Origin of the sequence: Phycicoccus sonneratiae (genome assembly GCF_016887965.1) — a bacterium.
GTDB classification, from domain to species: domain Bacteria; phylum Actinomycetota; class Actinomycetes; order Actinomycetales; family Dermatophilaceae; genus Phycicoccus; species Phycicoccus sonneratiae.
In genome coordinates, this window is the sequence record NZ_JAFDVD010000017.1 from 113,406 (window position 1) to 170,166 (window position 56,761).

General features: G+C 74.9%; 53 protein-coding genes (2 of these 53 only partly in view). 24 read left to right on the top strand and 29 right to left on the bottom strand.

Going from position 1 to position 56,761, the window contains the following annotated elements; translation table 11 throughout:
* From JQN70_RS15745 to JQN70_RS15765, 5 genes are all read left to right on the top strand, one after another.
* A protein-coding gene (locus tag JQN70_RS15745; protein WP_204132311.1) for a sensor histidine kinase crosses the window boundary here: on the top strand, positions 1 to 937 show its 3' portion. Its footprint begins 785 nt before the window's first position; 937 of the gene's 1,722 nt are visible here — the last part of the coding sequence; its start codon lies beyond the left edge, outside the window; its stop codon occupies positions 935 to 937.
* Positions 934 to 1,605 (top strand): response regulator, encoded by a 672-nt coding sequence (locus tag JQN70_RS15750; protein ID WP_204132312.1) that lies wholly within the window; start codon positions 934 to 936, stop codon positions 1,603 to 1,605. The genes JQN70_RS15745 and JQN70_RS15750 overlap by 4 nt, the downstream gene beginning before the upstream one ends.
* A 3-nt stretch (positions 1,606 to 1,608) precedes the next feature.
* Positions 1,609 to 2,370 (top strand): IclR family transcriptional regulator, encoded by a 762-nt coding sequence (locus tag JQN70_RS15755; protein ID WP_204132313.1) that lies wholly within the window; start codon positions 1,609 to 1,611, stop codon positions 2,368 to 2,370.
* 20 nt (positions 2,371 to 2,390) lie between these two features.
* A complete protein-coding gene (locus tag JQN70_RS15760; RefSeq protein ID WP_204132314.1) occupies positions 2,391 to 3,371 on the top strand; it encodes an NAD(P)H-quinone oxidoreductase in 981 nt (326 codons plus the stop codon).
* Positions 3,372 to 3,469: 98 nt separating this feature from the next.
* Positions 3,470 to 3,832 carry a DUF1304 domain-containing protein gene (locus JQN70_RS15765; protein ID WP_204132315.1) on the top strand — a complete coding sequence of 121 codons (363 nt, stop codon included), beginning with the start codon at positions 3,470 to 3,472 and terminating at the stop codon, positions 3,830 to 3,832.
* Positions 3,833 to 4,222: 390 nt separating this feature from the next.
* Here JQN70_RS15765 and JQN70_RS15770 read toward each other — a convergent pair whose 3' ends face one another.
* Positions 4,223 to 5,746, bottom strand: coding sequence for an AMP-binding protein (locus tag JQN70_RS15770; protein WP_239111692.1), 1,524 nt, complete (start codon positions 5,744 to 5,746; stop codon positions 4,223 to 4,225).
* Positions 5,747 to 5,970: 224 nt separating this feature from the next.
* Here JQN70_RS15770 and JQN70_RS15775 point away from each other — a divergent pair, with 224 nt between their 5' ends.
* The 4 genes from JQN70_RS15775 to JQN70_RS15790 all read left to right on the top strand — a co-directional run bounded on the left by JQN70_RS15775 (position 5,971) and on the right by JQN70_RS15790 (position 11,664).
* Entirely contained in the window at positions 5,971 to 6,636 is a 666-nt protein-coding gene (locus tag JQN70_RS15775) for a PadR family transcriptional regulator (RefSeq protein ID WP_204132317.1), read from the top strand.
* On the top strand, positions 6,633 to 7,361 hold the full coding sequence (locus JQN70_RS15780; RefSeq protein ID WP_204132318.1) for an ABC transporter ATP-binding protein: 729 nt from the start codon (positions 6,633 to 6,635) through the stop codon (positions 7,359 to 7,361). The genes JQN70_RS15775 and JQN70_RS15780 overlap by 4 nt, the downstream gene beginning before the upstream one ends.
* Positions 7,362 to 7,393: 32 nt before the next feature.
* Entirely contained in the window at positions 7,394 to 10,276 is a 2,883-nt protein-coding gene (locus JQN70_RS15785; RefSeq protein ID WP_204132319.1) for an ABC transporter permease, read from the top strand.
* A gap of 140 nt (positions 10,277 to 10,416) precedes the next feature.
* Positions 10,417 to 11,664, top strand: a complete 1,248-nt coding sequence (locus tag JQN70_RS15790; protein WP_204132320.1) for an MFS transporter — start codon at positions 10,417 to 10,419, stop codon at positions 11,662 to 11,664.
* A gap of 47 nt (positions 11,665 to 11,711) precedes the next feature.
* Here the strand turns inward: JQN70_RS15790 and JQN70_RS15795 are convergent, their stop codons facing one another.
* Both JQN70_RS15795 and JQN70_RS15800 read right to left on the bottom strand, forming a co-directional pair.
* The gene (locus tag JQN70_RS15795; protein WP_204132321.1) at positions 11,712 to 11,939 is read right to left on the bottom strand and encodes a helix-turn-helix domain-containing protein; all 228 of its coding nucleotides are present in this window, start codon (positions 11,937 to 11,939) and stop codon (positions 11,712 to 11,714) included.
* A complete protein-coding gene (locus tag JQN70_RS15800) occupies positions 11,939 to 12,556 on the bottom strand; it encodes a DUF2975 domain-containing protein (protein WP_204132322.1) in 618 nt (205 codons plus the stop codon). Before JQN70_RS15800 ends, JQN70_RS15795 begins: the two co-directional genes overlap by 1 nt.
* Positions 12,557 to 12,673: 117 nt before the next feature.
* On the opposite strand from JQN70_RS15800, the gene JQN70_RS15805 reads away from it, so the two are divergent.
* The gene (locus tag JQN70_RS15805) at positions 12,674 to 13,306 is read left to right on the top strand and encodes a proteasome activator (protein ID WP_304622405.1); all 633 of its coding nucleotides are present in this window, start codon (positions 12,674 to 12,676) and stop codon (positions 13,304 to 13,306) included.
* Between the two features lie 7 nt (positions 13,307 to 13,313).
* Here JQN70_RS15805 and JQN70_RS15810 read toward each other — a convergent pair whose 3' ends face one another.
* The 3 genes from JQN70_RS15810 to JQN70_RS21060 are packed head-to-tail and all read right to left on the bottom strand — an operon-like array spanning position 13,314 to position 16,449.
* Positions 13,314 to 14,498, bottom strand: a complete 1,185-nt coding sequence (locus tag JQN70_RS15810; protein WP_204132323.1) for an MFS transporter — start codon at positions 14,496 to 14,498, stop codon at positions 13,314 to 13,316.
* Positions 14,495 to 15,748, bottom strand: a complete 1,254-nt coding sequence (locus JQN70_RS15815) for an MFS transporter (RefSeq protein ID WP_204132324.1) — start codon at positions 15,746 to 15,748, stop codon at positions 14,495 to 14,497. The genes JQN70_RS15810 and JQN70_RS15815 overlap by 4 nt, the downstream gene beginning before the upstream one ends.
* Positions 15,745 to 16,449, bottom strand: a complete 705-nt coding sequence (locus tag JQN70_RS21060) for a DUF6498-containing protein (protein WP_204132325.1) — start codon at positions 16,447 to 16,449, stop codon at positions 15,745 to 15,747. Before JQN70_RS21060 ends, JQN70_RS15815 begins: the two co-directional genes overlap by 4 nt.
* Positions 16,450 to 16,568: 119 nt before the next feature.
* Between JQN70_RS21060 and JQN70_RS15825 the strand changes: the two genes are divergently transcribed.
* Positions 16,569 to 17,639: a zinc-dependent alcohol dehydrogenase family protein gene (locus tag JQN70_RS15825; protein ID WP_204132326.1), complete on the top strand. Its 1,071-nt coding sequence runs from the start codon at positions 16,569 to 16,571 to the stop codon at positions 17,637 to 17,639.
* A 9-nt stretch (positions 17,640 to 17,648) separates the two neighbouring features.
* On the opposite strand, the gene JQN70_RS15830 is transcribed toward JQN70_RS15825, so the two are convergent.
* Positions 17,649 to 19,322, bottom strand: a complete 1,674-nt coding sequence (locus JQN70_RS15830) for an FAD-binding dehydrogenase (RefSeq protein ID WP_204132327.1) — start codon at positions 19,320 to 19,322, stop codon at positions 17,649 to 17,651.
* A gap of 9 nt (positions 19,323 to 19,331) precedes the next feature.
* Positions 19,332 to 20,021, bottom strand: a complete 690-nt coding sequence (locus JQN70_RS15835) for an HAD-IA family hydrolase (RefSeq protein ID WP_204132328.1) — start codon at positions 20,019 to 20,021, stop codon at positions 19,332 to 19,334.
* Between the two features lie 71 nt (positions 20,022 to 20,092).
* On the opposite strand from JQN70_RS15835, the gene JQN70_RS15840 reads away from it, so the two are divergent.
* Both JQN70_RS15840 and JQN70_RS15845 read left to right on the top strand, forming a co-directional pair.
* Positions 20,093 to 22,234: a DUF998 domain-containing protein gene (locus tag JQN70_RS15840; RefSeq protein ID WP_204132329.1), complete on the top strand. Its 2,142-nt coding sequence runs from the start codon at positions 20,093 to 20,095 to the stop codon at positions 22,232 to 22,234.
* Between the two features lie 286 nt (positions 22,235 to 22,520).
* Complete coding sequence (locus JQN70_RS15845; protein WP_204132330.1) at positions 22,521 to 23,687, top strand: S1 family peptidase; 1,167 nt, start codon at positions 22,521 to 22,523, stop codon at positions 23,685 to 23,687.
* Positions 23,688 to 23,839: 152 nt separating this feature from the next.
* Here JQN70_RS15845 and JQN70_RS15850 read toward each other — a convergent pair whose 3' ends face one another.
* From JQN70_RS15850 to JQN70_RS15870, 5 genes are all read right to left on the bottom strand, one after another.
* On the bottom strand, positions 23,840 to 24,739 hold the full coding sequence (locus tag JQN70_RS15850) for a ferredoxin family protein (protein WP_204132331.1): 900 nt from the start codon (positions 24,737 to 24,739) through the stop codon (positions 23,840 to 23,842).
* A gap of 70 nt (positions 24,740 to 24,809) precedes the next feature.
* Positions 24,810 to 26,084, bottom strand: coding sequence for a sugar ABC transporter permease (locus tag JQN70_RS15855; protein WP_307836025.1), 1,275 nt, complete (start codon positions 26,082 to 26,084; stop codon positions 24,810 to 24,812).
* Positions 26,081 to 26,875, bottom strand: coding sequence for an ATP-binding cassette domain-containing protein (locus JQN70_RS15860; protein WP_434063750.1), 795 nt, complete (start codon positions 26,873 to 26,875; stop codon positions 26,081 to 26,083). Before JQN70_RS15860 ends, JQN70_RS15855 begins: the two co-directional genes overlap by 4 nt.
* A 40-nt stretch (positions 26,876 to 26,915) precedes the next feature.
* Positions 26,916 to 28,007, bottom strand: a complete 1,092-nt coding sequence (locus JQN70_RS15865; protein WP_204132332.1) for a sugar ABC transporter substrate-binding protein — start codon at positions 28,005 to 28,007, stop codon at positions 26,916 to 26,918.
* Positions 28,008 to 28,130: 123 nt separating this feature from the next.
* Positions 28,131 to 29,273 carry an ROK family transcriptional regulator gene (locus tag JQN70_RS15870; RefSeq protein WP_204132333.1) on the bottom strand — a complete coding sequence of 381 codons (1,143 nt, stop codon included), beginning with the start codon at positions 29,271 to 29,273 and terminating at the stop codon, positions 28,131 to 28,133.
* 192 nt (positions 29,274 to 29,465) lie between these two features.
* On the opposite strand from JQN70_RS15870, the gene JQN70_RS15875 reads away from it, so the two are divergent.
* On the top strand, positions 29,466 to 30,524 hold the full coding sequence (locus JQN70_RS15875; RefSeq protein ID WP_204132334.1) for an SGNH/GDSL hydrolase family protein: 1,059 nt from the start codon (positions 29,466 to 29,468) through the stop codon (positions 30,522 to 30,524).
* A 108-nt stretch (positions 30,525 to 30,632) separates the two neighbouring features.
* On the opposite strand, the gene JQN70_RS15880 is transcribed toward JQN70_RS15875, so the two are convergent.
* On the bottom strand, positions 30,633 to 31,586 hold the full coding sequence (locus JQN70_RS15880; protein WP_204132335.1) for a sugar-binding transcriptional regulator: 954 nt from the start codon (positions 31,584 to 31,586) through the stop codon (positions 30,633 to 30,635).
* Between the two features lie 84 nt (positions 31,587 to 31,670).
* Between JQN70_RS15880 and xylB the strand changes: the two genes are divergently transcribed.
* On the top strand, positions 31,671 to 33,086 hold the full coding sequence (xylB, locus tag JQN70_RS15885; RefSeq protein ID WP_204132336.1) for a xylulokinase: 1,416 nt from the start codon (positions 31,671 to 31,673) through the stop codon (positions 33,084 to 33,086).
* Positions 33,087 to 33,090: 4 nt separating this feature from the next.
* Here the strand turns inward: xylB and JQN70_RS15890 are convergent, their stop codons facing one another.
* On the bottom strand, positions 33,091 to 34,320 hold the full coding sequence (locus JQN70_RS15890; protein WP_204132337.1) for a glucose-1-phosphate adenylyltransferase family protein: 1,230 nt from the start codon (positions 34,318 to 34,320) through the stop codon (positions 33,091 to 33,093).
* Positions 34,321 to 34,379: 59 nt separating this feature from the next.
* Here JQN70_RS15890 and JQN70_RS15895 point away from each other — a divergent pair, with 59 nt between their 5' ends.
* On the top strand, positions 34,380 to 35,648 hold the full coding sequence (locus JQN70_RS15895) for a saccharopine dehydrogenase family protein (RefSeq protein ID WP_204132338.1): 1,269 nt from the start codon (positions 34,380 to 34,382) through the stop codon (positions 35,646 to 35,648).
* A gap of 24 nt (positions 35,649 to 35,672) precedes the next feature.
* On the opposite strand, the gene JQN70_RS15900 is transcribed toward JQN70_RS15895, so the two are convergent.
* Positions 35,673 to 36,827, bottom strand: a complete 1,155-nt coding sequence (locus JQN70_RS15900; RefSeq protein WP_307836026.1) for a flavin-containing monooxygenase — start codon at positions 36,825 to 36,827, stop codon at positions 35,673 to 35,675.
* A gap of 103 nt (positions 36,828 to 36,930) precedes the next feature.
* Here JQN70_RS15900 and JQN70_RS15905 point away from each other — a divergent pair, with 103 nt between their 5' ends.
* Both JQN70_RS15905 and JQN70_RS15910 read left to right on the top strand, forming a co-directional pair.
* Positions 36,931 to 37,362: a pyridoxamine 5'-phosphate oxidase family protein gene (locus JQN70_RS15905; protein WP_204132339.1), complete on the top strand. Its 432-nt coding sequence runs from the start codon at positions 36,931 to 36,933 to the stop codon at positions 37,360 to 37,362.
* A 38-nt stretch (positions 37,363 to 37,400) separates the two neighbouring features.
* Positions 37,401 to 37,892, top strand: a complete 492-nt coding sequence (locus JQN70_RS15910) for a GNAT family N-acetyltransferase (protein WP_204132340.1) — start codon at positions 37,401 to 37,403, stop codon at positions 37,890 to 37,892.
* 7 nt (positions 37,893 to 37,899) lie between these two features.
* Here JQN70_RS15910 and JQN70_RS15915 read toward each other — a convergent pair whose 3' ends face one another.
* The 9 genes from JQN70_RS15915 to JQN70_RS15955 form a co-directional block, all read right to left on the bottom strand.
* Positions 37,900 to 38,991, bottom strand: a complete 1,092-nt coding sequence (locus JQN70_RS15915; protein ID WP_204132341.1) for an ABC transporter ATP-binding protein — start codon at positions 38,989 to 38,991, stop codon at positions 37,900 to 37,902.
* Positions 38,988 to 39,824: an ABC transporter permease gene (locus JQN70_RS15920; RefSeq protein ID WP_204132342.1), complete on the bottom strand. Its 837-nt coding sequence runs from the start codon at positions 39,822 to 39,824 to the stop codon at positions 38,988 to 38,990. The genes JQN70_RS15915 and JQN70_RS15920 overlap by 4 nt, the downstream gene beginning before the upstream one ends.
* A 44-nt stretch (positions 39,825 to 39,868) precedes the next feature.
* Positions 39,869 to 40,669, bottom strand: a complete 801-nt coding sequence (gene modA / locus JQN70_RS15925; protein WP_204132343.1) for a molybdate ABC transporter substrate-binding protein — start codon at positions 40,667 to 40,669, stop codon at positions 39,869 to 39,871.
* Between the two features lie 24 nt (positions 40,670 to 40,693).
* Entirely contained in the window at positions 40,694 to 41,104 is a 411-nt protein-coding gene (locus tag JQN70_RS15930) for a TOBE domain-containing protein (protein ID WP_204132344.1), read from the bottom strand.
* 95 nt (positions 41,105 to 41,199) lie between these two features.
* Positions 41,200 to 42,159, bottom strand: coding sequence for a 2-hydroxyacid dehydrogenase (locus JQN70_RS15935; RefSeq protein ID WP_204132345.1), 960 nt, complete (start codon positions 42,157 to 42,159; stop codon positions 41,200 to 41,202).
* Positions 42,160 to 42,161: 2 nt separating this feature from the next.
* Entirely contained in the window at positions 42,162 to 42,911 is a 750-nt protein-coding gene (locus tag JQN70_RS15940; RefSeq protein WP_204132346.1) for an SDR family oxidoreductase, read from the bottom strand.
* 14 nt (positions 42,912 to 42,925) lie between these two features.
* Entirely contained in the window at positions 42,926 to 44,011 is a 1,086-nt protein-coding gene (locus JQN70_RS15945; RefSeq protein WP_204132347.1) for a phosphotransferase family protein, read from the bottom strand.
* Positions 44,008 to 44,817: an SDR family NAD(P)-dependent oxidoreductase gene (locus JQN70_RS15950; protein ID WP_204132348.1), complete on the bottom strand. Its 810-nt coding sequence runs from the start codon at positions 44,815 to 44,817 to the stop codon at positions 44,008 to 44,010. The genes JQN70_RS15945 and JQN70_RS15950 overlap by 4 nt, the downstream gene beginning before the upstream one ends.
* Entirely contained in the window at positions 44,814 to 46,088 is a 1,275-nt protein-coding gene (locus JQN70_RS15955) for an acyl-CoA dehydrogenase family protein (protein WP_204132349.1), read from the bottom strand. Before JQN70_RS15955 ends, JQN70_RS15950 begins: the two co-directional genes overlap by 4 nt.
* 40 nt (positions 46,089 to 46,128) lie before the next feature.
* Between JQN70_RS15955 and JQN70_RS15960 the strand changes: the two genes are divergently transcribed.
* Positions 46,129 to 46,716, top strand: coding sequence for a TetR/AcrR family transcriptional regulator (locus tag JQN70_RS15960; RefSeq protein ID WP_204132350.1), 588 nt, complete (start codon positions 46,129 to 46,131; stop codon positions 46,714 to 46,716).
* A gap of 27 nt (positions 46,717 to 46,743) precedes the next feature.
* Here JQN70_RS15960 and JQN70_RS15965 read toward each other — a convergent pair whose 3' ends face one another.
* Positions 46,744 to 48,867: a molybdopterin-dependent oxidoreductase gene (locus JQN70_RS15965; protein ID WP_307836027.1), complete on the bottom strand. Its 2,124-nt coding sequence runs from the start codon at positions 48,865 to 48,867 to the stop codon at positions 46,744 to 46,746.
* A gap of 11 nt (positions 48,868 to 48,878) precedes the next feature.
* Positions 48,879 to 49,676 (bottom strand): crotonase/enoyl-CoA hydratase family protein, encoded by a 798-nt coding sequence (locus JQN70_RS15970; RefSeq protein WP_204132352.1) that lies wholly within the window; start codon positions 49,674 to 49,676, stop codon positions 48,879 to 48,881.
* Positions 49,677 to 50,031: 355 nt separating this feature from the next.
* Between JQN70_RS15970 and JQN70_RS15975 the strand changes: the two genes are divergently transcribed.
* The 3 genes from JQN70_RS15975 (at position 50,032) to JQN70_RS15985 (ending at position 52,088) form a co-directional block, all read left to right on the top strand.
* Entirely contained in the window at positions 50,032 to 51,072 is a 1,041-nt protein-coding gene (locus JQN70_RS15975) for a hypothetical protein (protein WP_204132353.1), read from the top strand.
* Positions 51,073 to 51,141: 69 nt separating this feature from the next.
* Complete coding sequence (locus JQN70_RS15980; protein ID WP_204132354.1) at positions 51,142 to 51,594, top strand: HNH endonuclease signature motif containing protein; 453 nt, start codon at positions 51,142 to 51,144, stop codon at positions 51,592 to 51,594.
* Between the two features lie 38 nt (positions 51,595 to 51,632).
* A complete protein-coding gene (locus tag JQN70_RS15985; RefSeq protein ID WP_204132355.1) occupies positions 51,633 to 52,088 on the top strand; it encodes an NUDIX domain-containing protein in 456 nt (151 codons plus the stop codon).
* A gap of 15 nt (positions 52,089 to 52,103) precedes the next feature.
* On the opposite strand, the gene JQN70_RS15990 is transcribed toward JQN70_RS15985, so the two are convergent.
* Positions 52,104 to 53,312: an MFS transporter gene (locus JQN70_RS15990; RefSeq protein WP_307836028.1), complete on the bottom strand. Its 1,209-nt coding sequence runs from the start codon at positions 53,310 to 53,312 to the stop codon at positions 52,104 to 52,106.
* 106 nt (positions 53,313 to 53,418) lie between these two features.
* Here JQN70_RS15990 and JQN70_RS15995 point away from each other — a divergent pair, with 106 nt between their 5' ends.
* Complete coding sequence (locus tag JQN70_RS15995) at positions 53,419 to 54,405, top strand: NADPH:quinone oxidoreductase family protein (RefSeq protein WP_204132357.1); 987 nt, start codon at positions 53,419 to 53,421, stop codon at positions 54,403 to 54,405.
* A gap of 138 nt (positions 54,406 to 54,543) precedes the next feature.
* The gene (locus JQN70_RS16000; RefSeq protein ID WP_204132358.1) at positions 54,544 to 55,056 is read left to right on the top strand and encodes a DUF2231 domain-containing protein; all 513 of its coding nucleotides are present in this window, start codon (positions 54,544 to 54,546) and stop codon (positions 55,054 to 55,056) included.
* An 18-nt stretch (positions 55,057 to 55,074) separates the two neighbouring features.
* Here JQN70_RS16000 and JQN70_RS16005 read toward each other — a convergent pair whose 3' ends face one another.
* Positions 55,075 to 56,761, bottom strand: the 3' portion of a protein-coding gene (locus JQN70_RS16005) for a YhgE/Pip domain-containing protein (protein ID WP_204132359.1). Its footprint extends 293 nt past the window's final position; only the last 1,687 of its 1,980 coding nucleotides appear in the window; its start codon lies off the right edge, out of view; the stop codon is at positions 55,075 to 55,077.

Here is a 56,761-nt window from a genome sequence, read left to right on the forward strand (position 1 = left end):
GCCCGAGCACGCCATCGGGACGTCGGTCTCCGACCTGCGCATCGAGGGCCGGCTGCGCGAGGTGCTCGTCGGCGAGAACGCCCGCCCGAGAACCGATCTCGACCCGGACGACCACGTGACGGCTGCGCGTGACGAGGTCGTCGTCCGGCGTGGGAGGGTGCTCGTCATGAGCACGATGCGCGTCGTCAGCGGCGACCGCGTCCTCGGCACCGTGACGACGATGCGCGACCGGACGGCGCTGGCCGACCTCGAGCGCGAGATCGGGTCGTTCCGCTCGACCGCGCACGTGCTCCGGGCCCAGGCGCACGAGTTCGCCAACCAGCTGCACACCATCAGCGGGCTCATCGAGATCGGCGAGCTCGACGAGGTCGTCCGCTACGTCGACGCCGTCAGCCAGCGCCGCAACGCGCTCGACATCACCCTCAACTCGCTCCTCGGCGACCCCACCATCGCCGCGCTGCTCATGGCCAAGGTGGCCACCGCGAACGAGCGCAGGGTCGATCTCGAGGTCACCGACGACTCGCGGCTCGAGCGGCTCGAGACCGCCGATGCCGCCGACGTCGCGACGGTGCTCGGCAACCTCGTCGACAACGCCCTCGAGCACGCACCGCGTGGAGCCCAGCGGCCGCCGGAGGTCCGCGTGCGCATCCGGCAGGACGCGAGCACGGTCGAGATCGTCGTCACCGACTCCGGGCCGGGCGTCCCGGACGACCTGCGCGCCTCGCTCTTCGAGCACGGGGTGACCTCGAAGCGCGTCGACCCCACCGCCCACGGGGTCGGCCTGGCGCTGACCCGCCTGGTCTGCCGACGGCGCGGCGGCGAGATCGAGGTCGACCGGGTCGAGGACCGGACCCGGTTCGTCGCCCGGCTCGGGGTGTCGACATTCGTCGAGCCGGACGAGGCGGAGGCCGCGGTCGGCGAGGGGGTGCGCCGGTGATCCGGGTGCTCGTCGTCGACGACGACTTCATGGTCGCCCGCATCCACGTCGGGTTCGTCGAGCGGGTCGACGGTTTCGAGGTCGTCGGCACCGCATCCACCGGGGCCGAGGCGGTGCGTGCCGTCGAGGAGCTGCGCCCCGACCTCCTGCTCCTCGACCTCTACCTGCCCGACCGGTTCGGGCTCGACCTGCTCGCCGAGCTGCGCGCCGGTCCGCACCCGTGTGACGCGATCGTCATCACCGCCGCCAAGGAGAGCGAGTCGGTGCGCTCGGCCGTGCGGCTCGGGGTCGCCGACTACGTCCTCAAGCCCTTCGGGTTCCCCGACCTCGAGGAGCGCCTGCGCCGCTACGCCGCGCAGCGGGCGGTGCTCGAGCGGGCCGAGGTCGTCGGCCAGGACGACGTCGACCGGGTCTTCAGCCGGGTGTCGGCCGGCGGCGCGGTGGTCCTCCCCAAGGGCCTCAGCCCGGAGACCGCCCGGCTCGTCGAGGGCACCCTGTCCGGGGCGGGCGGCACCCTGTCGGCGAGCGAGGTGGCCGAGGGGGTCGGGATCTCGCGGGTCAGCGCGCGCCGCTACCTCGAGCACTTCGTCGCGGTCGGCCGGGCCGACGTGCGCCTGCGGTACGGGTCGACCGGCCGGCCCGAGCGGCTCTACCGGTGGACGGGCTGAGCGATGGCCAACGCCCCCGCCGCCGGTCACGCCCTCGACGTGCTCGGCCTCATCGCCCGGCACGGCGAGCCGGTGCCCGCGGCCGCCATCGCGCGCGACCTCGGGCTGCCCCGCTCGAGCGTCTACCACCTGCTCGCCGTCCTCGTCGAGCGCGGCTACGTGCGACACCTGCCGGAGGAGCGGCGCTACGGGCTCGGGCTGGCGTCCTACGAGCTGGGGTCGGCGTACCAGCGGCAGGCCCCCCTCGGCCGGATGGCGCGGGGGCCGATGGACCGCCTCGTCGACGGCTGCGGGCAGAACGCCCACCTCGCCGTGCTGCACGGCACAGACGTCCTGTACGTCGTCGAGCAGCGTTCTCCCGGAAGGCCGTTGCTGGTCACCGATGTCGGTGTTCGGCTGCCGGCACCGCTGACGGCCACGGGGCTGGCGATGCTCGCCGCCCTGCCGGCCGCGCAGGTGCGGGCCCTGTTCCCCGACCGGTCGGCGCTCGTCCTGCGCGACGGCCGCGGGCCCTCGTCGACGACGCAGCTGCGCTCGTGGCTCCAGGCGGTGCGGCAGCGCGGGTACGCCGTCGAGGACGGGCTCGTGACGCCGGGGCTCGGCTCGGTCGCGGTGGCGGTGCTCGACGCCAACGACTACCCGGTGGCCGCCGTGGCCGTCACCTACCCGCAGGCCGACGTCGACGACGAGGCCCGGTCGCGGCTGGTCCACGCGGTGCGGCAGACGGCCGCGACCGTCGCCTCCCGGGTCGGCCGCGCCCGCTGAGGGGGTCGTAGCCTTCGAGGATGCAGGCCATCACCATCCCCACGCCCGGAGGGCCGGAGGCCCTCGTCCTCGCCGACGTCGACGCGCCGGAGCCGCGAGCGGGCGAGGTGCTCGTCCGGGTGGCCGCGGCGGGGGTCAACCGGGCGGACTCGATGCAGCGCCAGGGCTTCTACCCGCCGCCTCCGGGTGAGTCGGAGGTGCCGGGGCTCGAGGTGAGCGGCGTCATCGAGGCGCTCGGCGAGGGGGTCGAGGCCTGGTCGGTCGGCGACGAGGTGTGCGCGCTGCTCGCCGGAGGCGGGTACGCCGAGCTCGTCCGGGTGCCGGTGGGGCAGCTGCTGCCCGTGCCGCGCGGGGTGTCCCTCGCCGACGCCGCCGCCCTGCCCGAGGTGGTGTGCACGGTGTGGTCCAACGTCTTCCTCACCGCGAACCTCCAGCCGGGCGAGGTGCTCCTCGTCCACGGCGGCTCGTCGGGCATCGGGACGATGGCCATCCAGCTCGCGAAGGCGGTCCGCGCGACGGTGGCGGTGACCGCCGGCTCGGCGGAGAAGCTGGAGGCCTGTCGCTCGCTCGGCGCCGAGGTGCTCGTCAACTACCGCGAGGAGGACTTCGTCGAGCGGGTGCGCGAGGCCACGGGCGGGCACGGCGCCGACGTCGTGCTCGACAACATGGGGGCGAAGTACCTCGGCCGCAACGTCGACGTGCTCGCCGTCAACGGGCGGCTCGTCGTCATCGGCATGCAGGGCGGGCGCGTCGGCGAGCTCGACCTCGGCGCGCTGCTGGCCAAGCGCGGGGCGGTCATCGCGACGTCGCTGCGGGCCCGGCCGGCCGCGGAGAAGGCGGCCATCGTCGCGGCCGTGCGGGAGCACGTGTGGCCGCTCGTCGAGGACGGCGTGGTGCGGCCGGTGGTGCACTCCCGGCACCCGCTGGCCGCCGCGGCCGACGCGCACCGCGAGCTCGAGGAGAGCGGGCACGTCGGCAAGATCCTGCTCACCCTCGGGTGAGCCCGGGGCCCGCGACGCCGGTCGACGCGCGCGGAGCGCCGTGCGGCGCGGTGGACGAGGGGCTGCGCCGTCGCCGTGCCGTGCGGTAGACATCGCGGATGAGCGTCGCCGCGACCGTCCTCACCGCCCTCGTCGGGCTGATCCACGTCTACATCGTCGTCCTCGAGATGGCCCTGTGGGACACCCCGCGCGGGCGGGCGACCTTCGGCACGACGCCGCAGCTCGCGAAGCAGACCACCGTGCTCGCGGCGAACCAGGGGTTGTACAACGGGTTCCTCGTGGCGGGCATCGCGCTCGCGCTGCTCGGGCCGGAGGAGCACCGGTACGCGTTCGCCCTCTTCACGCTCGGGTGCGTCGTCGTGGCCGGCGTGTTCGGGGCGGCGACGGCGAACCGGCGGATCCTGCTCGTGCAGGCGCTGCCGGCGGCGCTGGCGCTGGGGGCGCAGGTGCTCGCGCACTGACGCGCGGCGCGGCATCCCGGCCCTCGGGCCCCGGCGAGATGCGCGGCCACGGGTGCGAGCGCACGCGGAGCGGCGCATCCGGCACGGGGGGTCGGGCAGCACAGGGTGGTCTCCGACTGCTCTCGGTTGCTTCACATCCCGACCCAACCGAGAGCACTCGAGCACCCCACCGGAACGCCCGGCCCATGTGGTCTCCGACTGCTCTCGGTTGCTTCCCATCCCGACCCAACCGAGAGCACTCGACCGCACCACCACTGCGGCCGCCCGCCGTCCCTGCCCGCGGCGCCGGCACCCGAACGGCCGGAACCTTGCGCGACCTGCCGCTTGCAACCGGCAGGTCGCCGAAGGTTCCGGCATCCGGAGGGAAAGTTGAGACGGGCCCGGGCCGGCTCAGTTGACCTGGCGGTCGCGACCCTCCCAGTACGGCGCGCGCAGCTTGAACTTCTGGAGCTTGCCGGTGGCCGTCCGTGCCAGCTCGTCGCGGAACTCCACCGACGTCGGCGCCTTGTAGCCGGCCGCCTTCTCCTTGCACCAGGCGATGAGCTCGGCCTCGCCCACCGACTCCCCCGGCGCGAGCACCACCAGCGCCTTGATGGTCTCGCCCCACTTCTCGTCCGGCACCCCGATGACGGCCACCTCGGTGACCGCCGGGTGGCTGAAGATCACGTCCTCGACCTCGATCGACGACACGTTCTCGCCGCCGGTGATGATGACGTCCTTCTTCCGGTCCGAGATCGTCAGGTAGCCGTCGTCACCGATCGTCCCGCCGTCGCCGGTGTGGAACCAGCCGTCCTCGAGCGCGCGCTCGGACTCCTCCGGCTGCTCCCAGTACCCCTCGAGGACGACGTTCGAGCGGGCCAGCACCTCCGCGTCCGGCGACAGCGACAGCGTCACCCCGAGCGCCGGCGCCCCGGCCCGCACCAGCCGCTCGGCCCGCTCCTCGGTCGAGAGCTCGTCCCACTCGGCCCGGGTGCGGTTGATCGTCAGCAGCGGTGAGGTCTCGGTGAGCCCGTAGATCTGCATGAACTCCCACCCGAGCTCGGCCTCGACCCGCGCCACCGTCTTCGTCGGCGGCGGTGCCCCGGCGACGATGATGCGCACCCGGTCGCGCCCGGGGACCTCCCCGTCCCACGACTGCGCGGCCTCGAGCACGGCGTTGACGACCGCCGGCGCAGCACACATGAAGGTCACCCCGTGGTCGCGCACCCGCCGGAGGATCTCGGCACCGTCGACCTTGCGCAGCACCACCTGCTTCACGCCGAGCCCGGTGGTGGCGAAGGGCATCCCCCAGCCGTTGGCGTGGAACATCGGGAGCGTGTGCAGGTAGACGTCACGGTCGGAGACGCCGGCGTGCAGCGCGAAGGTCAGCGCGTTGGTCCAGATGTTGCGGTGCGTGATCTGCACGCCCTTGGGCCGGGCCGTCGTGCCGGAGGTGTAGTTGATGGTCGCCGTCGCGTTCTCGTCGCGCTCCCACGGCCGCGGCGTCGCCCCCTCCGGCGCGTAGAGCGACCCGTCGTCCCGGCCGAGCACGAAGCGGTGCTCGGCCGTGACCGACGACAGCGCCTCGTCGACCTCCGGGTCGACGAGCAGCACCCGCGCCCCCGAGTGCTCGACGATGTACCGCACCTCGTCGGGCCGCAGCCGGAAGTTGACGGGCACGTACACCCGCCCCGACCCGCACACCGCGAAGAACCCCACGAGCATCCGGGCCGCGTTGTGCGACACGATCGCCACCCGGTCCCCGACCTCGATGCCGAGCTCGTCGAGCGCCGCGGCCTGCCGCGCGGCGAGCGCCGCGATCTCGGCGTACGTGAGGTCGGGCAACGGGTCGGCCGGCTGGCTCGGCTCGTCGACGACGCCGGTGCGCTCGCCGTAGACGGCCGCCGCGCGGTCGATGAAGTCGTTCACGGTCATCGGGACGAGCATCGGGTCTCCCTCTTCGTCGACGGACCTACCGGGCCCATCCTGCGCCGCGCGGGCGCCCCTCCGCCACTGCCCGGTCGGCGAGAGGTCGTCGGGGCACCCCGGGCGGTCGCCCCCGTCGGCCCGGCGCGCTTGACCTCCCCCGGTGATACTCGGTATACATCTCTCGGTCAGCACGCAATACCGGGTATGCACCCCGGGGACGGAGGGGCGGGATGTCGGTCCGGCTCGGCCTCATGGCCCTGCTCGCCGAGGGCGACTCGTACGGCGCGCGGCTGCGCTCGGACTTCGAGGAGCGCACCGGCGGCACCTGGCCGCTCAACGTCGGGCAGGTGTACACGACCCTCGAGCGGCTGGTCCGCGACGGTCTCGTCGAGCAGGCCGGCGAGCCGGACGCCGAGGGCCGCATCGCCTACCGGCTCACCCCGGCGGGCCGGGCCGAGCTCGCCGGCTGGTGGACCACCCCGGTCGACCGCACGAGCACCCCGCGCGACGAGCTGACCATCAAGCTCGCCCTCGCGGTCACCGCACCGGGCGTCGACGTCGAGCGCGTCGTCCAGGCCCAGCGCACCTCGACCCTGCGCCAGCTGCGCGACCTCACCCGGCTCAAGCGGGACGCCCTCGACCGTGCGGAGGGGACGGCCGAGGGCACCCACGACACCGGGAACGGCCTCGCCTGGCTGCTCGTCCTCGAGAACCTCGTCTTCGCCGCGGAGGCTGAGGTCCGCTGGCTCGACCACGTCGAGTCGGTGCTGGCCCGCCACGCGCGCGAGCGCCGGACCCGCGAGGACCACGACACACCGGACGACGGCACCGCCGCCGATCCCGAGCACGACCACGCCGGCGCCGCGCCGGCCCACCGGGAGGGGACCCACGCATGAGCACGCCACACGTCGTCATCTCCGACGTCACCCGCGTCCACGGCCACGACGAGACCCGCGTCGTGGCCCTCGACCACGTCTCGCTCGAGATCCACCCCGGCGAGCTCGTCGCGGTCATGGGCCCGAGCGGCTCGGGCAAGTCGACCCTGCTCAACGTCGCGGGCGGCCTCGACGCCCCGACCTCGGGCACCGTGAGCATCGGCGGCGAGACCCTCGGCAGCCTCTCCCCCCGCGACCTCGCAAAGCTGCGCCGGCGCCGGATGGGCTTCGTCTTCCAGGACTACAACCTCATCCCCAGCCTCACCGCGGCCGAGAACGTCGCCCTGCCCCTCGAACTCGACGGGATGCGCGCCCGCCAGGCGCGGCGCGCGGCCCGACACACCCTCGACCTCATGGACCTCATGAGCCTGTCCGACCGCTACCCGGACCAGATGTCCGGTGGCCAGCAGCAGCGCGTCGCCATCGCCCGGGCGCTCGTCGGCAGCCGCCGGTTCGTCCTCGCCGACGAGCCGACCGGCGCCCTCGACAGCCACACCGGCGAGGAGGTGCTGCGCGTCCTGCGCGAGCGCTGCGACGACGGCGTCGCGGGCCTGCTCGTCACCCACGAGGCCCGGCACGCCGCGTGGGCCGACCGCGTCGTCTTCCTCCGCGACGGACGGGTCGTCGACACGACCGGCGCGGCCGACGACGCCGAGGACCTGCTCGCCTCGGGCGGCCCCCGGTGAGTACCGCCGCTCCGCCTCGGCCGGACCTCGACGTGCCGCCCGGCCCCGCGGACTCCCCTGTCGCAGAGCCGAGCCGGTTCGCCCAGTGGCGCTCGTCGTGGTCCGTGGCCCTGCGGATGGCCCGCCGCGACGTCCGCCGCCACAAAGGACGCAGCGCCCTCGTCGTCGTCATGGTGCTCCTGCCGACCCTCCTGCTCTCGGCCGTCGTCACCATCGCCTACACCTCCGACGTCAAGGGCGCCGAGAAGATCCCCATGACGATGGGCAGCGGCCAGGCCCTCCTCGAGGGGCCGGACGCCAGCGCCGCCGTCCAGGGCCCGGACCCGTACCAGGCCTTCGGCTACGTCAGCGACGACGGCGAGGGCGAGGTCCCGCCCGCCACGCCCGTGCCCGGGTACGACCCCGGCGGTGACCCGTTCGAGAACGCCGGCGCCGTGGCCCGGCTCGTGGGGGCCGACGTCGCGGCCCTCGACGAGTACGGGCTGCGCACGACCGTCGACGACCGGCGGGTCTCCCTCCAGGGCCTGGCGCTCGACGGCCGGACCGGGCTCGAGGGGAAGGTCGACCTGCTGTCCGGCCGGTGGCCGGCCACCCCGCCGAGCGACCCGGCCGCGACGGTCGAGGTCCTCCTCACGCCCTACGCGCTCTCGAAGGGGGTCCCCGGGTCGGGGACGTTCACCGGGACCGTCGACGGGACGACCCGGACCTTCGAGGTCGTCGGGACGGCCGGGGCCCGGCTCGACTACTCGCAGGCCGGTGTGGTCACCGCCGGTGAGCCGGTGGCCCGCGACGCCGGCAGCGGAGGCATCGGCCGCTGGATCGTCCTCGGCGACGACCCCGTCACGTGGGACGAGGTGCGAGAGCTCAACGGGTACGGCTTCCGCGTCACCTCGCGGGCGGTGCTCGAGGACCCGCCGAGCGTGGACCGGCTCGACCCCGACATCGCCGGCCAGCTCGCCGGCGACGACCGCTACACCTCGCTGCTCGTCGGGCTCGGGGCCGCGATGCTCCTCGTCGTGACGACGCTGCTCGTCGGCCCGGCCTTCGCGGTGAGCGCCGCCCGGCAGCGGCGCACCCTGGCCCTCGCCGCGAGCAACGGGGCGCACACCCCGATGCTGCGGCGCACGGTCCTCGGCCAGGCCCTCGTCCTCGGCGCCCTCTCGGCCGTGGCGGGCACCGTCCTCGGGGTGGGGGCGGCGTGGGCGGTCGTCGCCTGGACCCGCACCACCGACGACCTCACCCTCACCGGCCCGTTCGACGTCCGGCCGCTCGTGCTCGGGGCCGTCGCGCTGGCGGCGGTGGCGTCGACGGTGATCGCCGCGCTGGTCCCCGCCCGTCGCCTCGGCCGGCTGGACATCGTCGGGGTGATGCGCGGGCAGAGCGTCTCCCCACGCCCGAGCCGGCTGGTCCTCGCCGCGGGGCTCCTCCTGGCCGTCGTCGGCGCGGTGCTCACCCTGGCCGGGACCGGCGTCCTGGACTCCTCGGCCCTCGGACCGCTGCGGGGCTTCGTGGGGTACTCCTCGGAGTACCTCGTCACCATCGGGGCGGTCGTCCTCATCCTCGGCTCGCTGCTGCTCGTCCCGATGCTCCTCACCGCCGTCGGACGGCTCGGCAGCCACCTGCCCACCTCGCTGCGGATGTCCGCCCGCGACCTCGCCCGCCACCGCGCCCGCAGCGCCCCCTCGGTCGCCGCCGTGCTCGCCGCCGTCGCCGGCCTGACCTTCGGGCTCACCGGCCTGTCCAGTGACACCGAGCAGAATCGGCGCGAGTACGTGCCGAGCACCCTGCCCGGCGAGGCCGTCCTCTACGCCTTCGGCCCCGAGGCGGTCGACGACTCCGCGCTCGAGGCCGCCGCACCGGGGCTCGTGGTCGACCCCGTCACCATCCTCTCCGGCGACCCGTCGAACTACGCGTACGACTCGGCTCCGCAGGAGCCCTACCGCGTGCAGTTCCTCTCCCTCGTGCCCGACGGGTGCTCGGTGCAGCAGACCCTGGGCGGCGTCGCCGTCGAGGGGCAGTTCGTCGAGGAGTGCCTCGTCGCCGGGACGCAGGCCAACGGCTCCGGCATGGTCCTCGCGCTCCCCGCCGACCAGCTCCTCCGCCGGCTCGACCTCTCCGACGCCGACGCCGCCCGGGTCCGCGCCGGCGCGGTCGTCGTGCTCGGGGGCCGGGGCAGCACGGCCGAGGTCGCGAGCGGCTCCTACCGCGTCGACCCCACCGCGGAGCAGCCGGTCGCCCCCGACCTGAAGGTCGAGCGCGACGAGACCGTCCCGGCGCTCGCCCTCCCGCGGACGAAGGAGAACAGCGGGCGACTGCTCGGCGCGACCCTGGCCTTCGCCGCCGACAGCCCCGCCGTCGCTGGCCTCGACACGCGCGCGGGCAGCTGGACGGTGCGGATGGAGGACGGCAGCCCCGTCCCCGACGCCGCGCTCGAGCGGATCCAGCAGGCGCTCGGGGACGAGGGGAACATCCAGCGCGAGGACGGCTTCCAGCGTGACGACCGCCTCGTCGTCGGCATCCTCCTCGGGGTGTTCTCGCTGCTCATCCTCGTCGTCACGCTCACCTCGACCGCACTGACCCTCGCCGAGCAGCAGACCGACCAGGCCACCCTCGCCGCGCTGGGGGCGACGAGGGGGACCCGGCGGGTGATGGCGGCCGCGCAGGCCTTCGTCCTCGCCGCCGTCGGCTGCGTGCTCGGGGTGGCCGTCGGGCTCGTCCCCGGCATCGCCATCTCCAAGCCGCTGACGACGAACGGCTACGACCCCCTGACCTTCCGGTCGGTCGACACCCCGGGCGTCCTCGTCATCCCGTGGCTCGCCCTGCTGACCGTCGGGGTGCTCGTCCCGGTCGTCGCGGCGGCGCTCGCCGCGGCCGGCATCCGCAGGGCGCCCCAGGTCACCCGCCGGGCGACCTGAGGCGCGCGGGGCACCGGTCGCGAGCCGGTAGAATCGGCGCAGCACAGGGTCCTGGTGCGTCGTTGGAGGCGGGTTCGGCGCACGCCCGCTCCGCCCTACCCCTGCACGGGTCAGGGCGCAGGACCCCGAAGGCAGCACCCGTGTCACCCATCGCCAGCTACCGGCGCCTGTTCTCCCTCGCCGGCCCCCTCTACGTCCTCGTCGCGTTCGTCGGCCGCCTGCCCCTGGCGATGAGCCAGATGGGCACCCTCCTCCTCGTCTCCGGCACGACCGGTTCCTACGGCCTCGGCGGTGCCGCGGCCGGTGGTCTCGCCGTGGCCAACGCCGCCGGTGCACCCGTGGCGGGCGGCCTCGCCGACCGGATCGGGCAGCGGCCGGTCGTCCTCGCCCAGTCGCTCGCCGGCGGCGCCGGCCTGCTGCTCCTCGTCGGGCTCGCCCACGGCGGGGCGGCGCCGGCCCTCGTCGTCGCGTCCGCGGCCCTCGCCGGCCTCCTCATGCCGCAGGTCGGGCCGCTGGCCCGGGTGCGCTGGCGGCCGATGACCCGCCACCAGGGTGAGCACCAGCCGCGGCTCATGGAGACGGCGTTCTCGTACGAGGGTGCGGCCGACGAGGCCTCGTTCGTCATGGGTCCGGCGCTCATCGGGGTGCTGGCCGTCCTCGCCAGCCCGTCGGTGGCGCTCGTCGTCGCCGCCCTGCTGCTGCTCGGCTTCGGCACGGCGTTCGCGGTGCACCACACCGCCGCCCTCACCCACGCGCACCGTCCGGCCGCCGACCACACCGGGCGCCTCGTGACCGCGACCTTCGTCGTGCTCCTCGGCGCCCAGCTGCTCATGGGCGTGGTCTTCGGGTCGGTGCAGACGGGGACGACGGTGCTGACCACCCTCGCCGGCCGGCCCGGGCTCGCCGGACTCGTCCACGCGACCCTCGGCGTCGGGTCGGTCGTCGCCGGGCTCGCGGTCGCCGGGCTGCCGGCCCGGTTCACGGTGCCCTCGCGCGTCCTCGTCGCCGCCCTCGGGCTCGCCGTGCTCAGCACGCCGCTGCTCCTCACGGACACCGTGCCGCGGCTCTTCCTCGTCGTCCTCGTGCTCGGGTTCGTCATCGCGCCGTACATGATCAGCGTCTTCCGCCTCGGCGAGCGGGCCGTGCCGCCGGCCCGCATCGGCGCGGCGATGACCCTCCTCGCGTCGGTGACCGGCCTCGGCTACGCGGTCGGATCGGCGGTCGCCGGGCGCATCGCCGACGACCACGGCCACTCGGGCGCCTTCGCCGTCACCGTGACCGCCGCGTGCGCGGCGGCCGTGCTGGCCCTCGCGTCGCAGCCCCTGCTCCGTCGGGGCGCGCCCTCACCCGACGTCCCTGCGCTTCACCCCGGAACCGTTCCGGGGTGAAGCGCGGGCGTATCGGGTGACCCGATACCCGTGGGGCGCCGGCGGGGTCAGATGGGCGGCTCGACGGTCAGCAGGTCGCCCGGCTGGCAGCCGAGCACGTCGCAGACGGCCGTCAGGGTGCTGAACCGGATGGCCTTGGCCCGGTCGTTCTTGAGGACCGAGAGGTTGACGACGGTGACACCGACGGCCTCGGCGAGCGCCGCGAGGGTCATCCCGCGCTCCTCGAGCAGCCGGTCGAGGTGACAGACGACCCGGTGCGGCTCCTCGACGGGCATCAGACCAGCCCCTCGACGTCCTCGCGCAGCCGGCTGCCGGCCCGGAACGCCTCGGCGACGAGGGCGATGACCATGCCGGTGACGACGGGCAGCCACGGGAGCTCGAAGAGCGCTCCGGCCACGCCCTCCTCGAGGTCCAGGGACGTGACGAGCGAGAGGTCGACGCTGCTGCGCGCGAACCACACGACCGGTGCACCCACGGCGACCAGCAGGGCCAGGGCCCGGAGCCGGACGACGTTGCGCCAGCGGAACGGGTCGCCGCTGCCGACGTCGCGCAGGACCCCGAGGACGAGCCAGCAGCCCACGACGACGAGCACGGTGGCGAGGACACCCGGGGCGAGGTCGAGCAGCCGCTGCGCGGTGCTGGGGTTCGCGAGGGTGGCGTCGACCGCGCCGAGCTCGTCGTAGGCGACCCCCGCCCGGTCGAGGGCGGGAACGGCGAGCGGCCCGACGTAGCGCAGCGGCAGGCCGTCGCCGCCCGCCCAGCGCACGAGCGGCGCCACGACGGCGACCGCCGTCGTCACGGCGGCGACGAGGCCGAGCAGCAGGCCGAGGCCCCAGCGGTCGGCACGGTCGAAGGCCCAGAGGTCCTTGCGGGGACGGGGGGTGGTGCTCATCGGTCCGCTCCTGACATATCGATGGTCGATTTGTTATCGACAGACGATATGCATATCGAGAAACGATGTCAAGGTGCTCCGGCCGACCGGGCGCCGACCGTGGGGCAGGATGAGGGGATGAGCGAGCCGCAGCGTCCCGACCGCGACGACGACGAGCCGCGCGCCGTCCCCGCGACCGTCGTCGGCGACGAGGGCCGCATCGTCGTCGTCACCCCGGAGGGGATGGGCGTCGCCCCGCGCGAGCCCGAGGCCGAGCCGCGCGAGCAGCGCGAGGGTCCGACCAACCCGGCCGACCTCGTCGAGGAGCCGGCCAAGGTCATGCGCATCGGGTCGATGGTCAAGCAGCTCCTCGAGGAGGTGCGCAGCGCGCCGCTCGACGAGCGGGGCCGCGCGCGGCTGGCCGACATCCACGACCGCTCGATCGCCGAGCTCAAGGACGGCCTGGCCCCCGAGCTGGTCGCCGAGCTCGAGCGGATCGCGTTGCCGTTCAAGGACGAGCAGCCCTCCGACGCCGAGCTGCGCATCGCCCAGGCCCAGCTCGTCGGCTGGCTCGAGGGCCTCTTCCACGGCATCCAGACCGCGCTCGTCGCGCAGCAGATGGCCGCCCAGGCCCAGCTCCAGCAGATGCGGGCGCTGCCCCCGGGCATGACCCCCGGCCAGGGCCACCCGCCGGCCGGGCCGGGCGCGATGCCGATGCCCCAGCGCCCCACCGAGGGCGGCCACGCCGAGGGCACCGGCCAGTACCTCTAGGTCCGGGCTAGGCCGGATCCTCGCGGCGGGGCAGCGTCAGCGCGAGCGCCAGGCCCGGCACGGCCGCGAGGGCGATGACGCCGAGGGCCAGGCGCGGCGACCCGACGACGGGCTGCACCGCGAGCACCAGCAGCACACCCCCGAGGTTGCCGGCGAGGAGGAGGACGGCCGTCGCCGTCCCCGACCGTGCGACCCCGACGTGCGCCTCCGACCACTCGAGGGCCACCGGCAGGCCGGCGAGGAGGAGGAACCCGAGGACGGCGAGGAGCACCCCGGCGGCGACCGGGGTGTGCACGACGACGAGGGCCGCGAAGACGAGGCCGGTGCACGCCGTGGCCGCGACGAGCAGCCGCCGGCGGGCCCCGCGCGCGGCGACCGGCCCCGGGAGGACGGCCGCCCCGAGCACGCCGGCGAGGGTGGTCACGGCGATGAGCGGGCCGCCGGTGCCCGGGTGCCCGAGCGCCGCGAGGACGGGGTCGAGCCAGGTCGCCAGGGCGTTGAAGACCCCGACGCCGACGAAGAGGAGGCCGGCCAGCCGCCAGAGCAGGGGCTCGTGGCGCAGCCAGCGCAGGCCGTGGGCGTCCCGGTGGGCCACCGGCGCGAGGGCGGCCACGCGGAGCATGACGAGGACGCCGACCGCCGCCACGCCGGCGAGCACGGCGTGCACCCCGAGCAGCAGCGGGAGCCCGCCGACCGCGACGAGCGGTGCACCCCCGAGCGCCCCGCCGAGCACCCCGACGAACTGCGCGGCGCTGCCGACGGCGATGGCGACGGTGCGCTCACGCGGCGGGAAGGCCCGGACGGCGAGGGTCGTCGTCGCCGTGAGGACGAGCGGCTGGGCGACCGACGCGAGGAGCTGGCCGCCGAGCTGCCAGCCGTAGGACGAGGTGTCGACGAGCCGGACGAGGGCCCCGGCGACCGTGAGCAGCGCGCCGGCGGAGAGCGTCGGGTGCAGCGCGCGGTCGACGAACCGGCCTGCGGGGAGGGCCAGCACGACGAAGAGCAACGGGTTGACGACGGCGAGGTCACCGACCAGCCCCTCGGACACCCCGAGCGCCCGCGCCGACTCGCCGGTGACCGGTGCGAAGGTCAGCCAGAGCACCTGGGTCGTCGCGACGAGGAGGGAGAACGCACCGAGCAGCGCCCACCGCGACGCCGGCCGCGCGCCGGTCACGGCCGTGGGCGCGCTCACGCCACGGCCTCGCGCACGCCGTCCCGCTCGAGGGTGCGCAGCGGTGACAGCCAGCCGAAGACCGCGGCGAGGACCCCGACCGACACGACCGTGACGAGCGCGCCCCGCGTGCCGAGCAGCCCGGCCGCCGCGCCGGCGCCGAGCGCGCCGGTCGTCCAGCCGACCCCGAACGAGAGCATCCGCCCGGCCGTGTTGACCCGGCCGAGCAGGTGCTCCGGGGTCACCTGCTGGCGGTAGGTGATGGAGGTGAGGACGACCGACTGGTAGCTGACGCCCCACAGGGCCATCACCGTGACGGCGACGACCCAGCTCGAGGTCGTGACGACGACGAGCCCCGAGGCGGCCGACACCGGCAGCGCGAGCAGGGTGACCCGCGAGGTCGGCATCCGGCGGTGCAGGCGCGGCGTGACGAGGGCGGCGAGGATGCCGCCGACGCCCCAGGTGGCGAAGAGCAGGCCGAACCGCCAGCCGCTCGTGCCGACGCCGAGGATGCGGTCGGCGAACGGCACCGACAGGGCCATGAAGCCGGCGCCGGACAGCGACTGGAGGAAGCCGATGGCCGTCTGCGAGCGCACGCCGGCGTGGCCGACGAGGTAGCGCAGGCCGTCGCGCACCTCGCCGACGAGCGCGGCGGCACTGAGCGGCGGTAGGTCGCGGACCGCGTTGAGCCGCACCGTGATCCCGATGACGCAGGCCGCCGAGGCAGCGAAGCTCAGGGCGTCGACGCCGAGGAGCAGCGCGGGGTGCATCAGGGCCAGCAGGACGCCGGTGAGCATCGGCATCCCGAGGTCGAGCAGGGATCCGAACCCCCAGATCGCCGCGTTCGCCGCGCCGAGCCGCTCGCGCCCGACGATCGAGGGCAGGGCGCCGAAGGCCGCGCCGTCGAAGAACACGAACGAGGCCTGGGCGAGGAAGCCGGCGAGGAGCGCGTGGGCCACCGTGAGCACCCCGAGCTCGTGGGCGAGCGGGACCGACCCGATGGCCAGGGCGCTCACGAGGTCGGCGACGACCATGACGCGGCGCCGGTCGAGCCGGTCCGAGAGCGCTCCGGACACCAGCCCGAACAGCAGGTAGGGCAGCCCCTCGACGAGGGTGACGAGGGCGGTGAGCGACGGGCTCCCGCTCAGGCGGTAGACGAGGACGGGCAGCGCGACGGCGGTGACGAGCGTGCCGGCGATCGAGACCTGGCGGGCCAGCCAGAACCGGCGGAAGTCGCGGTCCGCGCGCAGCGGAGCCGGCGTCGTCGTCACGTCGACCGCCGGACCGTGACGACCACCGGCCGGCCGAGCACGTAGGCCCGTCCATCGGCCCGCCGCTCGATCCCGACGACGAGCGCCAGCTCGAGGAGCCCCTTCGCGACGAGGACCCCGACGGCGAGGGTCAGCTCGAGCCGGCTGCCCAGCCGGGTGAGGTCGCCGTCCTCCCGCTGCCCGACGAGGGGCAGGAAGAGGGCGGCGTAGGCGAGGGCCATCCGGGCGTAGGCGCGCACCCAGTCCCCGACCGAGAGCGGCGCGCGAGCCCGCAGGCGCCCGGCCATCGACCAGCCGGCGGCGAGGAAGCCGATCCCGCCGAGGAGGACGACGGTGAGGACCGGGCTGCGCAGCGGGGCGGTGGGCAGGACGGTGAACAGCCCGACGAGGAACGGCACGAGCGCGAACATCCCGTAGTGGAACCCGAAAAACGCCACCGCGAACCGGGAGCCGGTCGACGGCGCGAGGAGCCCGCGCAGGAGGGTCCACAGGTAGATCGTCACGACCTCGAGGGCCAGCCACAGCCAGACGTCGCCGTACCCGATGGCGCCGCTCAGCACCGCGAGCACCGGCGCCCCGTTGACCACGACGACCGTGGCCGCGAGCAGCTGACGGGCCCGCCGCGGCTCCATCCCCTCGGTGAGGCGCAGCACGAGCCGGAGGCCGAGCACGCGGCCCAGCCCGGACAGGAGGACGTTCACCGCACGTCCCCCGCCGTCGGGGGCACGCGCTGGGCGCGGGTCGTCGACGGCACCCGCGGAGCCTAACCCGCAGCGGGACGGACCTTCCGCCGTTCGCACCCGTCGGATAGGAAGGGGACGTGCCCGACACCACCGCCCCTGCCGCTCCGGCCGGTTCAGACGCCCCGATGCGGGCCGTCGTCTACGACGCGCCCCGCTCGCTCGGCGTGCGGGAGGTGCCGCGGCCGGTCGCCGCTCCGGGCGAGGTCGTCGTCGACGTCGACCTCGCCGGGGTGTGCGGCACCGACCTGCACCTCCACGAGGGCGGGTTCTTCGCCTCGTTCCCGCTGACGCCGGGACACGAGTCCACCGGCACGGTGCGTTCGGTGGGAGCCGGTGTGGCACACCTGCGTCCGGGCCAGCGCGTCGTCGTCGACAACGCCTCGGCGTGCGGCCGGTGCCCGGAGTGCTCGCGCGGCGACCACCTCTTCTGCGAGCAGTTCCTCTCGCTCGGGGTCAACGCGCCCGGAGGGTTCGCCGAGTCGCTGCTCAGCCCGGCGCACAAGGTCTACCCCGCCGACGACCTCCCGCCCGAGGTGGCCGTGCTCGCCGAGCCGCTGGCCTGCGCGGTGCACGGGATGGACGCGCTCGGGCTGCGACCCGGTGCCGACGTCCTCGTCGTCGGGGCGGGGACCACCGGCCTGCTGCTCGCCCAGCTGCTCCTGCACGGCGGCGCGGGGCGCGTCACCGTGGCGGCGCCCACGCCGTTCAAGCTCGAGCTGGCCGAGGCGTACGGCGTCGACCGCGTCGTCCGGGTCACGCGGGATGCGGCCGAGACCGCACGCACCCTCGCGGCCCTGCAGCCGGGCGGGTTCGACGTCACCGTCGACGTCACCGGGGTCGCCCCCGTCGTCGCCACCCTCCCGGACCTCACGGCGACCAACGGCACGGTGTTCGTCTACGGGATGTGCGACGAGGACGCCCGCATCCCGCTCTCCCCGTACGACGTCTTCCGTCGCCAGCTGACGGTCAAGGGCTCCTTCGCGCAGGTCGACTGCATGGACCGCTCGCTCGCCCTGCTGCGCTCGGGGCGGGTGCGCACCGAGGGCCTGGTCACCCACCGGTTCGGCCTCGACGAGTACCCGCTCGCCCTCGAGACGCTCCGCTCCGACCCGACGAGCCTCAAGGTGCTCGTCGAGCCGGGTCGCTGACGGCCGGCGTCAGAGGGCGGCGGCCAGCGCCCGGCCGGCGGTGCGCCCGCTGAAGAGGCAGCCGCCGACGAACGTGCCCTCGAGCGCCCGGTAGCCGTGCACCCCGCCGCCGCCGAAGCCCGACACCTCACCGGCCGCGTAGAGCCCGGGGACCGGCGTGCCGACGGCGTCGAGCACGCGGCCGGACAGGTCGGTGTGCAGCCCGCCGAGGGTCTTGCGCGACAGCACCCGCAGCCGGACGGCGACGAGCGGGCCGTGCTTCGGGTCGAGGATGCGGTGCAGGGGGAAGGCGCGCTTGGTGAGCCGGTCGCCCCGGTACCGCCGCGCGACCCGGATGGCCGCCACCTGGGCGTCCTTGGTGAAGGCGTTGTCGACCTGCCGGTCGCGCTCGACGAGCTGGCGCTCGAGGTGTGCGGGGTCGATCGGGGTGGCGGGCTCGAGGGCGTTCATCCGGGCGACGAGCTCGCCGAGGGTGTCGGCGGTGAGCCAGTCCTCGCCGTGGTCGAGGAAGGCCTGCACGGCCGGCGGAACCTCCGTGACCGGTCGCTTCAGCACGTCGCGGTACCGGCGCTCGGTGAGGTCGAGGTTCTGCTCCGACCCCGACAGCGCGAACTCCTTGCCGACGAGCGAGCGGTTGAGGACGAACCAGGAGTGGTCGAACCCGGTGTGCCGCAGGTGGTCGAGCGTGCCGAGGGTGTCGAAGCCGGGGAGGTACGGGCTCGGCAGCCGGTTGCCCCGCGCGTCGAACCACATCGCGCTCGGCCCCGGGAGGATGCGGATGGCGTGCCCCGGCCAGACGGGGTCCCAGTTGCGGACGCCCTCGACGTAGTGCCACATCCGGTCGCGGTTGACGACGGTACCGCCGACCGCCTCGGCGATCGCCAGCATCCGGCCGTCGACGTACGCCGGGACGCCGGTGAGCAGGTCGTCCGGCGCCGCCCCGAGGCGTTCCGGCCAGTTCGCCCGCACGAGCTCGTGGTTGCCGCCGATGCCCCCCGAGGCGACGACGACGGCCTGCGCCCCGTACTCGAACTCGCCGACGACCTCGCGGCTGCTGGCGACGCCGCGGGGCGAGTCATCCTCCGCGAGAACCGAACCGCGCACGCCCGCGACGACTCCGCTGGACATGACGATCGCGTCGACCCGGTGCCGTCCGCGGTAGAACACCCGTCCGCCGGCGAGGTGCTCGCGCAGCCGCCGCTCGAACGGGGCGACGACGCCCATGCCCGTGCCCCAGGGGATGTGGAAGCGGGGCACGGAGTTGCCGTGCCCACCGCTCGTGCCGTCGCCTCGCTCGGCCCACCCGACGACCGGGAAGAACGAGATGCCCTGCGCCCGAAGCCAGTCGCGCTTCTCGCCGGCCGCCCACTCGACGTACGAACGCGCCCACTCGCGGCCCCAGTGGTCCGGGCCCGGGCCGCCGTCCTCGGACGTCAGCCGGTCCCACCCGGCCGAGCCCTGCCAGTCCTGCCACGCCAGCTCGGCGGAGTCCTTGATGCCCATCCGCCGCTGCTCGGGGGTGTCGACGAGGAACAGCCCGCCGAAGCTCCACCACGCCTGACCGCCGAGGTTGGCCTCGGACTCCTGGTCGAGCAGCACCACGGAACGGCCCGCGTCGGCGAGCTCGCACGCGGCGACGAGACCGGCGAGCCCGGCTCCCACGACGACGACGTCGGCATCCACGGGGTGACCCTATGCGTCCGACCCCAGGACGCGACAGGCCCCGTCCACGGCGTCGACCCGCAGCGTCGTGAGGTCGCAGGTCACGAGGTCGGCCACCGGCTCGAGCTCGTCGGGCGGGGTCGTCGTCGTCACGGCGACGAGCCCACCGCATCCCGCCGCACGGGCCGCGCGCAGCCCCGCGACCGCGTCCTCGACGACGAGGCAGTCGGCGGGCTCGACCCCGAGCCGCTCGGCGCCCAGCAGCCACGGGTCGGGGAACGGCTTGCCGCGCACCACGTCCGACGCCGTGACGACGACGCCGGGGCGCGGGAGCCGGGTGGCCGTGAGCCGGGCCTCCGCGAGGTCGTCGGTGCTGCTCGTGACGATGGCGGTGGGGACCCCGGCCGCGTCGAGCGCCCGGAGCAGCTCGAGGGCACCGGGCAGCACCGCGAGGCCCTCGACGTCACCGCTCTCGATCTCGCGGATGCGCGCGAAGGCCTCGACCCGGACCTCCTCCGGCAGCAGCCCGGCGATGAGGTTCTCCGCCGTCACCCCGTGCGAGCCGACGAGCCGCCGCGGGTCGACGCCGTACTCCTCGCACCACCGCAGCCACGAGCGCTCGACGATGGCGATGGAGTCGAGGAGCGTGCCGTCCATGTCGAGCAGGACGGCGTCGAAGGAGCGCCGGAGCGCGTCGGGGAGCGGCTCGGGCTGCGACATGCCGCCACCCTAGGCGCCCGGTGCGCGCGGGCGACCGCGGGACCCCGAGGAGCCGACCTAGGGTGGAGGACATGGCGCGCCCCGACGGACACCTCCGCACCGCCGTCGCCAGCGCGACGGTCGCGGTGGTCGCGCTCGTCGGCGGGTGGACGTGGGCCGCCGACCTCGTGGGTGACGGGTTCGACCCGACCTCCGAGACGATCAGCGCCCTCGCCTCGCTCGAGACGCCCCACCGCTGGGTGATGACCTCCGCGCTCGTGGTCACCGGCCTGGCCCACCTCGTCACCGCGTGGGCCCTCGGCTCGGCGCGGGTCGTCGGTCGCGCCCTGCTGGCCGCGGGCGGCGTCACCACCGTGCTCGTCGCCCTCTTCCCCCTCCCCTCGCGCACCGAGTCCTCGGCGGTGCACACCGTCGTCGCGTCGGCGTCGTTCCTGTTCCTCGCGCTCTGGCCGGCCCTCGCCGCCCGTCGCGACGCCCCACCGGTCCTCGCACCGCGCGTCGCCCGGCCCGCGGGAGCGGTGCTCCTCGTGGCGGTCGCCTCGTTGGCGCTCGGCGCCGGCACCGACGCCTTCGGCATGCACGAACGGGTCGTCGCGGCCCTCACGGTCCTCTGGCCGCTCGCCACGGCGACGGGGGTGTGGTGGTCGGCCGGGCACCGCATCGGCTCGCACCGGCTGCGCCACGCGCTCGGCGTCGTCCTCCTGACCGGCGCCGGCGTGGCGACCGGGCTCGGGGCCACCTCGCTCGCCCCGGCGACCGCCGAGACGCGCAACTACCAGGCGACCGTGTGGCTCACGGGCGACCCGCGCAGCGCCGGCGACCTCGTGGCGCAGACGACCTTCGGGGACGTCCGGCTCGGCTTCACCGGGGTGGCGCCGGGGGTGCGCGTCGTCCCGCAGGTCCGCGCGAACATCACCGACACCCTCTCGCGCCCCGGGATCAGCCTCGCCAGCCTGCGCCCCGGCCCCCAGGAGCTCGACACCGCGATCCGGGGGGCGGCGGTCGACGTCCTCGGGCGCTTCACGCTCGGGGCCCTGCTCCCCGGGCTGGTGGTGCTCGCCACCTGGTCGCTCGCCCGTCGCCGGCGCCCGCCACGGGCCCTCGTCGGCGCCGCCGTCGCCGCGTGGGCGGTCTCGACCCTCGGCACGGGCGCGGCCCTGTACACGACCTACCAGCCGAGCCGGCAGGGGACCTTCCAGGCCACCGAGGTGCTCGGCACCCTCCAGCGCAACCAGGGCCTGCTCGGTGACGTCGAGACCCGCGCGGCCCAGGTGACGCCGTACCTGCGCAACCTCCTCGCGCTCTCGACCGCCCTGCAGCAGAAGTACGCCGCGGGTTCCCTCGAGGCCGACCCGGCGCTGCGCGTGCTCTTCGTCAGCGACGTCCACGGGGGCAACCAGTACGCCCTGATGCGCACCATCGTCGAGGAGGAGAGCATCGACGTCGTCGTCGACAGCGGGGACCTCGTGAACTTCGGCACCGTCACCGAGGGCGAGGCGGCCGGCATCTTCGACGGCATCGAGTCGGTCGGCGTCCCGTACCTCTTCGTCCGCGGCAACCACGACGCGACGAGCGCCACCGACACCGCGGTGCTCGACCGGATGGCCCGGATCCCGAACGTCACCCTGCTGCAGCCCGCGGAGGGTGGCTACCGGGAGGTGACGGTCGGCGGCGTGACGATCGCCGGCTTCAACGACCCGCGGTGGTTCGGCGACTCGGGCACGGGGTCGCGGATCAAGCAGCTGCCGGCCCGGGCGGCGTTCGAGGCGGCCTACGCCGACCGGCCGGCCCCCGACGTGGTCGTCGGCCACGAGCCGTGGGCGGTCCAGGGCCTCCCCGGCGGCGTCCTGCTCAACGGCCACATGCACTCCGCCGACCTCGAGGGCAACCGCATCCAGGTCGGCACGTTCACCGGTGGCGGCCCGTTCAGCCACTTCCTCGCCGACGAGGGCGGGGAAGAGCTCGTGGGCCAGCCGTCGTCGTTCGACGTCCTGACCTTCGGCACCGACTGCCGGCTGTCCTCGCTGACCCGCTACCGCTTCCGCGACGTCATCGAGGGGCGCCCCGCGTACGACGACGTGTCCCTGACCAACGGCGACCGCATCGACACCCGGGCGGCCGACCCCGCCCGCACGTGCTCGGCGGGCGCCGCCCTCACCGTCGACACCGTCCCCGCCGCTCCCGTCGCGGGGAGCGCCACCGAGGCTCCCTGACGCCCGTCCGGACCTCGCCCCGGGGGTCCGTGACAAAGTTCCGCCGAGAGCAGAATCTCGGTAAAGATTCCTCCAGCCGGTCCCCGCCGCGAGGTATGGGGTTCCGCCCGGACCTCCCGGATCCCGTCAAGGTTCGGTCAAAGCGGCTGCCTCGGTTTGCGATCCGTGCTCCGCGCTGAGGGGGTGGAGGTGGGCCGCCGGCGGGTGGCCCCGGAGCCGGACACCCCCCGGCCCCGCGCCGCCGGACCCACCCGGGCCCGGCGACCCCCCACGAAGGAGTCCCCCGATGAAGCACCGCGTCCTCGCCGTCGGCATCGCCACGAGCGCCGTCGCCGCCGCCGCCTCCGCCACCGCCTGGGCCGCCGCCCCCTCGGCCGCCCCGCTCCCCTCCCCCGACGACATCGTCGCCGGCTTCGTCGCGCAGCGCGACGGCGTGAGCACGACGCAGGCGAAGCAGACCCTCCAGCGCAAGGCCGACCGCCAGCGCACGTACGACGCCCTGTCGCGCGAGGGTGTCGCCACCGACGGCGCGTACTTCGACGGCGAGCGGCTCGTCGTCCTCGTCGACTCCGCCGCGGCGGCTCGCAGCGTGGAGGCGGAGGGGCTCCTCGCCCGCCGGGGCAAGGGCCAGAGCGACCTCGATGCCCTCGCCCGCACCGCGCTCGCGGCCGCGAAGGGCTCCAGCGACCTCGTCTCGCTCACCCCGGACCTGCGGGCGCAGTCGGTCGTGGCCGAGGTCGAGCCCGACGCGTCCGCCGCCCTGCGCTCGGCGCTGCGCGGTGTCGCCGGCGTGACGGTCGAGGAGTCGGCACCGCTGGCCACCCAGGCCGACGTCGTCCCGGGCCGGATCATGGACCTGTCCCCCGGCACCAACTGCACGCTCGGCTTCCCGGGCACCACCTCGAGCGGCAACAACGTCCTGCTCACCGCAGGGCACTGCGTCGAGGGCCTGCCGGACATCCTCGACGCGAACGGCACCCACATCGGCAAGGGCACGAACAGCCGGTTCGTCTCCGGCGCCCCGAGCGTCGACATGGGCCTCATGGACATCGACGCCGAGGACGTCGGACAGCCCTACGTCGACACCCGCGGCGGCCTGGCGGGCAACGTCCCGGTGTACGGCGCGAGCAAGAACGCGGTCGGCTCGGACATCTGCAAGGCCGGCAACACCACCGGCTGGACCTGCGGCCAGATCGAGGCCTACAACGTCACCGTCAACTACCAGGGCGGGACGTCGGTGTCGGGCCTGGCCCGGGCGACGGTCTGCACCGAGGGCGGTGACTCCGGTGGCGCGTACATCGGGACGAACAACTACGCCCAGGGCATGACCTCCGGCGGGCCGGTCGGCGTCGACTGCGGGTTCAACGCGGGCTACGGCGCCGGCAGCTACAGCTTCTACCAGCCGGTCGTCGACGCGGCCTCCTACTACGGCGTGACGGTCTCGACCTCCTGAGCCCTCCGCACCGGCCGGCGGCCCGCCCCCTGTCGTGGGGCGGGCCGTCCGTCGTCTCCGGACGCCCTCCGCACGCCCCCGCGGTCGAGGTGAAAGACGGCCCTCCCCCGGTCCGACATCACCTCGACCCGGGGTCGGAGGGTGACCCCGAGTCAGGACCGGCGGATGGTGGCGCGCTGCAGGACGGCCGGCTTCGGCCCGGCGCCGCAGCCGAGCGCGTGGTCGGTCACCGTCTCGGCGGCCACCTCGACGAGGACCCGCTCGGGCACCGGACCCGACCCGAGCACCTCGACCCGGGTCGGCCCGCCGTCGGGGTCGGCGTCGACCCGGCCCGGGACGGCGTCGTCGAGGCCCGCCGGGCCGTGCTCAACCAGAACCGCCGCCAGCGCCGCCTGGACGGCCGGCTCCCATCGGGTGACGCCCCGCAGGTGCGCCGCGGCGACCCGACCGTCGAGGTGGGCGCCGACGAGGTCGACGACGCGCTCGGCGTCGAGGTAGCCGTAGCAGGCGCCGTCGGGGAGGCTGAGCAGCGTCCCGGCGAAGCGGTGGCCGCCGAGGTGGGTGCACTCCCAGACCTCGTCGGGCCACTCGCGGGCCAGGGTCGCCGCGATCGGGCGGCCGCGCACCGCACAGCACGCGTCCCGGGTGCCCTGGGTGCAGACGAGGATCATCGGCTCGGCGTCGGTGTCGCTGCCGCTCAGCCCGGTGCCGAGGGCGTGCGCGGCCTCGACGACGTCCTCCGCGGTGCGCCACGTGCCGCGCACCCACGTGCCGCGCACGGTGTCGACGGCGAACCACTGCCGGGGCCCGGGGTCGGACCCGCGCCGGCCCTGCCGCCGGACGAGCAGCGCGCGACCGCCGAACGAGGCGCAGGTCGCCTCGACCTCCTCGCCGACCCGGCCGAGGAACGGCGGCGTCTCGAGGGGGGACTTGGCCCAGGGGCCGGGGTGCTCGACGAGGAGCCACCGGCTGGCCACCGGCGCACTGCCGGCGAGGGGTTCACGGCGGTCACGGGCCGCGGCCGAGCAGCGCGAGAGGTCGGTCAGGGCCATCCGGCGATGCTACGTCGACGCACCGGACCCCCGGGGGCGCACCCCCGGGGGTCCGGCCGGACGGTCGAGGTCAGGCTCGGCCGTGTGCCGCGCGGCTGCGCCGGCTCAGGCTGTCGATGACGACCGCGAGGAGGAGGACCGCGCCGGTGACGACGTACCGGACGTCCGCCGAGACCGACAGCAGGGCGAGGCCGTTGCTGATCGAGTAGATGACGAGGATGCCGAGCAGCGCCGAGTACGCCGACCCGCGGCCGCCGAAGAGCGAGGTGCCGCCGATGACCGCCGCCGCGATGGCGTTGAGGTTGGTGTCGGCGCCGCCGCTGCTCTGGTTGGCCGACGCGAGCCGCGCCGCGCCGAGGATGCCGCCGAGCGCCGCGAAGGTCGAGCAGAGGACGAACACGCTGAGGTAGACCCGCTTGACCTTGATGCCCGCGCGGCGCGCCGCCTCGACGTTGCCGCCGATGGCGAGGACCGAGCGGCCCCACGTCGTGCGCCGGATGGCGAGGTCCATGACGACGACGAGCACGACGAAGAGCACGACCATGTACGACAGGCCGCGGTCGCGCTGCAGCAGGTAGGTGATGACGACGAGCGCCACGGCGAGCAGCACGGCCCGGACGGCCAGCGCCGTCACCGGGACGGCGGACAGGCCTGCCGCAGAACGTCGCTGGTTGGTCCGCAGCCGGGCCAGCAGGTAGACGAGCGGGACCACGACGGCCAGCGTGTAGGCCAGCCAGTGCGGCAGGAACTTCTGCGACGCGAACTGCACGAGCGAGGACTCGAACGGCAGGTTGACCGTGCCGTCCTTGCCGAGCGTGCGGATCTGCAGGCCGAGCAGCACGAGCAGCCCGGCGAGGGTGATGACGAAGCTCGGTACGCCGAACCGGTTGAACAGCAACCCGTACACGAGCCCGACCACCGCGCCGGCGGCCAGCGCCGCCAGGACCGCCACCCAGACACTCATCCCCTGGTTGACGAAGAGGACGACGAGCACCGCACCGGAGAGGCCGTACATCGAGCCGATCGACAGGTCGATCTCCCCGAGCAGCAGGACGAGGACGACACCGATGGCGAGGACGCCGATGGGCACCATCTGCAGGGTGAGGTTGACGAGGTTGCGGCTGCTGATGAAGGCCGGGTTGAGGGCGTAGAAGACCGCCCAGATGATGACGAGGCCGACGACGACCGGCAGCGAGCCGAGGTCGCCGGAGCGGAGGCGGGCCCAGGTGGCCGAGGCCCAGCCGCCGAACCCCTGCGCGGCGATGAGCCGCTCGTCCTGGAGGTCGGCCGGGACGGCCGCGGCGGCCGTCGGGTCGGCGGGGGGCGGGGTCTGCGAGGCGGTCACGACTGCTCCTCCTGCGGGGCCCGGCGGGCGGCGCGGGCGGTGACGGCGTTGGTGGTCGCGCCGGTGATGGCCGCGATGATCTCCTGGCTGTTGGTGTCGGCGACCCGGAAGTCGCCGTTGTTCCGGCCGAGCCGCAGGACGGCCACCCGGTCGGCGACGGCCATGACGTCGCTCATGTTGTGGCTGATGAGGATGACGCCGAGACCCTTCTCGCGCAACCGTTCCACGAGGTTGAGCACCTCGGCGGTCTGGGCCACTCCGAGGGCCGCGGTCGGCTCGTCGAGCATGACGACCTTGGGCGCCCCGAGCAGCGAGCGCGCGATGGCCACGGTCTGCCGCTGGCCACCGGACAGGCTGGCGACGGGGATGCGGACGCTGGGGATCTTGGCGCTCAGCTCGCGCAGCAGCTTCCAGGACTCCTGCTCCATCGACACCTCGTCGAGGGCGCGCCCCCGGAGGACCTCGTTGCCGAGGAAGAGGTTGCCGACGACGTCGAGGTTGTCGCAGAGGGCGAGGTCCTGGAAGACCGTCGCGATGCCGAGCGCCTGCGCCTGGGCCGGCGTCGTGATGTCGACCCGCCGGCCGTCGAAGGTGACCTCGCCGGTGTCGGGGGTGTAGACGCCGGCGATGGCCTTGACGAGGGTGGACTTGCCCGCGCCGTTGTCACCGACGAGGGCCACCACCTCCCCGGCGCCGACGTGGAACTCGATGTCCTTGAGCGCCTGGACTGCTCCGAAGCGCTTCGACACACCGGACATCGAGAGGACGGGCGCCGGGGTGGTGGTGGTCACGGTCGGCTCACTCCTTCGTGAGGGATCGGGAGGAGGGTGCTCAGCTGATGCCGAGCTCGGTGCACTTGGCCGCGTACTCGGCGGTGCAGACGTCGGCGGCCTTGTAGAAGCCGTCGGCGATGACCGTGTCCTTGATGTTGTCCTTGGTCACGACCACCGGGTCGAGCAGGGTCGAGGGCACGCCCTCCTTGTCGGCGGACGACGCTGGCTTCTGCTTGTTGGCCAGGGCGATCGCGTTCTTCGCGGCGTCCTCGGCCTGCGGCTTGATGGCCTTGTAGATGGTCAGCGCCTGGTCGCCGGAGATGATCCGCTGGATCGCGGCGAGCTCGGCGTCCTGGCCGGTGACCGGCGGGAGCGGGTTGACGCCGCCACCCTTGAGCGCGGCGATGGCGCCACCGGCGGTGCCGTCGTTGGCCGCGTAGACGCCGACGAGGTTGCCCTTGACGGTGCCGACCTGGCCCTCCATCCACGCCTGGGCCTTGTCCGGGCTCCAGTCGGGGGTGTCGTACTCGGCCTTGACCGTGTAGCCGCTGGAGTCGAGGACGCTGTGCGCGCCCTTCTTGAAGTCGGCGGCGTTGGCGTCGGTGGGCGAGCCGTTGATCATGACGATGTCGCCGCTCGTCTTGCCGCCGGCCTTCATCGCCTCGACGAGGCCGGTGCCCTGGAGCTCGCCGACCTTCTGGTTGTCGAAGGAGACGTAGTAGTCCGAGCCCGCGACGAAGCGGTCGTAGGCGATGACCGGCACGCCCTGGGACTTGGCGTTCTGGACGATGGTGGCGGCCGACTTGCCGTCGACGGCGTCGAGGACGAGGACGTCGACACCCTGGGTGATCGCGGCCTCGGCCTGCTGCTGCTGCTTGGCGGCGTCCTGCTCGGCGTTGCTGTACACGACCTCGCAGTCCGCGCAGGCGGCCTTGACGGCGGCCTCGAACATCGGACGGTCGAAGGCCTCGTAGCGGGCGGTCTTGTTCTCCGGGAGGAGCAGCGCGATCTTCTTCGCGTCGCCCGAGCCGGAGCCGGAGCCGGTGCTCGAGCCACCGCCGGAGCTGTCGTCACCGCAGGCGGCCAGGCCGGCCACGGTGAGACCGAGCGCCAGCGTGGCACCGGCGAAGCGGGTGAGTCGAGGGGTCATGTGTCTCTCCTGTGCCTGACGTCCGCAGCCTCTCTGGTGCGGTCCTTCCGGATTCAACTCGGTTCACGCCTTGACGTCAAGGCTTGAATACAAGCCGGGACGACAACGATTCGGTCACGGCCCTCACCCCGCGGCGAGCGCCGCCCGGTCGGCCTCCTCGCGGAGCTGGTCGGCGACCGCCAGCGCCCCGCGGACGTCGGCCTCCTCGGGGGGCAGCTCGCCGACCCGGACCTCGACCGAGGCCGCGGCGCTGGGGATGGCGCACCGCTCGATGGCCTCGCGCATCGGGCCGAGGACGACCTCGCCCACCCGGGCCACCTGGCCGCCGAGGGCGACGACCTCGGGGTTGAGGAGGTTGACGACGCCTGCGAGCGCGACGCCGAGGTGGCGCCCGGAGTCCTCGAGCACGCGGCGGCACCCGGGGTCGCCCTCGAGGGCCCGGTTGATGACGTCGCGCAGGGTCAGCGAGCCGTGGCTCGGGCGGAGCGCGGCGAGCACGGCCCGGGCCCCCACGAAGGTGTCGAGGCAGCCCCGGTTGCCGCACCGGCAGACGGGTCCGTTCTCGTCGATGGTCACGTGGCCGATCTCGCCGGCGGTGCCCGCGCTGCCGCGGAACAGCTCGCCGCCGATGATGAGGCCGGCCCCGACGCCGTACGACACCTTCATGAACACGCCGGTCGAGATGCCCTGCAGCGCACCGAGCTTGAACTCGCCGACGGCGGCGAGGTTTGACGTGTTGTCGAGGAGCACGGGCACGCCCAGCGCGTCTTGCATCGCTTGGGCGACCGCGACCCCCCGCCATCCCGGCAGGACCCCCTCGGAGCCCACCTCCCCGGACACGGTGTCGATCGGTGCCGGGAGGCCGACGACGAGCGAGCGCAGGTCGGCGGCGGTGTGGCCGGCCCCCTCGGCGAGCTCTTGGATGAGCCGGGCGGCCCGGGTCATCCCCTCGTCGGCCGCGTGGTCGGCGGGCAGCGGCATCCGCTTCTGGCTGACGATGTCGGCCGGCCCGGTGGCCACGGCGACGCGGATGTCGCGGTCGCCGAAGACGGCGGCGCCGACGAGGCCGCTCGAGCTCGCGACCGAGACCTGGGTGGCCCGACGGCCGTTGCGGATGCTCGGGCGCAGCTGCACGGCGCCCGCGACGTCGAGCTCCTTGACGAGGTTCGAGACCGTCGCGGCGGACAGCCCGGTGACCCCGGCGATCTCGACCTGGGTCAGGGCACCGTGCTCGCGGACGGCGTCGAGGACCCGCAGGCGGTTCATCTCCCGGAGGGAGGCCTGCGAGCCCGGCGCTGGGCCCGTTGGATTCACGGGCTAAAGATAAGCGCACTCGGCGCCGTGGGGGAAGGACCGGCGCGGACGGGGAGGGCTCCCCGGCGCTCGACGCGCGGATCCGACCGCCCCGCCCTAGCGTGAACGGACCCACCCCACGGACCACACCCTGGAGGATCACCCATGTCCCGACGACGTGCCATGGCCGCCGCCGCCCTCGGATCGGCTGCCGCGCTCGCGCTGACCACCCTGCCCGCGCACGCGGCCGCCGCGTCCTACGTCGCCCTCGGCGACAGCTACTCCTCCGGCACCGGGACCCGGGACTACATCGCCGACGGCACCGAGTGCCTCCGCTCCGCCAAGGCCTACCCCTCGCTCATCGCCGCCGCGAGGGGCTACGCCCTGACCTTCCGGGCCTGCTCGGGCGCGACCGTCGCCGACGTCACCGCGAGCCAGCTCTCGGCCCTGTCGACGTCGACGGGCTACGTGACGATCTCGGTCGGCGGCAACGACGCCGGGTTCGCCGACGTCCTCACCGAGTGCGCCCAGCCGGGGTGGATGAGCGACTGCAACGGGGCCGTCGACGGCGCGCAGGCGTTCGTCAACGGGACGCTGCCGAGCCGGCTGTCCTCGCTCTACTCGAGCATCCGGGCCAAGGCCCCCAACGCGAAGGTCACCGTCGTCGGCTACCCGCGGATCTTCATGGGTGAGGACTGCAACGCCCTCACGTGGTTCTCGCCCGAGGAGGAGGCGCGCCTCAACGCGATGGCCGACCTCGTCAACTCGGTGACCGCGCAGCGCGCCTCGGCCGCCGGGTTCTCCTTCGCGAACCCGACCTCGCGGTTCGTCGGGCACGCCGTGTGCGACTCCCCCGAGTGGATCAACGGGCTGTCCAACCCGATCGAGGAGTCCTACCACCCGAACACGGCCGGGCACGCGAGCGGCTACACGCCGACCGTCAGCCCGGTGCTCACCGGCGCCCGCGTGCGGGGCACCGCCGCCGTCCTGCGCGCGGCCGCCGGCCGCGAGGCGACCCTCGCCGCGACCCAGCGCCGGTACGCCGCGCTCGACGCCGGCATCACGCCCGAGCGCGTCCTCACCCCCGACCTGCACAGTGCGAAGGCCCGGGCCGCGGCGCAGCGCGCCGGGGTCGACGTCGACGACCGGGCGAGCGTCGACCGCGCCGACCGCCTCTGGTCCGCACGCCAGGCCGCGGAGCACCGGGCCGCCGCCTCGCGCTGACCTCCCCCGCCTCCACTTTCTCTCCGGATGCCGGATCCTTCAGCGACCTGTCGGTTGCAACCGGCAGGTCGCTGAACCTTTCGGCAGCCGGAGGGAAAGTTGGGCCGGTCAGGCGCCGGCGCGGCGGACGAGGGAGGTCGCGAGCGAGCGGTCGGTGACGAGGGTCGTCGCCCAGCCTCCCGTGAGGAAGGCCTGCACCGCAGCGGCCTTCGCGGCCCCCGTGGCCAGGGCCACGCGCTCGGGGACGCGGCGCAGCTGGTCGGCGCCGATCGTCACCATCCGGTCGACGAGCTCGGGGTGCACGGCCCGCCCCTCGGCGTCGACGAACACCCCGAGCGCCTCGCCGACGGCCCCGGTGGCGGCGACGTCGGCGCGCACCGCGTCGTCGACGGCGTCGTGGATGGTCGAGTGCCCCGGCACCCAGGCCCCGATGCTCATGACGGCGACGGTGACCCGGTCGACCTCGGCCATCGCGGCGGCGACGGCCGGCTGGCGGCGCAGGGCGGCGGCGCTGTCGGCGTCGTCGAGGATGAACGGTGCGTAGAAGACGCTCGCGTCCTGCCCGGCGAGCGCGGCGGCGGCCCGCACCATGTCGACCGGGCTGTGCTCGCCGGGGATGACCATCGAGCCGCTCAGCTGCACGACCGGCACCGGGGGCAGCGCCGGCAGGGCCTCGAGCATCGCGCTGACGGTCCGCGCCCACGGCAGGCCGAGCACGTCGTCGGGCCCGACGACGTCGAGGAGGACGTCGGCCCCCGCCGACCCGACGTGCGCGCGCAGCCGGGGCGCGTCGTCCGGGCAGTCGACGACGACGCAGCGACGCAGGCCGAAGGCGGTGCGCACCCGGGTCGACAGCTCGCCGTCGACGCCGCCCCGGTCGACGACCTCGATGCGCACGATGCCCGCCGCGCGCGCGGCCTCGAGCAGCCGGGCGACCTTGAACCGGCTGATGTTCATCGCGGCGGCGATGTCGACCTTGCTCTCGCCGGCGAGGTAGTACCGGCGGGCGGCCTCGGACGCGAGCACCGCGTCGGTCGCCCGGAGGGACTCGCTCTCGATCACGGGCCCGTCCTCCGCACTCTCACGTGAGCGGATTATCGTTCACCTGAGCCCTTGCCGACAAACTCCCCCCGAAAGGCCAGGCGCATGTCCTCCCGTCCGCTCGTCGCCGGAGTCGACACCTCGACCCAGTCCTGCAAGGTCGCCGTGTGCGACGCCGAGACCGGGGAGGTCGTCCGGCTCGGTCGCGGCACCCACCCCGACGCCACCGAGGTCGACCCCGCCCACTGGTGGCGGGCCTGGGAGGAGGCCACGGCCGGCGGCCTGCTCGACGGCGTCTCCGCGCTCGCCGTCGGGGGCCAGCAGCACGGGATGGTCCTGCTCGACGAGGCCGACGAGGTGGTGCGTCCCGCGTTGCTGTGGAACGACACCCGCTCCGCCGGAACGGCCCGCGACCTCGTCGACGAGCTCGGTGGGGCGCAGGCCTGGGCCGACGCGGTCGGCATCGTCCCGCTCGCGGCGATCACGGCCGCCAAGGTGCGGTGGGTCCGCGACCACGAACCCGCCTCGATGGACCGGGCCGCCCGCGTCGTCCTCCCCCACGACTGGCTGACCGGTCGGATCCTCGCGGCCGGCGGCGGCTTCGACGGGTGGACCACCGACGCCGGCGACGCCTCGGGCACCGGGTACTTCTCGGCCGCGACGCGCGAGTACCGGCCCGACCTGCTCCGGATGGCCGCCGGCCGCGACCTCGACGTGCCGCGGGTCGCCGGGCCGGCCGAGGTCGTCGGGCGCACCCGGGACGGCATCGCCCTCGCCCCGGGCACCGGAGACAACATGGGCGCGGCGCTGGGCCTCGGCCTGCTCCCCGGCGACGTCGTCGTGTCGCTCGGCACGAGCGGCACCGCCTTCGCGCGCCACGACCGCCCGACCGCCGACCCCCGCGGCTTCGTCCAGTCCTTCGCCGATGCCGAGGACGGCTTCCTCCCGCTCGTCTGCACCCTCAACGCGGCGCGCGTGCTCACCTCGGGTGCCGCGATGCTCGGCGTCGAGCTCGCCGACCTCGACCGGCTGGCGATGGCGGCCGAACCCGGCGCCGGGGGCCTCACCCTCCTGCCCTTCCTCGACGGCGAGCGGACCCCCAACCTGCCGACGGCCACCGGTGCGCTGCACGGGATCACCCGCGGCAACGCCACCCCCGAGAACCTCGCGCGCGCCGTCGTCGAGGGGATGCTCCTCGGGCTCGCCGACGCCGTCGACGCCGTGCGCGACGCCGGCTGCCCGGTCGAGCGGGTCCTGCTCATCGGCGGGGCGGCGAAGTCGGCCGCCGTGCAGGCCATCGCCCCCGACCTCTTCGGTGCGCCCGTCGCGGTGCCGGCCCCCGGCGAGTACGTCGCGGTCGGCGCCGCCCGCCAGGCGGCCTGGGCACTCTCCGGTGCCCCCGCCGCCCCGGGGTGGGGCGTCGACATCGAGGCGACCGCCGACCCGCGCGACCCGGCCGCCGGTGCCGAGACCCGCGAGCGCTACGCCGCCGCGCTGGCGAGCGCCTATCCGCAGGCCTGAGGACTCAGCTGCTCGCCCCCGGCTCCAGCCGGGCCCCGGGCGTCAGCGTGTCGCCCGCCCCCACCACGGCCTCGCGACCGAGGAGCGTGACGTGGGAGTCGACGAGCCGTGTCCCCGCCGGCGAGGCGCCCACGCGCGCCCGCCGGCCGACCTCGACGCGGTCGTCGAGCACCGCGGTGGTCACCCGGGCGTCCCGCCGGACGACGACGTCCTCCATGAGCACCGAGTCCTCGACGACCGCCCCGGCCTCGACGACCACGCCGGGCCCGATCACGCTGCGCCGCACCGTCCCCCGCACCTGTGACCCCGGCGAGAGCCAGGCGTCCTCGACCCGTGCGCCGCGCGCCGCGACCGCCGGCACGCGCTCGGGCCAGCGGGTGAGGAGCGGCACGGGCGGGTCACTGACGACGTCGACGCGGCCGGCGACGAGGTCGCGGTGGGCGGCGAGATAGGCCGCCGGCGTCCCGCAGTCCGCCCAGTAGCCCGGCAGCGGGACGGCGCGCACGGTGGCGTCCTCGACGAGACGGGGCAGCAGCCGCTCGGAGAAGTCGCCGAGGGAGCCCGCGCCCTCGTCCTGCACCCCGAGGTCGCGCCGCAGCGCGCCGAGGGCGTCGACGAGGGTCTGCGGGCGGTAGACGAAGACCTCGGCCGCGATGGTCGTGACCGGCGGGTCCTGCGGCTTCTCGAGCACCCGGCGGACCCGGCCGTCGGGGCCCGTGACGACGACCGTCTTGTCGCGGGCCCGCCTCCGGGTGACCTCGGTGGTGAGCACCGTGCAGTCGACACCACGCGCGAGGTGGTCGTCGACGATCGGGCGCAGGTCGACCCCGAGGACCTGGTCGGCGCTCGTCACGACGACGACGTCGGCCCCGAAGGACTCAACGGCGTCGACGTACTGGTGCAGGTCGTCGGCGTTGCCGGCCGCGAACCCCTCCTGCCCCGGCGAGCCGCCGCCCTCCTCGGGCACGAGCCAGCGCAGGCCGCCGCGGGTCCGGTCGAGGTCCCAGGAACGCCCGCCCGCCACGTGCCCGTGGAGGCTGCCGGCGCGGTACTGCACCGAGAGCCACACGTCGGTCACCCCGCTGCCGGCCAGCGTGGAGAGCGCGAAGTCGACGAGGCGGTACGAGCCGGCGAACGGCAGGGCGGGCTTGGCCCGCTCCCGGGTCAGCACGTCCATCCGGGACCCCGCGCCCCCGGCCTGCACCACACCGAGCACCCGCGTCGCCGACCTCATCGCACCACTCTGCCCGACGGGGCCGCCCGCCGGTGCCGGCGCCCCCGTACGGTGGGGCGATGACCGACCGCGAGCTCGACATCGTCCTCTTCGGCGCCACGGGGTTCGTCGGGCGGCTCACCGCCCGCCACCTCGCCGAGAACGCCCCCGCAGGGCTGCGCATCGGCCTCGCCGGACGGTCGCAGCAACGGCTCGAGGACGTGCGCAACGGATTGGGGGACAACGCCTCCGACTGGCCGCTGCTCGTCGTCGACGCGCTCGACGACTCCGCCGTCGCCGACCTCGCCGCCCGCACGCGCGTCGTCGTCACCACGGTCGGGCCGTACGCGAAGTTCGGCGTCCCGCTCGCGACCGCCTGCGCCGCGGCCGGCACCCACTACTGCGACCTCACCGGCGAGGTGCTGTTCGTCCACCGCAGCGTCGGCGCCAACCACGAGCCGGCGATGCTCTCCGGCGCACGCATCGTCCACGCCTGCGGCTTCGACTCGATCCCCAGCGACCTCGGCGTGATGCTCTGCGCCGACGCCGCCCGGGCCGACGGCGCCGAGCTCGGTCGCACCCGGCTCGCGGTGCGCAGCATGAAGGGCGGCTTCAGCGGGGGGACCATCGACTCCGGCCGGACGCAGGCCATCGAGATGCGGCGCGACCCGTCGACCCGGCGCATCGCGGGTGACCCCTGGGCGCTCGCCGAGGGAGGGCGCCCGCCGCGCCCGGCGGGGGCGTCGACGCCCCGACGCGGCGGCGTGGCCGGGGTCGTCGACCGCGTGACCAAGGCCTCCCCCGTGCGCCGCGACCCGGACAACGACCACTTCACCGGCCCGTTCGTCATGGCGGCGTTCAACACCCGGATCGTGGCCCGGTCGGCCTCGCTCCTCGGCTACGGCGACGGCTTCCGCTACACCGAGTACTCCGACTACGGGTCCGGGCCGCGGGGCGCAGTGACCGCCGGGGTCGTGTCCGCCGGGCTGCTCGCCGGCCTCGCCGGGATGGCCTTCGGGCCGACCCGGGCGGTGCTCGACCGCGTGCTGCCGGCCCCGGGCGAGGGCCCGAGCGACGAGGCGATGGCCGCCGGCCGCTTCCGGATGGAGGTCACGGCCGAGGCGGACAACGGGGCGCGCTACCGGTCCGTCGTCGCCGCGCCCTACGACCCGGGGTACTCCGGCACGGCGGTGATGCTCGGGCAGGCGGCCCTCGCCCTCGCCGAGGACGACGCCGGGCTGCCGGACGCCTCGGGCGTGCTCACCCCGGCCACCGCGCTCGGCATGCCGCTCGTGCACCGGCTCCGGGCGCACGGATTCACCCTCGAGGTCGAGCGCCTGCCCGCCTGAGTTCCACCGTCCGCGGCCAAGCCCTCAGGCGCGGGTGACCGCCCGGGCGATCTTCTCGGCGTCGATGGCCAGCTCGCGGAGCATCCCCGAGATGGGGTTGGTGTAGCCGGTGAACCACAGCCCCGGCGCGACGTCCGACGGCTCGGCGCCGTGCGTCACCGGCAGCCCGCGCTCCCCGAGCACCCCGAGGTGACCGACGAGCGGCTCGAGCCCGGCCCGGTACCCCGTCGCGACGACGACCACGTCCGGCGCCACCCGCGTCCGGTCCGCGAGGACCACCTCCGCGCCGTCGAGGGACTCCACCGCCGCGACCGGCTCGACCCGGCCGGCGCGGATGGCGGCGACGACCCCGACGTCCTGCACGGGGATCCGGCCCTCGAGCACGCGCGAGTACAGGTCGCGGCCGGCGCGGGGCATCCCGTGCTCGGTGAGGTCGGGCTCCTGGACGGCCGCGAGCACCCCCGCCACCCGGTCGACGACCGTGGGCGGCAACCGGCGGACGGCGATGCCGGTGGCCTGTGCCGGGACCCCGAACCGGGTGCGGGACAGGATGTGCGGCGGGGTGCGGACGGCCAGCCACACCCGGGTGGCACCCTGCTCGGCGAGGTCGGTGGCGATCTCGGTGCCCGTGTTCCCGGTGCCGACGACGAGCACGTCGCGCCCCGCCCAAGGCCGCCCCGTGCGGTAGTCCCGCGCGAGGACGAGCTCGCCGGTGAAGGTCTCGAGCCCGGGCCACGTGGGCTCGACGGGGGTGTGGTTGTAGCCGGTCGCGACGACGACGTGGCGGGCGGTCACGACCGACCCGTCCGCGAGGTGCGCCGCCCACCGCGGGCCGTCGGCCCCGGAGCCGTCGAGCACGTCGACCCGCTCCACCGCCGTCCCGAGGCGCAGTCGGACGTGGTGGTGCTCGGCGTACTCCTCGAGGTAGCGGACGACGTCGGCGCGGGCGACCCAGCGCCCGAAGCGCCGCGGGATGCGGTAGCCCGGCAGGTGCGACCAGCCGCGCGGGGTGTGCAGGTGCAGCCGGTCGTAGTGGTTGCGCCACGACTCCCCGACGTGCGCGGCGCGGTCGACGACGAGGGCGTCGACCCCCCGCTGGCGCAGCGCCGCCGCCACGGCGAGGCCACCCGGCCCCGCGCCCACGACGACGACGTCCTCGGCCACGGTCCCGGAGTCCACGGTGCGGAGACTACGCCCACGTCACACCGCTCCGGGCGGACATCCGACGAGATTCCCACTACACTGCGTAGTAGTCGGCACGAACGCACCCCAGGAGGCCCCGATGAGCGACTCACCGGTCACCACCCTCTCCCCCGACGACTCGTGGGCGATGTTGCGCGCCAACGAGTTCGGCCGGCTGGCCTTCCACCTCGCCGACGAGGTGCACATCACGCCGATCAACTACGCCATTGACGCCCAGGACCGCATCGTCGTCCGGACCGCCGAGGGCAGCAAGCTGCTCGGCCTGACGATGAACGCCGACGTCGCCTTCGAGATCGACGAGTTCGACGACGAGGAGGCCCGCAGCGTCGTCGTGCGCGGCCGGGCCCGGACCCTCGACGGGCACGAGGCCGACGAGACCGAGCAGCTGCCGCTCCGGCCGTGGGTCGACACCGTCAAGCTCAACGTCGTCGCCATCACCGTCGACGAGCTGACCGGCCGGCGGTTCTCGCTGACCCGCCCGTGGCTGCACCTGCGCCCGCACGAGGTGTGACGCCCTGACCTCGGGGGGTGACGCCCTAGCCTCGGGTCGTGCTGATCCGTCCCTTCACCCCCGCCGACCTCCCCGCCTTCCTGCCCGTCTTCCACGCCGTCGTCGACGACGGCGAGACCTACGCCTACCCCGAGGGGCTCGGTGACGCCGAGGTCGCGCGGCTGTGGGTCGAGGAACCGCCGGGCGTCACGGTCGTGGCGGTCGACGAGGCGACCGGCACGCTGCTCGGCTCGGCGAAGACCGGGCCGAACCGGCCGGGCCGCGGCGCCCACGTCGCGACGGCGTCCTTCATGGTCGCCGAGGCGGCCCGGGGGCGCGGGGTGGGCCGGGCCCTCGGCGAGTGGGTGCTCGAGCACGCGCGCAGCCGGGGGTTCGCCGCGATGCAGTTCAACGCCGTCGTCGAGACGAACACCGCGGCCGTCGCGCTGTGGACGGCCCTCGGGTTCGACGTCGTCGGCACCGTGCCGCGGGCCTTCGACTCCCGGCGGCACGGCCGGGTCGGCCTGCACGTCATGCACCGGGCGCTCTGAGCCGCGCTCAGCCCCGCGGGTGGGTGCGCCCGTAGACCTCGAGGTCGACCGCCTTGGCGGACAACCAGACCTCGCGGCCGGCGTCCAGCCCGAGCTCGGCGACGGCCGCGGGCGTCACGTCGACGAGGGCCGGCGGTCGGCCGTCGAGGTCGAGCCGCACGCGGTCGGTGAGCAGGGTGAGCCCGGTGACCGTCGCGGGCCAGGTGTTGCGGGCGCTGGAGGCCTGCGGGGCGGTGGTGCTCACGGTGACGGCCGAGGGTCGCAGCGCCACGAGCACCTCGCCGTGCTCCTCGTGGTCGGGGACGACGAACGCGCTGCCGTCGTCGAGGGTGACCGTGGGTCCGTCGGCCGTCCCGGTGTAGAGGTTGAGCCCGACGAGCCGCGCGACGTACTCGGTGGCCGGCCGGCGGGCCACCTCGGCCGGCGTCCCCTCCTGGACGACGCGGCCGTCCTCGAGCACGACGAGGCGGTCGGCGAGCACGAGGGCCTCGAGCGGGTCGTGCGTCACGAGCAGGCACGGGCCGGTGAAGTCGGCGAGGTGACGCCGGAGCTCGGCCTGCACGTCGAGCCGGGTCCGGGCGTCGAGGGCCGAGAGCGGTTCGTCGAGGAGGAGCAGCGACGGGTCGCCCGCGAGCGCCCGGGCCAGCGCCACCCGCTGGGCCTGCCCGCCGGAGAGCCGGTCCGGGCGGCGCCGCGAGAGCTCGGCGAGGCCGAGCCGCTCGAGCCAGTCGGCCGCGACCGCGCGGGCCTCGCGCCGCGACCGGCCGCGCACCTGCGGCGAGAAGGCGACGTTGTCGAGGACGGACAGGTGCGGGAAGAGCCGGTAGTCCTGGAAGACGAAGCCCACCGGTCGGTGCGCGGGCTCGACGAAGCGCCCGTCGCCCGCGTCGTCGAGGACGACCCCCTCGAGGACCACCCGGCCACCGGCGAGCGGCACCAGCCCCGCGAGCGCGCCGAGCAGCGTCGACTTGCCCGAGCCGTTCGGCCCGAGGACGGCCACGACCTCGCCGGGCGTCGCCGCCAGCGCGGCGCGGAGGGTGAAGGCGCCCCGGTGCACCTCGGCCTCGACGGACAGCCCTGCGGGGTCGTCGGCCGTCACACCGTGCTCCCGCGCAGCCACCGGTCGCGCAGGGCGACGAGGATCGCGACCGACACGAGGAGCAGGACGAGGCTGAGGAGGACGGCGGCGTCCGGGTCGGTCTCGAGGGCGTAGTAGACGGCGATGGGCATCGTCTGGGTGCGCCCGGGGAAGCTGCCGGCGAAGGTGATCGTGGCGCCGAACTCGCCGAGCGCCCGGGCCCAGCAGAGGACCGCACCCGCCGCCAGGGAGGGCGTCACCATCGGCAGCGTCACCCGGCGGAACACGGTCATCCGGCCGGCACCGAGGGTGGCCGCGGCGTCCTCGTACCCGCGGTTGGCCGCCCGCAGCGCACCCTCGACGGTGACGACGAGGAAGGGCATCGCGACGAAGGTCTCGGCCATGACGACCGCGGTGGAGCTGAAGGGGATGGTGATGCCGAACCACTGGTCGAGGTAGCGCCCGAGGAAACCGTTGCGGCCGAACGCGAGCAGCAGCGCGACGCCCCCGACGACCGGCGGCAGGACGAGCGGCAGCGTGACGAGGGCCCGCAGCACCCGGAGCCCCGGGAGGTCGGTGCGGGCCAGCACCCAGGCGAGCGGCACCCCGACGACGAGGGCGATGGCCGTGGCGAGGGTCGAGGTCCACAGCGACAGCCGCAGCGCCGTGGCCGCCTGCGAGCCGTGGAGGATGTCCCACGCGTCGGTCCACGGGGCACGCACGACGAGCCCGACGAGCGGGACGACGAGGAACGCCACCGCCACGAGGGCCGGCACGAGCAGGGGCGCCGGAGCCGTGCGCGACCCGCCCCCGGTGACCGCCCGGCGCCGGCGTTCGCGCGCACCGAGCGTCACCGGGCGGGGCGCCCCGGAGCCCCTGCGTCCGGGGGGCGTCCCGCTCACGGCTGCCGGAAGCCCGCCGCCGCGAGCACCTTCGCGCCGTCCGCCGAGAGGACGTAGTCGACGAACGCGGCTGCGGTGGCGGCGTTCTCGCTCTCGCTCAACGCTGCGATGGGGTAGCTCGTGGAGGCGTTGACGTCGGTGGGGATCTCGATGCCTTCGACGTCGGCACCGGCCGCCTTGACGTCGGTGACGTAGACGACGCCTGCGTCGACCTCCCCGAGCGTGACCTTGCTGAGCACCGACTTGACGTCCGGCTCGAGGGTGACCGGCTCCACCGTGAGCTCAGCGTTCTCGAAGACCTTGGCGGCGGTGGCACCACAGGGGACCTGCTCCTGGCACAGCGCGGTCTTCACGTCGGCCCTCGCGAGGTCGTCGACGCCCGTGACCTTGCCGGGGTTCGACGGTGGCACGGCGATCTCCATGACGTTCTCCGCGAACGTCTTCGGGTCGGTGGCGGCGCCGGCGGCCACGACCGTGTCCATGTTCTTCGTGCTCGCCGAGGCGAAGACGTCGGCGGGTGCGCCGGAGGTTACCTGCGTGGCGAGGGCCGAGCTCGCACCGAAGCTCAGCGTGACCTTCACGCCGGGGTGGGCCGCCTCGAACTGCTTCCCGAGCGTCGTGAAGGACTCGGTGAGCGAGGCGGCGGCGAGCACGGTGATCTGGCCGGTGACGTCCGAGGACGCCGAGGCCGACCCGGACGGGCTCGTGCTGCCGCCGGAGCCCGCGTCGTCGGACCCGCAGCCGGCGAGGCCGAGGGCGGCGAGGGCGACGACGGCGACGGTGGCGGTGCGGCGCATGGACGGCTCCTGGTGTCGGGGTGGTCAGCGGGTGCGGGGGATCTCGACGGAGACGTTCGTCGCCTTGACGGCGGCGACGGCGAGCATGCCCGGCTCGAGCCCGAGCTCGTCGGCCGCCTCGCGGCTCATGAGCGACACGAGGCGGTGCGGCCCGGACTGGACCTCGACCTGGGCCATGACGCCGTCCTTGACGACGCGCGTCACGAGCCCGGTGAACCGGTTGCGCAGCGACACCGCCGCGACGTCCCCGGTCTCGAGGTGGGCGCCCTCGGCCGCCAGCTCCTCGGCGAAGTGCGCCAGCACCGCGCCGTCGACGGCCCGGCGGCCGGCCGCGTCGGTGGTCGTGGCGACCCGGCCGGCATCGGCCCACCGGCGCATCGTGTCGTCGCTGATGCCGAGCAGGTCGGCGGCCTCGCGCATCCGGAAGGTGGTCACGAAGGCACCATAACCGCACCTGCGGCCACTTGGGCAGACTCCGTGCCCATCCGCGTCCGCAGACGCAACCCGGTGGCGCAGCCGCGGACGACCGGTCAGCGCACGGGCGTCGGGGGTTCCCGCCCCGCGAGCACCGCGAGGACGTTGTCGGCCGCGAGCCCGGCCATCGCGGCACGGGTCTCGACGGTCGCGGAGCCGATGTGCGGGAGGAGCACGACGTCGTCGCGGGCGAGCAGCCCGGGGTGCACCCGTGGCTCGTCCTCGAAGACGTCGAGCCCGGCCCCCGCGAGCCGTCCGCCCTCGAGGGCCGCGACGAGGGCCGCCTCGTCGACGACCGGACCGCGCGCGGTGTTGACGAGGAAGGCGGTCGGCTTCATCCGGGCCAGGGCCGCGGCGTCGACGAGGTGGCGGGTCGCGGCGGACAGCGGGACGTGCACCGAGACGACGTCCGAGCGTCCGAGGAGCTCGTCGGCCCCGACGACCTCGGCGTCGAGGTCCGCCACGGCCTGCGGGTCGGGCGCCGAGCGGCCCGAGAGCAGCACCGACATCCCGAAGGCGCGGGCCCGACGAGCCGTCGCGAGACCGATGGCGCCGGGCCCGAGGATGCCGATCGCCTTGCCGTGCACCGAGGTCCCGAGCAGCTGGAACATCCCGAAGCCCCACGGGCGGCCGCTGCGGACCTCGCGCTCGGCCTCGGCCAGGCGGCGCGTGACCATGAGGACGAGCGAGAACGCGATGTCGGCGGTCGCGTCCGTGAGGACCCCGGGGGTGTTCGTGACGACGACGCCGCGCTCGCGACAGGCGTCGAGGTCGACGTTGTCGTACCCGACGGCCACGTTCGCCACGACCTTCAGGCCGGGTCCGGCGGCGTCGAGGAACGCCGCGTCGACCCGGTGGCCGAGGGTGACGACGACGGCCTCGGCGCCGGCGAGCAGCACCGGCCGGTCGGCGGCCGGAACCGGGGAGTCCTCGTCGCGGTAGCGCACCTCGTGCTCGGCGCGCAGCCGCTCGACGGCGGTGCCCGGTAGTCGGCTCGTGACGACGACGCCGGCCACGGTCACATGATCTTCCGGACGACCGGCAGCGGCAGGTGGCGCATCGCCTTGCCGAGCGGCACCCAGGGCCAGGGCGGCACGAGCGCGTGCGCCTTCTCCTTCTCGATCGCCTCGACCATCGCGGCGACGCCCGTCTCGGTGTCGACGATGAACGGGGTGTGCGAGACCCGTTCGTTCATCTCCGAGCGGATGTAGCCGGGGTAGATGACCGAGACCCGGATGTCGAGGTCGGGCTCGCCGAGCATCTCGTTGCGCAGGCCCTCCGCGAGCGCGGCGACGCCGGCCTTGGTGGCGGAGTAGGTGGTCACCGTCTTGCGCATGCCGCGCATCGCCGAGACCGACGAGATCATCACGAGGTGGCCGCGCTTCTGGTCGCGGAAGACCTCCATCGCGGCCTCGGTCTGGGCCAGGGCGGCGACGAAGTTGACCATCGCGGTCTGGCGGTTGGCGTCGTAGCGGCCGGTACCGAGCGGGGCTCCCTTCCCGAGACCGGCGTTGACGACGACCCGGTCGATCGTGCCGAAGGCCTCGCGGAGGTCACGGAAGGTGGCGAAGACGGCGTCGTCGTCGGTGACGTCGAGGGCCCGGATCTCCACGCGGCGACCGGTGCGCTCGACGATCTCGTCGCGCAGTTCCTCGAGCCGGTCGAGGCGGCGTGCCGCGAGGCCGAGGTCCCAGCCGCGGGCGGCGAACTGGCGGGCCATCTCGGCGCCGAGGCCGGAGCTGGCACCGGTGATGATCGTCGTGGGCACGGGGGTCCTTCCGTTCAGAGGTCGGCGCCGCGCTCGGCGAGGAGGCGCGTGCACCGCTGGTCGAGGTGGGCGACGACGTCGCGGAACGCGCCGTACGCGGGGTTCGTGGTCTGGCCGTGGTGGAAGCGGTAGTAGATCTGCTGCGCGATGCCGGCGAGCCGGAACAGGCCGAAGACCTCGTAGAAGAGGAGGTCGCGCGGGGTCACCTCGACCCCGCGCGCGGCGCAGTAGCGGGCGACGAGCTCGTCGCGGGTGAGCATCCCCGGGGTGTGGGTCGGCTGGAGGCGGAGGGCCACGAAGGACGGGTCGTCGTCGGCCTGCACCCAGTACGCGAGCGAGGAGCCGAGGTCCATCAGGGGGTCGCCGACCGTGGCGAGCTCCCAGTCGAGGACGCCGACGACGCGGGTCGGGTCGGCGGGGTCGAGGACGAGGTTGTCGAAGCGGAAGTCGTTGTGGATGAGGACGTGCGGGCGGTCGGCGGGCCGGTGCGCCTCGAGCCAGGCCATCGTCGCCTCGTGGTCGGGCACGTCGGGGGTGTGCGCCCGCCGCATCCGCCCGGCCCAGCCGCCGACCTGGCGCTCGACGTAGCCGTCACCGCGGTCGAGGGGGCGCAGCCCGGCGGCGTCGACGTCGACGTCGTGCAGGGCGACGAGGACGTCGACCGCGTTCTCGCACAACGTGCGGACGCCGTCGGTGTCGAGGCCGAGGGACTCGGGGACGTCCTTGCGGAGGATGGTGCCGGGGATGCGGTCCATGACGTAGAACTCCGAGCCGACGACCGACTCGTCGCCGCAGTACCCGAGCATCCTCGGCACGAGCGGGAAGGCGGTGGCGAGCCCGGCCTGGAGGTCGTGCTCACGCCGCATGTCGTGGGCGCCCTTGGCCTTGGTGCCGCCCGGCGGGCGGCGCAGCACGACGTCGCGCGTCGGCCAGCGCAGCAGGTAGGTGAGGTTGCTCGCGCCGCCGGCGAACTGCCGGACCTCGGGGTCACCGTCGAGTCCGGAGGCGTCGGAGGCGTTCTCGCGCAACCACTCCGTTGCAGCGGGGACGTCGAAGGCGTCCTCGTCGCGGACCGGTCCGGCGCCGGGGACGTCGGTCACGGCAGGTACTCCCCGGGGCCGGCACCCGCCTTGCGGGCGAGGCGCTTGGCCTGGGCGACCATCGTCCGGTCGTAGAGAGGCCGCAGGAAGCGCTTGCCGTAGTACGCCTGCTTGCCCAGCCGGTCGGTGAGGATGACCGACCTCTTCCTCTCGATGCCGTCGAGGACGATCTTGGCGATGTCGGCCGCGTCGACGGACGCCTGGGTGATGAGCCGGACGCCGGCCTCCTGCATCGCGGTGTCCTTGCCGGCGAACGACTCGTGGAGGTTGGTGCGGAAGAACGCCGGGCAGACGACCGAGACGTCGATGCCCCACGGGCCGAGCTCGAAGCCGAGGGTCTCCGAGAGGGCGACCACGCCGGCCTTCGTGGCGTTGTAGCTCGACATCCCGGGACCGTGCACGAGGCCGGCGAGCGAGGCGACGTTGACGATGTGGCCCGAGCGCTGCTCCTTGAACAACGGTGTGACGGTGTGGCACCCGCGCGCGACGCCGAGCAGGTTGATCGACACGACCCGCTCCCAGTCGGCCATCGCCTCGACCTCGATGCGGCCCCCGGTGGCGATGCCGGCGTTGTTGACGAGCAGGTCGAGGCCACCCCATTCCTCGCGGACCCAGGCGAGGGCGGCGTCCCAGTCCTGCTGGCTGCGCACGTCGAGGCGGCGGTACTCGGCGCCGTCGGGGACGGAGTCGGGGCGCTCGTCGGCGAGGTCGACGGCGAGCACCCGGTCGCCGCGGGCGACGAGCAGGGTGACGAGCGCGCGGCCGAGCCCGGAGGCGCCGCCGGTGACGAGGGCGCGGCGGGTCATCGGGCGGCCTCCTGGGCGCGGGTGGCGTAGGGCCTGAGCAGCTGGCGCGCGACGACGCCGAGGTGGACCTCGTCCGGGCCGTCGGCGAGGCGCAGGCTCCGCGCACCGGCGTACGCCGCGGCGAGCGGGAAGTCCTCGCTCATGCCGCCACCGCCGTGCAGCTGGATGGCGAGGTCGATGACGTCGCAGGCCATCCGCGGGACGGCGGCCTTGATCTCGCTCACCTCGGAGAGCGCACCCTCGATGCCGACCGTGTCGAGCTTCCAGGCGGCGTGGAGGACGAGCAGGCGGGCCTGGTTGATGGCGATGCAGGCCTCGGCGAGGCGTTCGCGGTTGCCGCCGAGGTTGGCGATCGGCTTGCCGAACGCCGTTCTCGTGGAGGCGCGCTCGCACGCCAGCTCGAGGGCCTTCTCGGCGAGCCCGACGAGCCGCATGCAGTGGTGCACCCGGCCGGGGCCGAGCCGCCCCTGCGCGATCTCGAACGCCCGCCCGGGGCCGAGGAGGACGTTGCCGGCGGGGACGCGGACACCGTCGAGCGAGACCTCGCCGTGCCCGAGTGGCTCGTCGTACTGGCCTAGCGCGGTGAGCATCCGCTCGACGGTGACGCCGGGGGCGTCCATCGGGACGAGGACCATCGAGTGCTGCCGGTGCCGGTGGGCGGTGGGGTCGGTGAGGCCCATGAAGATGCCGAGCCGGCTGTCCGGGTGGCCGGCCCCGGTGGTCCACCACTTGCGGCCGTCGAGGACGACCTCGTCGCCGTCCGGCGTCGCGGTGGCGGCCATGTTCGTGGCGTCCGAGCTGGCGACGTCGGGCTCGGTCATGAGGAAGACGCTGCGGATGCGGCCGTCGAGGAGGGGGACGAGCCACTCCTCCTGCTGCTCGGGCGTGCCGTAGCGCAGCAGCACCTCCATGTTGCCGGTGTCGGGGGCGTTGCAGTTGAGGACGAGCGGGGCGAGGGTGGAGCGGCCGGTCTGCTCGGCGACCGTGGCGTAGTCGACGTTGGTCAGGCCGGTGCCGCCGTCGGTGCCGAACCGGGCGGCCCACTCGTCGCCCTCGCCGGCCGGGAGGAAGAGGTTCCACAGGCCCTGGTCGCGGGCGCTGCGCTTGAGCGCCTCGACCTCGGCGGTGGGCGGCCAGGCGTCCTCGCCGCGGGCGCGGCGGGCGGCGACGTCGGCGAGCAGGCGCTGCTCGACCGGCGCGACCTCGTCGTCGACGAAGGCGCGGACCCGGGAGGCGAGGTCGGCGGCGCGGGCGGACGGGGCGAAGTCCATGTCCTTGACCCTAGCCCCCTGTTGAGCAATGCTCAATAGCGTGGGAACGGCGGCCCGGGTGCGGATGACCCCGGAGGAACGGCGCCGCCAGCTCGTCGGCGTCGGGCTGCGGATGTTCGTCGAGCGACCGGTCGGCGACCTCTCCGTCGACGAGGTGGCGGCCGCGGCCGGCGTCTCGCGCGGGCTGCTCTTCCACTACTTCCCGACCAAGTCCGACTACCACCGGGCGGTCGTCGCGGCCGCCGGACGCCGGGTGCGCCGCAACGTCACGCCGGACGAGGGGATGAGCGGGGAGGCCGCGGTGCGGCAGGTCGTCGCCCGCTTCCTCGACCAGGTCGAGCGCCGGCGCGAGTGGTACGTCGCGCTCGTCCGGGGTCGCACCGAGCTGTCGCGTGCCACCCCGGACGACCCGCTGGAGACGGTCACGGCCTTCGTCGCCGACCTCGCCTGCCGCGAGCTGGCGCTGCCGCCGTCCGCCCGGCCCGCGGCACGCGGCTGGGTGGCCTACCTCGAGGACCGCGCGCTGCAGTGGGCCGCCCTCGACCCGGCCGTGCGTGACGCCGAGCGCGCGGACCTCGTGGAGCACTGCGTAGGCGCGCTGCGGCTGCTCACCGCCCCCCGTTCCTGACCCGGTCGCCCCGAGGGGGTCGCGGGGTCAGCCCAGCGGCTCGAGGGTGACTGGGACGCCGTTGAGCACCGCGTTGCCGCTCAGCGGGTCGACGACGTCGGGGTCGGTGACGTCGTTGACCGAGGCGCCCGGCAGGGTCGTCGCGGTGCGGAGGCGCACCCCGTCGCGCGCGTGGCCGTAGCCGTGCGGCAGTGACACGACGCCGGGCATGAGGTCCTCACTGGCCGCGACCTCGACCTCGAGCGCGCCGGCCGCCGAGCGCACCCGCACCCGTCCGCCGTCGGCGATGCCGCGCGCGGCGAGGTCGTCCGGGTGGGCCAGCAGTGCGTGCCGCGGCCGGCCCCTCGTGAGGACGGCGGCGTTGTGCAGCCACGAGTTGTTGTCCCGCTGGTGGCGCCGGCCGACGAGGAGCAGCTCACCCTCCGGCCGGTCGGCCAGCACTCCCGCGAGCACACCGGGCAGCGCCTCGAGGACGAGCGGCGTCGCGAGGTCGATGCGCCGGTCCACGGTCCGGAGCCGCTCGGGGAGCCGCGGACGGAGCGGGCCGAGGTCGAGCCCACCCGGGCCGGCCGACCGCAGCCGGCGCAGCGAGAGCCGCCCCCCGCCGGTGCGCAGCAGGAGGTCGAGCTGGCGGGTCGGCGAGGTGCGCAGCCTCGTCTCGAGGGCGAGGGAGGCGCGCGACAGCCGCTGTCGCACACCGGTCCCCCGCGCCCGCCGGTGGGCGAGGCCCAGGTCGCGGGCGATCTCCCAGTCGTGCCGGCCCCCGGGGTCCTTGGGGAGCAGGGCCCGGGAGAACCGGGCCGTGTCGCGGACGGCCAGGAGGTGGAAGACGAGGTCGTAGTGGTCGCGTTCCAACGGACCGGTCGGCGGCAGGACGACGTCGGCGTGCCGGGTCGTCTCGTTGAGGTACATGTCGATGCACACGACGGCGTCGAGCCCGGCCATCGCCGCGTCGAGCCGCTGACCGCCGGGGGTCGACGACACCGGGTTGCCGGCGATGGTGAGCAGCGCGCGCACCTGCCCCTCGCCCGGTGTCTCCATCTCCTCGGCCAGCGCCGAGGCGGGCAGCTCACCACCGAAGCCCGGGAGTCCACGAACGCGGGAACGTCTGCGGGAGAACCCACCGGGGCCCAGCACACCGCGGCCGACGAGGTCGACGGCCGGTGTCGTGAGCATCGTCCCGCCGGGGCGGTCGAGGTTGCCGGTCAGCACGTTGAGGAGCTGGGTCGCCCACTGGCAGACGACGCCGTGCGCCTGCGTCGAGGCGCCCATCCGTGCGTGGACGGCCGCCGACGGTGCGTCGAGCAGGTCGCGGGCCAGCGCGCGCACCGCGTCGGCCGGCAGGCCGGCAGCCCGCTCGGCGACCTCGGGCGTGAACGGCTCGACCGCGGCGCGGACCGCCTCGGCACCGTCGACGTACGCCGCGGGCCGTGCGCGCCCGGACGCGAGCACCTCGCGGACGAGGGCCAGCAGCACGGCGGCGTCCGCACCGGGGCGGACGAAGTGGTGCTCGTCCGCGACCCTGGCGGTCTCGGTGCGCCGGGGGTCGATGACGACGAGCCGCCCTCCGCGCGAGGCGAGCTCGCGCCGTCGCCCGGGGAAGTCGGGGACCGTCCACAACGAACCGTTCGACGCCATCGGGTTGTGGCCGACGAGCACGAGCAGGTCGGTGCGGTCGATGTCGGGCACGGGCAGCAGGAACTGGTGTCCGTACAGGGCGTGGGCCACGACGTGGTGTGGCAGCTGGTCGACCGAGGTCGCCGAGTACCGGTTCCTCGTCCGCAGCAGCCGGACGAGCGTCGGGTGGTGGGTCAGCGCGCCGAGGCTGTGGACGTTGGGGTTGCCGAGGTAGACGGCGAGGGCGTCGTCGCCGTGCTCGCGCTGGACGCCGGCGAGCAGCTCGGCGGCGCGCCGGACCGCCTCGTCCCACGTGGCCTCGCGGAGCTCGCCGTCGTCGCCGCGGACGAGCGGGCGACGCAGCCGGTCCGGGTCGTCCTGGATCTCGGGGAGCGCAAAGGCCTTGGGGCACAGGTGCCCTCGCGAGAGCGGGTCGGCGTCGTCACCGCGGATGCGGCCGACCGTCCCGCGCTCGTCGACCTCGACGACCAGCCCGCACATCGCCTCGCACAGGGTGCACGAGGTGCGGCGCACCGCCGGGGCCGTCATCGGGCCCGGGGCCCGAACGAGGGTGCCTCGCGCCGCAGCGCCGCCTCGCGGGCCGCACCGGTGTTACGCCGCCCGAGCAGCCGCGCCTGCTCGAGGCGCTCGCGGGCGAAGGTGCGCCGCGGCCCGGAGGACCAGGTGCGCTCGAAGACGCGCTTCGTCGCGGCGACCGAGTCCGGGGAGCGCGTGGCGACCTCCTCGAGGAACCGGGTGGCGGCGGCGACGGGGTCGTCGTGCACCTCGCTCGCCAGCCCGAGCTCGACGGCCCGGGTGCCGCTGACCACCTCGCCGGTCATCGTCAGCCGCTTGGCGACATCCATCCGCACCTGCTGCGAGAGCGCCTGGATGCCGCTCATGTCGGGGACGAGGCCCCAGCGCGCCTCGAGCACCGACCACTGGGCGTCGGGGGTCGTCATCCGCAGGTCGGCGGCGAGCGCGATCTGGAGGCCGCCGCCGTAGCAGTGGCCGTGCACCGCGGCGACGACGGGGACGGGCAGCCGGCGCCACGCCCAGCACGCCTCCTGGAAGAGGTTGGTGCCGCGCCACGGCCGGGGGACGAAGGCGCGGGCGACGCGCGGCGGCTCGCGCAGCACCGTCGCGAAGTCGAGTCCGGCGCAGAACGAGTCGCCCGACCCGCCGAGGACGACACCCCGCAGGGTGCGGTCGGAGCGCAGCGAGCGCGCCGTCTCGACGAGCCCCTCGAGGGTGTCGAGGGTCAGGGCGTTGAGCTTGTCGGGACGGTCGAGGCGGACCTGGGCGATGCCGCCGTCGACCGTGCAGGAGACCGGCGCGGACATGCCGTCACCCTACGGCTCTCGAGGAGGACGAGGCCGAGGACGGCGAGCAGGCCCACACCGGCCGAGGCGGCGAGGATCGGCAGGAGCACGGACCACGCGTCGAGGTGGAAGGACATCGAGGGCTCCCGGGGGTCGAGGGGACCGGATGCTCCGAGCGTCCCGAGGCTCCCTCGCGCCGACCTCGGGGGAACCTCGTGGACGGCTGGGGACACGTCGTGGAGGAGTCCACGGAGACCGTGGCGGAAGATCCCTTGTCATCCAGGACGCGTTGTCGCACAGCGCAATACATCGGTTCGGGGCTTGCCTCGCATGCCGTCGGCGGGTAGGCTGGGGCCACGAGGGGAGGGGGGAGCCGATGGCCATCAGCAGCGGACCGCAGGACGTCGTCGAGCTCGCGCGCCGAGCCGCGGAGCTGCTGACTCCCACCCTCGACACCCCGCCCACGGCCGGCACCCGCGCGGAGTGGGCGACGGCCCTGACGGGCCTAGCCTCCCTCGCGTCACGGGTCGAGGCCGCGCGCGACGTCGCCCTCGTCCGGCTGGCGGCGATCGAGCCGGAGGTGCTCGACGACGGGGAGGTGGTCGAGGGCCACCGCGAGCCCGGCCACGTCGCGCTCGACGCGCCGGCCATCGTCTCCGGGGCGCTCTGCGTCGGCGCGGTCCACGCCGAGCGGCTCGTGCGTGACGCCGTCCACCGCGCGGCCGACGGGCCCGAGGGGACGCCCACGTGCACCGGACTGGGCGGGCTTCACGAGGCGATGGCCGCCGGGCGCCTCGACTCCTACCGGGCATCGGTCGTCGCCGACGAGCTCGACGAGGCCCCGGCGGAGGTGGCGGCCGCGGTCGTCGCCGCCCTCGACCCCCACCTCGACCACGAGGATGCCGGACGACTGCGCCGCCGGACCCGCCGGATGCTGGCTCGCGTCGGCCCGGACCTGCTGCGCCGCCGCGCGGTCCGCGCCCGGCAGGAGTCCTCGCTCCGGCGGTGGGTGGGCGAGCCCGGCGTCGACACCTGGCTCGGCACCTTCTCGTCGGAGGAGGCGGCCTCGGCGTGGGCCGCCATCGACGCCCTCGCGCAGCGGCTCGTCACCGACGGCACGTGCACCACGGTCGAGCGCGCCCGCGCCCGTGCGCTCACCGACCTCGTCACGGGGAGCGCGACCATCAACGTGCTGGTCGTCCTCGCCGCACCCGTCGGTGGCGAGGTGGCGGCCTCTGCCGGCGCAGCACCCGGCGACCTCGTCGAGGTCGCGATCTCGTCCACACCACAGCCGGTCCTCGTGCCGCGCGCGTGGGTCTCACCCGTGGTCGCATCCGCGCCTGCCGATGCCGTTCTCTGCGATCCGCGTTCCGGTGCCCTCCTGGACCCTGATGGCTCGCTCTCCACCTCGGCCTGACGTCCCGGCCGGTGGCTCGCCGCCCTCGTCCGGGCCCGCGACGGCCGGTGCCGCTTCCCCGGCTGCCCCGTGGCCGCCCGGTTCTGCGACCTCGACCACGTCGTCCCCTGGCCCGCCGGCCCCACGTCCGCCGCGAACCTCGCGTGCCTCTGCCGGCGCCACCACCGCGTCAAGCAGCGCCCGGGATGGCGCGCGGCCCTCGCGCCCGAGGGGACGATGACCTGGACCGACCCGACCGGACGCGTCCGCACCACGACTCCGCTCGATGCCCTCGGCGCCACCGTCCTCCCCGACATCGGGTCCGACCGGGCCCCGACTCCTCGCGCCATCTCACCCCGCGACGGTCGTGGCCCCTTCAGCCGGCTCGAGTTCCACCTCGAGCACGCCCTGGGCGATGCCGACCCACCGCTCCGCCGGTGCCGCTTCGACCACCACCGCCCCCTCGACCCGGTGCTCGTCCACGGACCGGCGCACCGACGCAGGGAGCGCCCCCCACCCCGGCCGGACCTCCCGCCCTTCTGAACCCTGCCCGTCCCCCGGGGGACGGGTAGGTTCGGCCGATGCCCCGGGAGCCGTCACCCGTCCGCGTCAAGGCGATGCTGATCGCCCCGAACGCCGACCGGACCGCCCATGCGGTGACGCTCCACCCGTCGACCCGTGAGGACCCGGACGGCTACCACCGGCTGATCGGTGGCGGCGTGGAGGACGGCGAGAGCCACCACGACGCGATCGTGCGCGAGGTCGACGAGGAGCTCGGCGCCACGATCGGCGACCTCGCCTACGTGGCCCGCGTCGAGAACGTCTTCCGCCTCGACGGTGTGCCCGGACACGAGACCGTGTTCGTGTACTCGGGCCTCCTCGAACCGCAGCCCGCGGCGGCGGGGGCCGTCCTCACGGAGAGCGACGGCAGCGTCGTGCCCGTCGTCTGGCGCTCCTTCGACGACGAGAGGGAGTCCGTGCCCCTGTACCCGACCGCGGCGCGTCCCTGGGTCCGCGCGACGGCCGCGCAGCGCTAGCCGGTCCTCGGGCCGTCAGGCGACGCGCGTCGCGACGGCCGGAGCAGCCGCCGGCCCCCGCACCGAGCGCCGGTGCAGCAGCACCGACACCCCGAGCACGCCGAGGCCGAGCACGGCCAGGCCCACACCCACCCACGACGGTGCCGTGTACCCGTACCCGCGGGCGATGACGACGCCGCCCAGCCAGGCGCCGAGGGCGTTGGCGAGGTTGAGCGCGGCGTGGTTGCCGGCCGCCGCGAGGGTCTGCGCCGCGCCGGCGACCTGCATGAGGCGCAGCTGGAGGTTGATGACGAGCACGGACGCGAGGACCGAGACGAGGACGAGCACGACGAGCGCCGGCACCGTCCAGCGGGCCACGAGCGCGAACAGCCCGAGCGAGACCCCCAGCCCGGTCATGCCGATGACGACCGACCGCAGCACCGACCAGTCCCCCATCCGCCCGGCGACGAGGTTGCCGACGAACCCGGAGGCGCCGAACACGAGGAGGAACACCGGCACCGCGGACGACGACAGCCCCGTCACCTCGGTGACGGTCGGCGCGATGTACGAGTACATGGCGAACATCCCGCCGAAGCCGACGGCCCCGACCGCGAGGGTGAGCAGCACCTGGAGGTTGGTCAGCGCGCCGAGCTCGGCCCGCACGGTCCGCGAGCGGTCCGCGGCGAGCCGGGGCACCTGCAGCGCCACGAGCGCCACGGTCGCGAGCCCCAGCATGGCGACGAGCCAGTAGGCCGAGCGCCAGCCGAGGGTCTGCCCCAGCCACGTCGCGCCGGGCACGCCCAGCACGTTGGCGATCGGGATGCCGAGCATGACCGTACCGACCGCCCGTCCGGCCCGCCCCGCGGGCGCGAGGTCGACGGCCACGAGCGCCGCGACCCCGAAGTAGGCCCCGTGCGGCAGCCCGGCGAGGAAGCGCGCGCCCACGAGCGTCTCGTACGTCGGCGCCAGCGCGCTCAGCCCGTTGCCGACCGCGAAGGCGACCATCAGCCCCAGCAGCAGCCCCTTGCGCGGCAGCGTCGCCCCGAGCGCGGCGATGAGCGGCGCCCCGACGACGACCCCGGCCGCGTACGCCGAGATGGTGTGCCCGCCCGCGGGGATCGACACCCCGACGCCGTCGGAGATCTGCGGCAGGAGGCCCATCGTCACGAACTCGGTCGTGCCGATGGCGATGCCGCCGAGGATGAGGGCGGCCGTGGCGAGGAAGGGGTGGCGGGGCTGGGGCACGGGGAGTGCAAGGAACGCCACCCGCCGCCGCATTCCCGGACCCGCCGCGGACGGCCCGGATGTCACACGGAGTTCACTCGAGCGGCGCCGTTCCTAGGATGGCGGGATGCGTGCAGCCCAGGTCAACCGCCTCGACGGACCCGAGAGCGTCGAGGTCGTCGACCTCCCCGACGCGGCCGAGGACCGGCACGCCGACCGGCGGGTCGTCGTCGACGTCGCGGCCGCCGGCGTCTGCTTCCCCGACGTGCTCCTGACCCGCGGGCAGTACCAGCTGACGCCCGACCTGCCCTTCGTCCCCGGGTCGGAGGTGGCCGGGGTCGTGCGCAGCGCACCGGCCGGCTGCGGGTTCGCGGCCGGCGACCGCGTGGCCGCCTTCCCCGTGCTCGGCGGCTTCGCCGAGGCCGTGGCCGTCGACCCCGCGATGGTCTTCCCGCTGCCGGACGACACGACGTGGGACCGCGCCGCGGCCCTCCCGATGAACTACCTCACGTGCGACTTCGCCCTGCGCGAGCGGGCCCGCCTGGCCGAGGGCGAGACCGTGCTCGTCCACGGCGCCGCCGGCGGGGTCGGCACGGCCGCCGTCCAGCTCGCCGCGGCCCACGGCGCCCGCGTCCTCGCCGTCGTGTCCACCGACGCCAAGGCCGAGGTCGCCCGCGCCGCCGGAGCCGACGAGGTGCTCCCGGCCGACGGCTTCCGCGACGCGGTCGCCGAGCTCACCGGGGGACGCGGCGTCGACGTCGTCGTCGACCCGGTCGGCGGCGACCGGTTCACCGACTCGCTGCGCTCGCTCGCTCCGGGCGGCCGGCTGCTCGTCATCGGGTTCACGGCCGGCTCCATCCCCGAGGTGAAGGTCAACCGGCTGCTGCTGGGCAACACCTCGGTCGTCGGGGTCGGCTGGGGCGCGTGGTGGACCCACCCGCACGGGCCGGGCAGCGGCTACCTGCGCGAGCAGTGGGACGGCCTGCTCCCCCATTTCGCGTCCGGCGCGGTCGACCCCGTCGTCGGGGAGGTCCGGGCCCTCGACGAGGTCGTCGAGGCGCTGCTCGCCGTCGAGGGTCGGCGGGCCACCGGCAAGGTCCTCCTGACGCCCTGACCTGCGCCATCGGACCTCCGGACCTCGGACGAAAGTCTCAGTCCACCTTGATGTTCTCTTGACGGTCCGACCCCGGGAGGCACGGCAGAGTGTGAGGACACCGTGGACCAGCCACGCCCTGCCTAGGGGGTCAATCCCTTGTTCGACACCGTCTTCGGCATCCCGACCCATGCCCTCGTGGTGCACGCCGTCGTCGTCCTCGCGCCGCTCACGGCGCTCCTCCTCGTCCTCGTCGCGGTGTCGGAGAGGCTCCGCGCCCGCATCGGCATCGCCCTGCCCCTCCTCGCGACCGTGTCGGCCATCAGCGGCTTCGTCGCCAAGGAGTCCGGCGAGTCGCTCGAGCGCCGGGTCGGCGAGAGCAACCTCGTCGAGGAGCACGCCGAGCTCGGCGACGTCCTGCCGATCATCCTCATCGCCGTCGCCGTCCTCACCTGGGTGATCTGGCTCGTGTGGCGGCGCACCCCGCGCGACGTCGAGGCCGGTGCCGCGAAGCCGTCCGCGCTCCTGCGCGTCCTCCTCGCGGTCGGCGTCCTCGCCGCCATCGGCCTCGCGGTCGACGTCACGCTCGTCGGCCACTCCGGCGCCAAGGCGGTGTGGAGCGGCATCGGCTCGCAGCCGGCCCCCTCCGGCGGCGAGGGCGACGACGACTGACCCCGACCCCGGCGGGCCTCAGGCGACGAGCTCGGGCTTGACCCGTGCCGCCGTCCACGTCCCGGCCCGCCGGGCGGCGAGGGCCGCCAGGAGCAGCGCCCCCACGCCCCACGCGCCGACGACCGCCACGTCGAGCCCGAGCTGCGCGGTCGGGCCGCCGTACATGAGGCGGCGCACCCCGTCGACGGCGTACGACATCGGCAGCACGTGGTGCAGCGGCAGGAGCGGGCCGGGCAGGGTCTGCCACGGGAAGGTGCCGCCGGCGCTCACGAGCTGGAGCACCATGAGGACGAGGGCGAGGAACTGCCCGACCACCCCGAAGCGCGCCATGAGCAGGTGGATCACCGCGAGGAACGCGGCCGACACGAAGACCATCCACAGCCCGAGCAGCACCGGGTGCGAGACCTCGATGCCGACCCCGAGCGCGACGACCCCGAAGGCGACGACGGCCTGGGCGGCCCCGAGCAGCGCCGGCCCGAGCCACCCGCCGAGCGAGACCCGCCACGCCGGCTGACCCGCGGCGAGCGCCCGGCCGGACAGCGCGCGCATCCGCGTGAAGAGGACGAACCCGCCGATCCACAGCGCGAGGCTCATGAAGAAGGGGGCCAGCCCGGCGCCGTAGCTGCCCGCCGCGGCCTCGGCGTCACGGTCGACGGCCACCGGGCTGCCGATCGTCTCGGCCGTCGCGCGGCGCTGGTCGGCCGAGGGGTCGGGGATGGAGTCCGCACCCGTCGCGAGCCCGTCGGAGAGCTTCGTGGCGCCGGCCGAGAGGTCGCCGAGCCCGTCGTCGAGGTCGTGGGCCCCGGAGGCGAGCCGCCGCGCGCCGTCGAGCGCGTCGTGCTGCCCCGCGGCGAGCCGGTCGGCCCCGGAGGACAGCCGCGCGCTGCCGTCGGCCGCCTGCGCGATGCCCGAACCGAGCGCGGGTGCGGCCGAGGCCAGCTGCTCGGCTCCGTCGGCGACCCGGTCGGCGCCCGACGCGAGCCGGTCGAGGTCCGCGGAGGTCGACTGCACCTCGGCGTTCGCGTTGGTGACCGGGCCGGAGAGCGTGTCGACCCGCGCGAGGACGGTCTGCACCTCGTCCTCGCTGAAGCCGGCGGCCCGCAGGTCGTCCGCGAGCCGTCCGCGCGTCTGCGTGAGGTCGCCGAGGAGGGCGTCGGCCGCCCCGGCCACCCGCTGGCCGGCAGCGGCCACCTGCTCGTTGCCGTCGGCGACCTGCCGGGCGCCGTCCGCCAGCTGCCGGGTCTGGGCCGGCAGGTCGGCAGTGCTCGAGCGGAGCGTCCCCAGGCCGTCGGCGAGGTCGCCCGCCCCGGAGGCGAGGTCGTCCGCCCCGGACGCCAGCTGCTGCTGGCCGTCGACAAGCGTGTCGGCGCCGTCGGCGAGCCCTCCCGCGCCGGAGGCGGCCTTCGTCGCTCCGTCGGCGAGCCGGCGCGCACCGTCGGCGGCGTCGACGACCTGGGCGTGGATGTCGGCGAAGCCCTCGAGGAAGCGGCTCGCGGCGGTGCTGCTCACCTGCTCGGCGACCGAGGCGGTCACCTGGCTGACGAGGGTGTTGGCGATGGTCCGCGCGAGGTAGTTGTTCGCGTCGTTGGTGCGGATCTCGAGCCGGGCCTGCCGCGGGTGGTTGGTGGCGCTGCTCGCGAGGTCGCTGGAGAAGTCACGGGGCAGGACGAGGACGAGGTCGTAGTCGCCGTCGCGCAGACCGGAG

Coding starts and splice junctions, on each gene's coding strand:
- JQN70_RS15795 (WP_204132321.1), bottom strand. CDS start 11,939: ATGCCCGTCGAGGAGCCGCACCGGGTCGTCTGTCACCTCGACCGGCTG.
- JQN70_RS15840 (WP_204132329.1), top strand. CDS start 20,093: ATGGCGCGCCCCGACGGACACCTCCGCACCGCCGTCGCCAGCGCGACG.
- JQN70_RS15775 (WP_204132317.1), top strand. CDS start 5,971: ATGTCGGTCCGGCTCGGCCTCATGGCCCTGCTCGCCGAGGGCGACTCG.
- JQN70_RS15895 (WP_204132338.1), top strand. CDS start 34,380: ATGACCGACCGCGAGCTCGACATCGTCCTCTTCGGCGCCACGGGGTTC.
- JQN70_RS15780 (WP_204132318.1), top strand. CDS start 6,633: ATGAGCACGCCACACGTCGTCATCTCCGACGTCACCCGCGTCCACGGC.
- JQN70_RS15950 (WP_204132348.1), bottom strand. CDS start 44,817: ATGACCCGCCGCGCCCTCGTCACCGGCGGCGCCTCCGGGCTCGGCCGC.
- JQN70_RS15765 (WP_204132315.1), top strand. CDS start 3,470: ATGAGCGTCGCCGCGACCGTCCTCACCGCCCTCGTCGGGCTGATCCAC.
- JQN70_RS15850 (WP_204132331.1), bottom strand. CDS start 24,739: ATGGCCCTGACCGACCTCTCGCGCTGCTCGGCCGCGGCCCGTGACCGC.
- JQN70_RS15805 (WP_304622405.1), top strand. CDS start 12,674: ATGAGCGAGCCGCAGCGTCCCGACCGCGACGACGACGAGCCGCGCGCC.
- JQN70_RS15955 (WP_204132349.1), bottom strand. CDS start 46,088: ATGGACTTCGCCCCGTCCGCCCGCGCCGCCGACCTCGCCTCCCGGGTC.
- modA (WP_204132343.1), bottom strand. CDS start 40,669: ATGCGCCGCACCGCCACCGTCGCCGTCGTCGCCCTCGCCGCCCTCGGC.
- JQN70_RS15905 (WP_204132339.1), top strand. CDS start 36,931: ATGAGCGACTCACCGGTCACCACCCTCTCCCCCGACGACTCGTGGGCG.
- JQN70_RS15865 (WP_204132332.1), bottom strand. CDS start 28,007: ATGACCCCTCGACTCACCCGCTTCGCCGGTGCCACGCTGGCGCTCGGT.
- JQN70_RS15975 (WP_204132353.1), top strand. CDS start 50,032: ATGGCCATCAGCAGCGGACCGCAGGACGTCGTCGAGCTCGCGCGCCGA.
- JQN70_RS15800 (WP_204132322.1), bottom strand. CDS start 12,556: ATGAGCACCACCCCCCGTCCCCGCAAGGACCTCTGGGCCTTCGACCGT.
- JQN70_RS15875 (WP_204132334.1), top strand. CDS start 29,466: ATGTCCCGACGACGTGCCATGGCCGCCGCCGCCCTCGGATCGGCTGCC.
- JQN70_RS15845 (WP_204132330.1), top strand. CDS start 22,521: ATGAAGCACCGCGTCCTCGCCGTCGGCATCGCCACGAGCGCCGTCGCC.
- xylB (WP_204132336.1), top strand. CDS start 31,671: ATGTCCTCCCGTCCGCTCGTCGCCGGAGTCGACACCTCGACCCAGTCC.
- JQN70_RS15870 (WP_204132333.1), bottom strand. CDS start 29,273: ATGAACCGCCTGCGGGTCCTCGACGCCGTCCGCGAGCACGGTGCCCTG.
- JQN70_RS15835 (WP_204132328.1), bottom strand. CDS start 20,021: ATGTCGCAGCCCGAGCCGCTCCCCGACGCGCTCCGGCGCTCCTTCGAC.
- JQN70_RS15970 (WP_204132352.1), bottom strand. CDS start 49,676: ATGTCCGCGCCGGTCTCCTGCACGGTCGACGGCGGCATCGCCCAGGTC.
- JQN70_RS15995 (WP_204132357.1), top strand. CDS start 53,419: ATGCGTGCAGCCCAGGTCAACCGCCTCGACGGACCCGAGAGCGTCGAG.
- JQN70_RS15890 (WP_204132337.1), bottom strand. CDS start 34,320: ATGAGGTCGGCGACGCGGGTGCTCGGTGTGGTGCAGGCCGGGGGCGCG.
- JQN70_RS15985 (WP_204132355.1), top strand. CDS start 51,633: ATGCCCCGGGAGCCGTCACCCGTCCGCGTCAAGGCGATGCTGATCGCC.
- JQN70_RS15755 (WP_204132313.1), top strand. CDS start 1,609: ATGGCCAACGCCCCCGCCGCCGGTCACGCCCTCGACGTGCTCGGCCTC.
- JQN70_RS15760 (WP_204132314.1), top strand. CDS start 2,391: ATGCAGGCCATCACCATCCCCACGCCCGGAGGGCCGGAGGCCCTCGTC.
- JQN70_RS15770 (WP_239111692.1), bottom strand. CDS start 5,746: ATGACCGTGAACGACTTCATCGACCGCGCGGCGGCCGTCTACGGCGAG.